This window comes from Cutibacterium avidum 44067 (assembly GCF_000367205.1).
Classification (GTDB): Bacteria; Actinomycetota; Actinomycetes; order Propionibacteriales; family Propionibacteriaceae; genus Cutibacterium; species Cutibacterium avidum.
Window position 1 is genome coordinate 1,498,898 of sequence record NC_021064.1, and the last position, 57,671, is coordinate 1,556,568.

At 63.7% G+C, this 57,671-nt stretch carries 51 protein-coding genes, 1 tRNA gene and 1 riboswitch (2 of these 53 running past the window's edge); of the genes, 9 read left to right on the plus strand and 43 right to left on the minus strand.

The window, feature by feature from the left end; translation table 11 throughout:
* The 7 genes from tpiA to uvrC all read right to left on the minus strand — a co-directional run.
* Window positions 1–630, minus strand: the 5' portion of a protein-coding gene (gene tpiA, locus PALO_RS06840) for a triose-phosphate isomerase (RefSeq protein ID WP_004811753.1). Its footprint begins 150 nt before the window's first position; only the first 630 of its 780 coding nucleotides appear in the window; it begins with the start codon at window positions 628–630; its stop codon lies off the left edge, out of view.
* Window positions 630–1,838 (minus strand): phosphoglycerate kinase, encoded by a 1,209-nt coding sequence (locus PALO_RS06845; protein ID WP_015582958.1) that lies wholly within the window; start codon window positions 1,836–1,838, stop codon window positions 630–632. Before PALO_RS06845 ends, tpiA begins: the two co-directional genes overlap by 1 nt.
* A 122-nt stretch (window positions 1,839–1,960) precedes the next feature.
* A complete protein-coding gene (gene gap, locus PALO_RS06850; protein ID WP_004811755.1) occupies window positions 1,961–2,968 on the minus strand; it encodes a type I glyceraldehyde-3-phosphate dehydrogenase in 1,008 nt (335 codons plus the stop codon).
* 221 nt (window positions 2,969–3,189) lie between these two features.
* Window positions 3,190–4,179 (minus strand): DNA-binding protein WhiA, encoded by a 990-nt coding sequence (gene whiA / locus PALO_RS06855; protein WP_015582959.1) that lies wholly within the window; start codon window positions 4,177–4,179, stop codon window positions 3,190–3,192.
* Window positions 4,180–4,236: 57 nt separating this feature from the next.
* The gene (locus tag PALO_RS06860; protein WP_004811757.1) at window positions 4,237–5,205 is read right to left on the minus strand and encodes a gluconeogenesis factor YvcK family protein; all 969 of its coding nucleotides are present in this window, start codon (window positions 5,203–5,205) and stop codon (window positions 4,237–4,239) included.
* Window positions 5,202–6,077 (minus strand): RNase adapter RapZ, encoded by an 876-nt coding sequence (gene rapZ, locus PALO_RS06865; RefSeq protein WP_004811758.1) that lies wholly within the window; start codon window positions 6,075–6,077, stop codon window positions 5,202–5,204. The genes PALO_RS06860 and rapZ overlap by 4 nt, the downstream gene beginning before the upstream one ends.
* A complete protein-coding gene (gene uvrC / locus PALO_RS06870; protein ID WP_015582961.1) occupies window positions 6,074–8,113 on the minus strand; it encodes an excinuclease ABC subunit UvrC in 2,040 nt (679 codons plus the stop codon). Before uvrC ends, rapZ begins: the two co-directional genes overlap by 4 nt.
* A 103-nt stretch (window positions 8,114–8,216) precedes the next feature.
* Between uvrC and PALO_RS06875 the strand changes: the two genes are divergently transcribed.
* The gene (locus tag PALO_RS06875) at window positions 8,217–8,963 is read left to right on the plus strand and encodes a histidine phosphatase family protein (protein ID WP_004811760.1); all 747 of its coding nucleotides are present in this window, start codon (window positions 8,217–8,219) and stop codon (window positions 8,961–8,963) included.
* A 16-nt stretch (window positions 8,964–8,979) separates the two neighbouring features.
* Entirely contained in the window at window positions 8,980–9,387 is a 408-nt protein-coding gene (locus PALO_RS06880) for a Rieske (2Fe-2S) protein (protein WP_004811761.1), read from the plus strand.
* Window positions 9,388–9,392: 5 nt separating this feature from the next.
* Here PALO_RS06880 and uvrA read toward each other — a convergent pair whose 3' ends face one another.
* Entirely contained in the window at window positions 9,393–12,338 is a 2,946-nt protein-coding gene (gene uvrA, locus PALO_RS06885) for an excinuclease ABC subunit UvrA (RefSeq protein ID WP_023033370.1), read from the minus strand.
* 154 nt (window positions 12,339–12,492) lie between these two features.
* Between uvrA and PALO_RS06890 the strand changes: the two genes are divergently transcribed.
* Together PALO_RS06890 and PALO_RS06895 are read left to right on the plus strand one after the other, a co-directional pair.
* Window positions 12,493–13,236, plus strand: a complete 744-nt coding sequence (locus tag PALO_RS06890; RefSeq protein ID WP_015582963.1) for a maleylpyruvate isomerase family mycothiol-dependent enzyme — start codon at window positions 12,493–12,495, stop codon at window positions 13,234–13,236.
* A 45-nt stretch (window positions 13,237–13,281) separates the two neighbouring features.
* Window positions 13,282–13,938: an MBL fold metallo-hydrolase gene (locus PALO_RS06895; RefSeq protein WP_015582964.1), complete on the plus strand. Its 657-nt coding sequence runs from the start codon at window positions 13,282–13,284 to the stop codon at window positions 13,936–13,938.
* A gap of 11 nt (window positions 13,939–13,949) precedes the next feature.
* Here the strand turns inward: PALO_RS06895 and PALO_RS06900 are convergent, their stop codons facing one another.
* The 13 genes from PALO_RS06900 to rpsA all read right to left on the minus strand — a co-directional run bounded on the left by PALO_RS06900 (window position 13,950) and on the right by rpsA (window position 29,875).
* Window positions 13,950–14,315: a hypothetical protein gene (locus PALO_RS06900; RefSeq protein WP_015582965.1), complete on the minus strand. Its 366-nt coding sequence runs from the start codon at window positions 14,313–14,315 to the stop codon at window positions 13,950–13,952.
* A 251-nt stretch (window positions 14,316–14,566) separates the two neighbouring features.
* Window positions 14,567–15,559: a TerC family protein gene (locus PALO_RS06905; protein ID WP_015582966.1), complete on the minus strand. Its 993-nt coding sequence runs from the start codon at window positions 15,557–15,559 to the stop codon at window positions 14,567–14,569.
* Between the two features lie 205 nt (window positions 15,560–15,764).
* Window positions 15,765–17,870, minus strand: coding sequence for an excinuclease ABC subunit UvrB (uvrB, locus tag PALO_RS06910; protein ID WP_015582967.1), 2,106 nt, complete (start codon window positions 17,868–17,870; stop codon window positions 15,765–15,767).
* A gap of 63 nt (window positions 17,871–17,933) precedes the next feature.
* Window positions 17,934–18,944 carry a YeiH family protein gene (locus tag PALO_RS06915; protein ID WP_015582968.1) on the minus strand — a complete coding sequence of 337 codons (1,011 nt, stop codon included), beginning with the start codon at window positions 18,942–18,944 and terminating at the stop codon, window positions 17,934–17,936.
* 34 nt (window positions 18,945–18,978) lie between these two features.
* Window positions 18,979–19,623, minus strand: a complete 645-nt coding sequence (gene coaE / locus PALO_RS06920) for a dephospho-CoA kinase (RefSeq protein WP_015582969.1) — start codon at window positions 19,621–19,623, stop codon at window positions 18,979–18,981.
* Window positions 19,623–20,096: a hypothetical protein gene (locus tag PALO_RS06925; RefSeq protein WP_023033368.1), complete on the minus strand. Its 474-nt coding sequence runs from the start codon at window positions 20,094–20,096 to the stop codon at window positions 19,623–19,625. Before PALO_RS06925 ends, coaE begins: the two co-directional genes overlap by 1 nt.
* Before the next feature lie 38 nt (window positions 20,097–20,134).
* Window positions 20,135–21,808 carry an amino acid ABC transporter ATP-binding/permease protein gene (locus tag PALO_RS06930; protein WP_015582971.1) on the minus strand — a complete coding sequence of 558 codons (1,674 nt, stop codon included), beginning with the start codon at window positions 21,806–21,808 and terminating at the stop codon, window positions 20,135–20,137.
* Window positions 21,805–23,490, minus strand: coding sequence for an ABC transporter ATP-binding protein/permease (locus PALO_RS06935; protein WP_023033367.1), 1,686 nt, complete (start codon window positions 23,488–23,490; stop codon window positions 21,805–21,807). Before PALO_RS06935 ends, PALO_RS06930 begins: the two co-directional genes overlap by 4 nt.
* On the minus strand, window positions 23,490–24,296 hold the full coding sequence (locus tag PALO_RS06940) for a heme ABC transporter ATP-binding protein (RefSeq protein WP_015582973.1): 807 nt from the start codon (window positions 24,294–24,296) through the stop codon (window positions 23,490–23,492). The genes PALO_RS06935 and PALO_RS06940 overlap by 1 nt, the downstream gene beginning before the upstream one ends.
* The gene (locus PALO_RS06945) at window positions 24,296–25,354 is read right to left on the minus strand and encodes a FecCD family ABC transporter permease (protein ID WP_015582974.1); all 1,059 of its coding nucleotides are present in this window, start codon (window positions 25,352–25,354) and stop codon (window positions 24,296–24,298) included. The genes PALO_RS06940 and PALO_RS06945 overlap by 1 nt, the downstream gene beginning before the upstream one ends.
* Window positions 25,351–26,250, minus strand: a complete 900-nt coding sequence (locus PALO_RS06950; protein ID WP_171023490.1) for a heme/hemin ABC transporter substrate-binding protein — start codon at window positions 26,248–26,250, stop codon at window positions 25,351–25,353. The genes PALO_RS06945 and PALO_RS06950 overlap by 4 nt, the downstream gene beginning before the upstream one ends.
* A gap of 276 nt (window positions 26,251–26,526) precedes the next feature.
* Complete coding sequence (locus PALO_RS06955; protein WP_041710071.1) at window positions 26,527–27,939, minus strand: HtaA domain-containing protein; 1,413 nt, start codon at window positions 27,937–27,939, stop codon at window positions 26,527–26,529.
* A gap of 439 nt (window positions 27,940–28,378) precedes the next feature.
* Window positions 28,379–29,875, minus strand: a complete 1,497-nt coding sequence (gene rpsA / locus PALO_RS06960; RefSeq protein ID WP_004811777.1) for a 30S ribosomal protein S1 — start codon at window positions 29,873–29,875, stop codon at window positions 28,379–28,381.
* A gap of 451 nt (window positions 29,876–30,326) precedes the next feature.
* Here rpsA and PALO_RS06965 point away from each other — a divergent pair, with 451 nt between their 5' ends.
* The 3 genes from PALO_RS06965 (at window position 30,327) to PALO_RS06975 (ending at window position 34,768) form a co-directional block, all read left to right on the plus strand.
* The gene (locus PALO_RS06965) at window positions 30,327–30,965 is read left to right on the plus strand and encodes a class F sortase (protein WP_171023489.1); all 639 of its coding nucleotides are present in this window, start codon (window positions 30,327–30,329) and stop codon (window positions 30,963–30,965) included.
* Between the two features lie 79 nt (window positions 30,966–31,044).
* On the plus strand, window positions 31,045–33,888 hold the full coding sequence (locus tag PALO_RS12570) for an FAD-binding and (Fe-S)-binding domain-containing protein (protein WP_015582977.1): 2,844 nt from the start codon (window positions 31,045–31,047) through the stop codon (window positions 33,886–33,888).
* Window positions 33,889–34,417: 529 nt separating this feature from the next.
* Complete coding sequence (locus PALO_RS06975; protein ID WP_238137850.1) at window positions 34,418–34,768, plus strand: hypothetical protein; 351 nt, start codon at window positions 34,418–34,420, stop codon at window positions 34,766–34,768.
* Between the two features lie 66 nt (window positions 34,769–34,834).
* Here PALO_RS06975 and polA read toward each other — a convergent pair whose 3' ends face one another.
* Entirely contained in the window at window positions 34,835–37,513 is a 2,679-nt protein-coding gene (gene polA, locus PALO_RS06980; protein ID WP_015582979.1) for a DNA polymerase I, read from the minus strand.
* Window positions 37,514–37,584: 71 nt separating this feature from the next.
* Here polA and PALO_RS06985 point away from each other — a divergent pair, with 71 nt between their 5' ends.
* The gene (locus PALO_RS06985; RefSeq protein ID WP_004811783.1) at window positions 37,585–37,998 is read left to right on the plus strand and encodes a PaaI family thioesterase; all 414 of its coding nucleotides are present in this window, start codon (window positions 37,585–37,587) and stop codon (window positions 37,996–37,998) included.
* A 19-nt stretch (window positions 37,999–38,017) separates the two neighbouring features.
* Here the strand turns inward: PALO_RS06985 and PALO_RS06990 are convergent, their stop codons facing one another.
* Window positions 38,018–38,665: an ANTAR domain-containing response regulator gene (locus PALO_RS06990; RefSeq protein WP_036910302.1), complete on the minus strand. Its 648-nt coding sequence runs from the start codon at window positions 38,663–38,665 to the stop codon at window positions 38,018–38,020.
* A gap of 175 nt (window positions 38,666–38,840) precedes the next feature.
* Between PALO_RS06990 and PALO_RS06995 the strand changes: the two genes are divergently transcribed.
* Window positions 38,841–38,923: transfer RNA gene (locus tag PALO_RS06995), tRNA-Leu, on the plus strand.
* An 8-nt stretch (window positions 38,924–38,931) separates the two neighbouring features.
* Here PALO_RS06995 and PALO_RS07000 read toward each other — a convergent pair.
* The 20 genes from PALO_RS07000 to PALO_RS07095 all read right to left on the minus strand — a co-directional run.
* Entirely contained in the window at window positions 38,932–39,303 is a 372-nt protein-coding gene (locus PALO_RS07000) for a fluoride efflux transporter FluC (RefSeq protein WP_023032537.1), read from the minus strand.
* A complete protein-coding gene (locus tag PALO_RS07005) occupies window positions 39,300–39,731 on the minus strand; it encodes a fluoride efflux transporter FluC (protein ID WP_015582982.1) in 432 nt (143 codons plus the stop codon). Before PALO_RS07005 ends, PALO_RS07000 begins: the two co-directional genes overlap by 4 nt.
* Window positions 39,722–40,270, minus strand: a complete 549-nt coding sequence (locus PALO_RS07010; RefSeq protein WP_015582983.1) for a universal stress protein — start codon at window positions 40,268–40,270, stop codon at window positions 39,722–39,724. The genes PALO_RS07005 and PALO_RS07010 overlap by 10 nt, the downstream gene beginning before the upstream one ends.
* Window positions 40,271–40,375: 105 nt before the next feature.
* A riboswitch (Fluoride riboswitch) is annotated at window positions 40,376–40,446 on the minus strand.
* A gap of 137 nt (window positions 40,447–40,583) precedes the next feature.
* Window positions 40,584–41,960: a pyruvate kinase gene (gene pyk / locus PALO_RS07015; RefSeq protein ID WP_036901726.1), complete on the minus strand. Its 1,377-nt coding sequence runs from the start codon at window positions 41,958–41,960 to the stop codon at window positions 40,584–40,586.
* 175 nt (window positions 41,961–42,135) lie between these two features.
* Window positions 42,136–43,056 carry an RluA family pseudouridine synthase gene (locus PALO_RS07020; protein ID WP_004811790.1) on the minus strand — a complete coding sequence of 307 codons (921 nt, stop codon included), beginning with the start codon at window positions 43,054–43,056 and terminating at the stop codon, window positions 42,136–42,138.
* Window positions 43,053–43,559, minus strand: coding sequence for a signal peptidase II (locus PALO_RS07025; protein ID WP_050796899.1), 507 nt, complete (start codon window positions 43,557–43,559; stop codon window positions 43,053–43,055). The genes PALO_RS07020 and PALO_RS07025 overlap by 4 nt, the downstream gene beginning before the upstream one ends.
* 59 nt (window positions 43,560–43,618) lie before the next feature.
* Window positions 43,619–44,098 (minus strand): TraR/DksA family transcriptional regulator, encoded by a 480-nt coding sequence (locus PALO_RS07030; RefSeq protein WP_004811792.1) that lies wholly within the window; start codon window positions 44,096–44,098, stop codon window positions 43,619–43,621.
* 159 nt (window positions 44,099–44,257) lie between these two features.
* A complete protein-coding gene (locus PALO_RS07035; RefSeq protein WP_004811793.1) occupies window positions 44,258–45,349 on the minus strand; it encodes a DivIVA domain-containing protein in 1,092 nt (363 codons plus the stop codon).
* 151 nt (window positions 45,350–45,500) lie between these two features.
* On the minus strand, window positions 45,501–45,791 hold the full coding sequence (locus PALO_RS07040) for a YggT family protein (RefSeq protein WP_015582986.1): 291 nt from the start codon (window positions 45,789–45,791) through the stop codon (window positions 45,501–45,503).
* An 11-nt stretch (window positions 45,792–45,802) separates the two neighbouring features.
* Complete coding sequence (locus PALO_RS07045) at window positions 45,803–46,318, minus strand: cell division protein SepF (RefSeq protein WP_015582987.1); 516 nt, start codon at window positions 46,316–46,318, stop codon at window positions 45,803–45,805.
* Between the two features lie 127 nt (window positions 46,319–46,445).
* Complete coding sequence (locus PALO_RS07050; RefSeq protein ID WP_015582988.1) at window positions 46,446–47,231, minus strand: purine nucleoside phosphorylase YfiH/LACC1 family protein; 786 nt, start codon at window positions 47,229–47,231, stop codon at window positions 46,446–46,448.
* A gap of 1 nt (window position 47,232) precedes the next feature.
* Window positions 47,233–48,486 (minus strand): cell division protein FtsZ, encoded by a 1,254-nt coding sequence (gene ftsZ / locus PALO_RS07055; RefSeq protein WP_015582989.1) that lies wholly within the window; start codon window positions 48,484–48,486, stop codon window positions 47,233–47,235.
* 122 nt (window positions 48,487–48,608) lie between these two features.
* A complete protein-coding gene (locus tag PALO_RS07060) occupies window positions 48,609–49,322 on the minus strand; it encodes a cell division protein FtsQ/DivIB (RefSeq protein WP_015582990.1) in 714 nt (237 codons plus the stop codon).
* Window positions 49,322–50,737: a UDP-N-acetylmuramate--L-alanine ligase gene (gene murC, locus PALO_RS07065; RefSeq protein WP_015582991.1), complete on the minus strand. Its 1,416-nt coding sequence runs from the start codon at window positions 50,735–50,737 to the stop codon at window positions 49,322–49,324. The genes PALO_RS07060 and murC overlap by 1 nt, the downstream gene beginning before the upstream one ends.
* Before the next feature lie 31 nt (window positions 50,738–50,768).
* Window positions 50,769–51,872: an undecaprenyldiphospho-muramoylpentapeptide beta-N-acetylglucosaminyltransferase gene (gene murG, locus PALO_RS07070; protein WP_015582992.1), complete on the minus strand. Its 1,104-nt coding sequence runs from the start codon at window positions 51,870–51,872 to the stop codon at window positions 50,769–50,771.
* A 36-nt stretch (window positions 51,873–51,908) separates the two neighbouring features.
* The gene (ftsW, locus tag PALO_RS07075; RefSeq protein WP_187117070.1) at window positions 51,909–53,084 is read right to left on the minus strand and encodes a putative lipid II flippase FtsW; all 1,176 of its coding nucleotides are present in this window, start codon (window positions 53,082–53,084) and stop codon (window positions 51,909–51,911) included.
* Between the two features lie 115 nt (window positions 53,085–53,199).
* The gene (gene murD / locus PALO_RS07080; protein WP_036910305.1) at window positions 53,200–54,696 is read right to left on the minus strand and encodes a UDP-N-acetylmuramoyl-L-alanine--D-glutamate ligase; all 1,497 of its coding nucleotides are present in this window, start codon (window positions 54,694–54,696) and stop codon (window positions 53,200–53,202) included.
* Complete coding sequence (gene mraY, locus PALO_RS07085; RefSeq protein ID WP_015582995.1) at window positions 54,678–55,748, minus strand: phospho-N-acetylmuramoyl-pentapeptide-transferase; 1,071 nt, start codon at window positions 55,746–55,748, stop codon at window positions 54,678–54,680. Before mraY ends, murD begins: the two co-directional genes overlap by 19 nt.
* On the minus strand, window positions 55,745–57,202 hold the full coding sequence (locus PALO_RS07090; protein WP_015582996.1) for a UDP-N-acetylmuramoyl-tripeptide--D-alanyl-D-alanine ligase: 1,458 nt from the start codon (window positions 57,200–57,202) through the stop codon (window positions 55,745–55,747). Before PALO_RS07090 ends, mraY begins: the two co-directional genes overlap by 4 nt.
* Window positions 57,199–57,671, minus strand: partial view of a UDP-N-acetylmuramoyl-L-alanyl-D-glutamate--2,6-diaminopimelate ligase gene (locus tag PALO_RS07095; RefSeq protein ID WP_015582997.1) — the 3' end only. Its footprint extends 1,117 nt past the window's final position; 473 of the gene's 1,590 nt are visible here — the last part of the coding sequence; the start codon falls outside the window, past its right edge; it ends in the stop codon at window positions 57,199–57,201. The genes PALO_RS07090 and PALO_RS07095 overlap by 4 nt, the downstream gene beginning before the upstream one ends.

The window sequence follows — 57,671 nt, forward strand, 5'->3', positions numbered from 1 at the left end:
GGCGGTCGGGGCGCCGTAGAGCTCCTTGACGGCCTCGCGGATGGCCTGGCAGACCTCCTGGGCGTCGTCAGCGGTGGCGGTCTCGCCGGTGCCGATGGCCCAGATGGGCTCGTAGGCGATGACGAGCTTGGCGACCTGCTCGGCGGAAATGCCGTCGAGGTCAGCCTTGATCTGGCCGACGGTGTGCTCGACGTGCTTGCCGGCCTTGCGGACCTCGAGGTCCTCACCACAGCAGATGATCGGGGTCATGCCATTCTCGATGGCCTTCTTGGCCTTGACGTTGACCAGCTCGTCGGACTCGTTGTGGTACTCGCGACGCTCGGAGTGACCAACGACGACGTAGGAGCAGCCCAGCTTCGACAGCATGGTGCCGGACACCTCACCGGTGTAGGCGCCGTCGTCGTGAGCGGAGATGTCCTGGGCGCCATAGGCGATCGGCAGCTTGTCACCATCGATAATGGTGGCCACGGAGCGGATGTCGGTGAACGGCGGGATGACGACGGCCTCGGACTTGGAGGAGTCGTATCCGGCAGCCTTGAGGGCCTCACCGAGATCCTGGACGAGGGAGGTGGCGGCAACGTGGTCGAGATTCATCTTCCAGTTGCCGGCCATGATCGGGGTACGAGACATCAGTTGTTCTCCTTGAGGACTGCGATTCCGGGCAGCTCCTTGCCCTCCATGAGCTCGAGGGAGGCGCCACCACCGGTGGAAATGTGACCGAACTGGTCGTCGGCGAAGCCGAGGGCGCGAACGGCGGAGGCGGAGTCTCCACCGCCAACCACCGAGAGGCCGTCGACCTCGGTGAGAGCCTGAGCAACGGCCTTGGTGCCGAGCTCGAGACCCTTGATCTCGAAGACGCCCATCGGGCCGTTCCAGAACACCGACTTGGCGCCCCTGATGGCCTCGGCGTAGGCCTTCTCGGTCTCCGGGCCGATGTCAAGGCCCATCTTGTCGGCCGGAATGGCGTCAACGGGCACGACGTCGACCTGGCCGACGGTGTGGGCGTCGAAGTCGACGTCAGAGGCGACGCGGACGTCGGTCGGCAGCAGGATCTGCTTGCCAGCGGCCTTGGCGGCCTCGAGGTACTTCTTGCAGGCCTCGACGGAGTCATCGTCGACCAGCGACTTGCCAACCTCCAGGCCCTGGGCCTTGAGGAAGGTGAACAACATGCCGCCACCGACGACAAGGGTGTCGGCAACCTTGAGCAGGTTGTCGATCACGGCAAGCTTGTCGGCGACCTTGGCACCACCGAGGACGACGACGAACGGACGCTTCGGGTCGGCGGTCAGGCCCTCGAGGACCTCGACCTCCTTGGCGACCAGGGAGCCGGCAGCGCTCGGCAGCAGCTTGGCGACGTCGTAGACGGAAGCCTGCTTGCGATGCACGACACCGAAGCCGTTGGAGACGTAGAACTCACCGAAGGAGGCGTACTTCTTGGCGAGCTCGGTGCGCTCAGCCTCGTCCTTGCTGGTCTCGCCCTTCTCGAAGCGGACGTTCTCGACCAGAGCGATCTCGCCGTCGGCGAGGGACTCGGAGGTCTTGGTGGCGGACGGGCCGACGACGTCCTCAGCGAGCTTGACGTCAAGGTTCATGAGCTCGCCCAGACGCTTGGCAACCGGGGCCAGAGAGTACTTGGGGTCGACGGCACCCTTGGGACGACCGAGGTGGGCGAGCACAGTGGTGCGCGCGCCGGCCTCGTGCAGCTGGGTCAGGGTGGGCAGGGCGGCCTTGATGCGACCGTCATCGGTGATCTTGTCCCCGTCGAGCGGGACGTTGAAGTCGCAACGGATGACGACGCGCTTGCCGCGCAGGTCTCCGAGATCCTCAACAGATTTCATGTGGAAGCCCTTTCTTGAGGCGATGGTCGTGAACGACGTTTCACGAGCGTCGTGGCCCGGGTACGGATGACGGCCCCGCGCCCGCATGGGCACGGGGCCGTCATCAGCTCACGATGGTGAGATCAGGCAAGCTTGCTGGCGACGAGCTTGGTGAGGTCAACCAGACGGTTGGAGTAGCCCCACTCGTTGTCGTACCAGGAGAGGACCTTGACGAGGTTGCCGATGACCTTGGTCTCGGTGGCGTCGAAGATCGAGGAGTGCGGGTCGCCCTCGATGTCCTTCGACACGATCGGATCCTCGGTGTAGGCCAGGATGCCCTTCAACGGACCCTCAGCAGCCTTCTTGACGGCAGCCTGAACCTCCTCGACGGTGGTCTCCTTGGAGGTCTGGAAGGTCAGGTCGGTCAGGGAGCCGGTCGGAGTCGGGACGCGGACGGCGAGGCCGTCGAACTTGCCCTTGAGCTCCGGCAGGACCAGGGCCACGGCCTGGGCGGCACCGGTCTTGGTGGGGATCATGTTGAGGGCGGCAGCGCGGGCGCGACGCAGATCCTTATGGGGGGCGTCCTGCAGGCGCTGGTCACCGGTGTAGGCGTGAACGGTGGTCATGATGCCGCGCTCGATGCCGAAGGCGTCGTTGAGGACCTTGGCCAGCGGGGCGAGGCAGTTGGTGGTGCACGAAGCGTTCGAGATGACGTTGTGCTTCTCGGTGTCGTAGTCGTCGCTGTTGACGCCCATGACGAAGGTGCCGTCGACGTTCTTGCCGGGAGCGGAGATGATGACCTTCTTGGCGCCAGCCTCGATGTGGGCCTTGGCCTTCTCGCCATCGGTGAAGAGTCCGGTGGACTCGACAACGATCTCAGCGCCGAGCTCCTTCCAAGGGAGGTCAGCGGGGTTGCGCTCGGCAAGGACCTTGATGGTCTTGCCGTCAACGGTGATGGAGTCATCGTCGTAGCTGACCTCACCGGAGAAACGACCCATGATGGAGTCGTACTTCAGGAGGTGGGCCAGGGTCTTGGTGTCGGTGAGGTCGTTGACGGCCACGACCTCGAGGTCAGCACCCTGTTCGGAGAGGGCGCGGAAGAAGTTACGGCCAATGCGGCCAAACCCGTTGATACCAACCTTGACGGTCATTAAGGAATCTCCTCCAGATGAGGTTTGTGCGTTCAGCACTCGGACATCTCCAAGCATAGCGACCAAGGGCAATGAACAAAGCCCTGGCCCCGCTTTAAGGCAACGTCACGGGCGAACGATCACGAGCATCGACCAGATCGACGCACAAATGACCATGCGGTTGCGCGAATCCCTCCCTGGTGGGAAGAGCCAAGGATCGGTTATGGGCGCCGAGATGGCAATCAGGCGCGGTCGTCGCGCATCTCGGGAGGAAGACTCTCCACCGTGGTGGGCTCGCCGTTGTTACGGGCCGTCTTGTCGGCCAGAGCCAACAGACGACGAATCCGTCCGGCAATGGCATCCTTCGTCAACGGAGGCTCGTGCAACTTACCCAATTCTTCCAAGCTGGCATTTCTGTGCTCAAGGCGAAGTTGGCCAGCGACCTGGAGATGTTCCGGAACGGAATCCCCGAGGATTTCCAGCGCACGTTCCACCCGGGCACTGGCAGTGACAGCAGCTCTGGCGGAACGACGCAGGTTGGCGTCGTCAAAATTGGCAAGACGATTCGCCGACGCCCTCACCTCACGGCGGAGACGACGATCCTCCCAGACCAGCACCGATTCGTGGGCGCCCATTCGCGTCAGCATGGCGGAAATGGCGTCACCGTCCCGGATCGTCACGCGGTCGATGCGTCGGGACTTCCGCTGCTTGGCCGAGATCTCCAGTCGGCGAGCTGCACCCACCAGGGCCATTGCGGCCTCCTCACCGGGAGCGGTGATTTCCATGGCCATGGAACGTCCAGGCTCGGTCAGGGAACCTCGGGCCAGGAAGGCGCCACGCCACGCGGCAGCCTGACAGCACCGTCCGCCACCGACGACCGGAACCGGTAGGCCACGCACCGGGCGACCGCGACGATCGAGCAGACCCGTCAGACGAGCCAGATCAGCGCCGCCGCGCACCATCCGCACCAAGTACCGGGTGTTCGAGTGCAAACCAGTGCCATTGACGACGACGAGGTCGGTGTCGAAGCCGAAGACCTCCTGGATGGACTGACGAAGTCGTCGCGCCGCACCCCCGGTGTCGACCTCGGCCTCGATCGTGATGTGGCGATGCTGCACCAGATGGATGCCACCTGCGAAGCGAAGGGTGGTGGCGATCTCGGAACGGCGGCAGCACAGCTTCTGCACCGGCACCGTCGCGAGTTCGTTCTTCACCTGCAGGGTGAGCGACATGTGGTTCTAGCCTCCGGAAAGGAATACAAAGGGTGACAGGGTGATCTTAGGCGACAATCAGCGAGGCTGGACGCCCATGATGTTGGCGTATGCCGACGCCAACCGCAGTGGGTCATGCCGAGCCGATCCATCACGCATTGCCAAATCGTCGACGACGATTTCAGCTCCCAGATTGTGCGCAAACGATTCCAGATGGGGATCCTGACCAGCAAACCCGCGATCGACGAGGACGACGTCGAAACGCATACGTGGCTCGTGCTCGGCGATGACCTCAAGATGTCGCGCGGGGCTGAATCCGTCCGTTTCGTCAGTCCCCGACACGTTGAGGGTGAGGATCTTCCGCGCCTTCGACTCGAGGATCGCGTCGACGATCTCAGGCACCAGGAGATGCGGCATGACCGAGGTGAACCACGATCCAGGCCCCAGGACGAGGTTGTCGGACTCGCGAATCGCCTCCAACGCCTGAGGGCAGGCCTCGGGTTCGGAGGGCTCCAGCCTCACCTTGAGCACCTCGGCCCGGGTCTTGGCGACCGTGGCCTGCCCGGTGAGGGTGTACTCCTCGTCCGGCTGATTCGGGTCCAGGCCGACCACCTGGGCGCTGATGTCAAGCGGGGTCAGGGACATCGGCAAGACGCGACCCCGAACGTCAAGGAGCTGACCGACCATGTCCAGGCCGGAAACAGGGTCGCCAAGCTCCTGCCACAGGCCCGCGATGAGCAGGTTACCGATGGCGTGGCCGGCGAGCTCACCGATGCCGTTGAAGCGCGCCTGCAGCACCTCCGCCCAGGTACGTCCGAGGTGATCATCAGCACACAGCGCGGCAAGAGCACGACGCAGGTCGCCCGGCGGCAGGATGTCGAATTCCTCGCGTAGCCGACCTGAGGAACCACCATTGTCGGCGACGGTGACCACGGCAGTGAGACGGTCCGTGAGCCGCCGCAGGGCACGCAGCGACACGGCCAGCCCGTGCCCACCGCCGAAGGCCGTGACAATCGGCAACTTCGAGGGGGTTGACACCATCGTCATTCCTTCCCGAGATCTCGGTGCAGGACGGCGGTGCGGTGCCCCCGAGCAGCCAGACGAGCGGACAATTCCTCGGAAATGGCGGTACTGCGATGTTTCCCGCCGGTGCAGCCAACGGCCACCGTGACCTGCTTCTTGCCCTCACGAAGATACCCCGGTGCCATGCCAGCCAGGAGTTCCTCGACTCGATCGATGAACTCGGTCGCGCCGGCCTGGGCCATGACGTAGGAGGCGACGTCGGAGGACAGACCCGTCTTGGGACGAAGCTCAGGGACCCAGTACGGGTTCGGCAGGAAACGGACATCGAAGACGAGGTCGGCGTCGATCGGGACCCCACGCTTGAATCCGAAGGACATCACCTGAAAGGCCAGGCCCTCGTCGATCCCCTCGGCGAAGGCGTGGTCGATGCGTTGGGCGAGCTGTCGAGCGGTGATGGAGGTGGTGTCGATGACGAGGTCAGCCTCGGCACGCAGGTCGGAGAGCATGCGACGCTCGAGGGCCACGGCGTCGAGGAGATGACCTCCTTGCTGGAGCGGCATGGGACGACGGCTGGACTCCTGACGACGCACGATGGTCTCGTCGGAGGCTTCCAGGAAGACGATGGCGGGGTCGATGCCGCGCTCGTCGAGGGCGGCGACGGCCACTCCCAGGGTGTCAAACATGATCCGGCTTCGAACGTCGAGGACGACTGCCAGACGATCGATGTCATTGGCGCCGATCTCGTCGACAAGAGCCCCCAACATCACCGGGGGCAAGTTGTCGACGACGTACCAGCCCAAGTCCTCCATGGCATGGGCAGCGGTACGACGGCCAGCACCGGAGATGCCGGAGATGATGACAACTCGCGGGGTTCTGGTCGTCTGTTCGGTGCTCACGGCTCAAGGGTAGTGCTGTTACCGGCATCGGCCAGTCCGTCAGCGTCAGCAACCTCGCCGGTTGCCGTGTTGATCGCCTCACCGGGCTTGTCCTTGGAGAGGGCCGCAACGACCTCTCCCGCGAGTTTGGGACCGAACCCAGGAATCTCGACGATGTCCTCGACGGTCGCCTTCCGTAACGCTCGCACTGACCCGAAGTGAGAGACGAGGGCCTTGCGACGGGTCTCCCCCAGTCCGGGGACCCCGTCGAGTACGGACTCCACCATTGCCTTGGATCGCTTGGACCGGTGGAAGGTGATGGCGAACCGGTGAGCCTCGTCACGGAGACGCTGTAGTAGGTAGAGTCCCTCGGAAGTGCGCGGCAGGATGACCGGCCACTCCTCGTCCGGAAGCCACACCTCCTCCAGACGTTTCGCCAGCCCGCACAGTGCGATCTCATCCTCGAGGCCGAACTCTTCGAGCACTTCCTGGGCGGCGTGTACCTGAGGTGCGCCGCCGTCGACGACGATGAGGTGCGGGGCGTAGGCGAACTTGCGAGGTGCCCCGGTGGTGGGGTCGATGAGGGAACCGACGTCACCGGTAGGGGTTTGTGCCTTGGCCATGGCGTCGCGGTCCTCGACGAGGCGACGCAGCCGTCTCGACAACACCTCGTGCATGGCGGCGAAGTCGTCGGACCCCTCGAATCCCTTGATGATGAATCGTCGGTACTCGGACTTGCGCGGCATGCCGTCCTCGAAGACGACCATCGACCCGACGACGTTGGTTCCCTGGATGTGGGAGATGTCGTAGGACTCCATCCGCAGCGGGGCGCGGTCCAGACCGAGGGCCTCCTGGATCTCCTCCAGGGCTCGGGTGCGCGTGGCCAGGTCAGAGGCTCGCTTCAGCTTGTGCTGAGCCAGAGTTTCCTTGGCGTTGCTGGTGACGGTGTCCATGAGGGTCGCCTTGTCACCGCGGCGCGGTACCCGGATCTCGACGTGGGAACCACGTTCGGAACTCAGAATCGTGGACATGGCGTCGGGATTCGCAGGATAGGTGGAGACGAGCACCAGCGGCGGGATGGCATTGCCATGACCGTCGTCACGGACCTGGCCGTCAGTGGAATTGATGCCGTAGAGCTGAGTGAGGAAGGTCTCCATGAGCTCGGCCTCGTCGGCGTCGTCGGCGCGGTCTGCCACCCAGCCCCGTTCGCCACGGATGCGTCCACCTCGGACGTGGAAAATCCTGACTCCCACCTCCAGCGGGTCGACGGCCATCGAGATGACGTCGGCGTCGGTCCCGTCACCGAGAACGACGGCATTGCGCTCCAGAGTCTTGGACAGGGCCCCCAGTGAGTCTCGGACGACGGCCGCACGTTCGAATTCCAGATTCTCGGCGGCCTCCGCCATCTCCGACTCCAGCCTCTTGACGATCTTCGTCGTACGGCCGGCCATGAAATCGCAGAACTCGTCAGCGATCTCGCGATGGGCCTCCGAGGTGATCCGACCGACGCAGGGAGCCGAGCACTTGCCGATGTAGCCGAGCAGACAGGGACGACCCTGGTTCTTCGCTCGATTGAAGACGCCGGTCGAGCAGGACCTCATCGGGAAGACCCGCAGCAAGGTCTCAACGGTGTCCCGGATTGCCCACGCCTGGCCGAACGGTCCGTAGTAGCGCCATCCCTTGTGATGAGCACCGCGACCGACGAAGACGCGCGGGTACTCGTCCGTCCAGGTGAAACACAGCCACGGGTAGGACTTGTCGTCGCGGTACATGACGTTGAATCGCGGATCGAATTCCTTGATCCAGGTGTATTCGAGCTGGAGGGACTCGACCTCGTTCTGCACCACTGTCCATTGCACGTGGGCGGCCGTGGTGACCATCCGTTGAGTACGCGGGTGGAGGGCCGAAATGTCCTGGAAGTAGGAGTTGAGCCGGTTGCGCAGGTTCTTGGCCTTGCCGACGTAGATGACCTGCCCGTGCTCGTCACTGAATCGATAGACCCCTGGTTGGGTGGGGATGGCCCCCGGGGCAGGACGGTAACTGGACGGATCGGCCATGGGGCAAGCCTAGGGGTCATGACGACGTGGTTCCTCCCTCCATCCGAACGCCCCGTCCTGCGGGCGGGAAATGCTCCAGCAGCTTCACCGGTAGGCTGGCCACGTGCATCTTCTCCTCATTCGCCACGGCCAGTCCGAAAACAATGCCAATGCAGCAAAGTCCGTCGAGGCGTACCGTCAAGGGCGCAAGCCTGACCCCGAACTCACCGAATTGGGACGACATCAGGCTGAGGCCCTGGGGGCATGGATCGGGTCAGTCTCTCCGCGACCGACCAAGCTGTATTCCTCCCCCATGATGCGCACCATTCAGACGGCAGCCCCGGTCGCCGAAGCCCTCGACATGCCCATCACCGTCAGCGACCTCATCTTCGAACGCCCCGGTCCGGTTGAGATTGTTGACGGAGCCGAGACCGGTCACCCCGGGTCACCGCTGTCGACCCTGTCTGCCATCACCGATCGCGCTGTCTTCCCGGAGACGATTACCGAGGAGGGGTGGCGCGAGGCCCGCATCGAAACTGCCGCAGAGGCGGCAGATCGTGCCGGTCGCATCGCCGAATGGGTGCGGGAGACACACGATGACGACGATTGCATTGCCCTGGTGGCCCACGGAGCCATCGGGTCGATGCTCCTGCTGCACCTCATTGCCCCACGACTTGCCGCTGATCTGCGCAATTACCCCATCGGTAGTGAACCCCACTGGGTCGGCTTGCAGAACACCGCCACCTCGATGATCGAGCTTCACCCGAATGGATATGAGGTTCATTGGATCAATCGGGTGGATCACCTCATCGAAGCAGGTATGGTTCACGGCGCCGTCGCCGCCTCCACCGGCAACCCCGGCACCCGCTGAGCACGAAGGAGAGACCATGTCCCCCACTCGACGCGAGATCCTGCGTACTGCTGGCGGCGTCGCTGCCCTGGCCACTGCCGGATCGGTCACCGGTTGCAACACCTACCAGAACTCCAATGACGTCCACACCGGCCCTGCAACGATCAAGGCCGCTGATGTCCCGGTGGGCGGCGGGACCGTGATCGACGGCACGAACTTCGTCGTCACCCAGCCCACCAAGGGCACCTACAAGGGCTTCGTGCGGGTGTGCCCACACGCTGGATGCCAGGTCGACGCGGTCCGTGACGGCTCCCTGCTGTGCCCCTGCCACGGTTCGAAGTTCGACATCACTGACGGTCATGTCACCAAGGGCCCCGCTGCTGCTGGCCTGGGCAAGGCCAAGGTGACCGAGAAGGACGGCACCTTGAGCGTCAGCGGTTCCTGAACCGATCAGCGGGTCTTCTTGCGAGAAGTCTTCTTCGCACCCTTCTTCCTGGCCTTGGCCGGCTCCTCGATGAGAGTCGGCCCATCGCCGACGGGGACTTCCTGCCCGGCCAGAATCTCGGACAGGAACTGCCCGGTGTAGGAGCCCTCGACGGTGGCCACCTGTTCCGGAGTCCCTTCCGCGACGACCAAGCCGCCTCCATTACCACCTTCGGGACCCATGTCGATGATCCAGTCAGCGGTCTTGATGACGTCAAGGTTGTGTTCGATGACGAGAACCGAGTTTCCCTGATCGACAAGCCGTCCCAGCACCAGCAAGAGCTTGCGAATGTCCTCGAAGTGCAGACCCGTCGTGGGTTCGTCGAGTACGTACAGCGTCTTGCCGGTAGAACGCTTCTGCAACTCTGAGGCAAGCTTGACGCGCTGTGCCTCTCCGCCCGACAGCGTCGTTGCCGGCTGTCCCAGCCGTACGTAGCCCAGTCCCACCTCGACGAGAGTCTTGAGGTGGCGGTGGATCGAGGAGATCGGCTCGAAGAAGGTGCACGCCTCCTCGATGGGCATGTCGAGCACCTCGGCGATCGTCTTGCCCTTGTAGTGGACCTCCAGGGTCTCGCGGTTGTACCGGGCTCCGTGGCAGACCTCGCACGGCACGTAGACGTCAGGAAGGAAGTTCATCTCGATCTTGATGGTGCCGTCACCCTGGCAGTTCTCACAGCGTCCCCCCTTGATGTTGAAGGAGAACCGGCCCTGCTGGTAGCCGCGCACCTTGGCCTCGGGGGTCTGGGCGAAGAGGGCACGAATCTTGTCGAAGACTCCGGTGTACGTTGCCGGGTTCGACCTCGGAGTCCGCCCAATCGGGGACTGGTCGACATGAATGACCTTGTCGATCTCCTCGACGCCGGTCATCGTCTCGTGCTTGCCGGGGACCGCCCGAGCTCCGTGAATCCGGTGTGCCAACGAGGTGTAGAGAATCTGGTTGACCAGAGTCGACTTGCCAGAACCACTCACTCCCGTGACGACGACGAGCTGGCCCAACGGGAAGGTGACATCCACGTCCTGCAAATTGTTCTCACGAGCGCCCTTGACGACCAACTGCCGTCCGGTTCGGGGACGTCGGCTCGCCGGCAACGGGATGGACCTCTTGCCCGACAGGTAGGCACCCGTCAGCGACCTCTCGCTGGCCAGCAGATCGTCGACGGTTCCCGAGACGACGACCTCTCCGCCGTGCTCGCCGGCTCCCGGGCCGACATCGACAACCCAGTCGGCGACGCGAATGGTGTCCTCGTCATGCTCGACGACGATGAGCGTGTTACCGAGATCCCGCAGCCTGACAAGGGTGTCGATGAGACGGCGGTTGTCGCGCTGGTGCAAACCGATGGAGGGCTCGTCGAGGACGTAGAGCACACCGACCAGTCCCGAACCAATCTGGGTGGCCAGTCGGATGCGCTGGGCCTCACCGCCCGACAGTGATCCGGCCGACCGGGACAAGGCCAGGTAGTCCAGACCGACGTCGACAAGGAACCGCAGCCGCGCTCGCACCTCCTTGATGACCCGCTCGGCAATGGTCGCCTCACGCTCCGTCAGCGTCAGGGCATTAAGGAATTGCGAGGCCTCCCCGATGGACATGTCGGAGACCTCGGCGATGTTGCGACCGCCAACCGTCACGGCCAGGCTCGTCGGCTTAAGTCGCTTGCCATGGCAGTCACGGCATGGCACCTCGCGCAGGTACTGTCCCCACCTGGAGCGGGCGGCGTCGGTCTCAGCCTCGTCGTAACGACGACGCACGTAGTGCAACACTCCCTCGTAATTCTGCGAGTAGGTGCGCACTCGGCCGAACCGGTTGCGGTACGAGACCATCACCGGATCGCCCTCGCCATGCATCACCAGCTTGCGCGCCTTCGCGGGAAGTTCTGACCAGGGCAGGGCCGCGTCAAAACCGTGGCTCTCCCCCAGACCCGCAAAGACGTGCTGGTAGTGGTTGGCCACTCGCGGCCCTGACCACGGCGCGATGGCTCCCTCGAGCAGACTCAGCCCTGAGTCGGGAACCACGAGTTCGGGATCGACCTCGAGGGTTGCCCCCAAACCCGAGCACGTCGGGCATGCTCCCCAGGGGCCGTTGAAGGAGAACTGGCGAGGTTCCAGCTCATCGATGTCGATGTCATGCTGGTTGGGGCAAGCCATCGTCTCGGAGAATCGACGTTCGCGATGCGGGTCGGAAGGGTTACGATCGACAAAGTCGATACCCACGATCCCGTGAGCCAGGCTGAGGGCGGTCTCCACGGATTCCGTCAGACGCTGCTTGGCCGACGGTTTGACCGCGATCCGGTCGACGACAACGTCGACGTCATGCTTGCGTTTCTTGTCCAGGGGCGACACCTCACCGAGTCGATGGACCTCACCATCAACGCGCACACGGGTGAAACCGTCAGTCGTCAGCTGCCGGAAGAGTTCGATGTACTCGCCCTTGCGGCCACGGACGACCGGCGCCAGCACCTGGAACTTCGTGCCCTCGTCCAGGGCCATCAACCGATCGACGATCTGCTGAGGGGTCTGACGGTTGATGAGCTCCCCGCACACCGGGCAGTGGGGCTTGCCGATACGGGCCCAGAGCAGACGCAGGTAGTCATGGATCTCCGTGATCGTGCCGACCGTCGAACGTGGGTTGCGGGACGTGGACTTCTGGTCGATGGAGACGGCGGGGCTGAGACCCTCGATGAAGTCGACGTCTGGCTTGTCCATCTGTCCGAGGAACTGGCGGGCGTAGGAGGACAAGGATTCCACGTAACGACGCTGGCCCTCAGCGAAGATGGTGTCGAAGGCAAGGGAGGATTTTCCCGATCCTGACAAGCCAGTGAACACAATCATGGCGTCCCGGGGAAGATCCAGGCTGACGTTGCGCAAATTGTGCTCTCGGGCACCGCGGACGATGATGTGGTCGCTCACAGGCTTCATGGTAGAGGCCACGGAAGACAGTTCTGCGGCTCTGCGCGGTCGGCAGAACGGAACACGGACGAGCCTCCCGAAGCCCTGTGGGCCTGGGACCAGCAGACCCATCCGGTGGCCATTGATCTGGCAACTTCCTTGAAGTGCAAGTAGGTTGGACGACATGAGCGCAGTCACACGACCTCCAGGTCTGTGTCCGAGCGCTCCCCTACACGAAATCCGCACTGCCAAACTGGAAGCCACCCAGCGACTTCTCGGGGCCACCATGGGCTTGTCGGATGAGGAGTGGCAGGCCCCCAGCCGCCTGGCTGGATGGACCCGCGCCCACATTGCGACCCATATAGCCCGCAATGCCGAGGCCCTGGAAACAGTGACGAGGGCCGTTGTCGCTGGCCGTGAGGTGCCCCGCCTGTATCCCTCTGACGAGATCCGCGACCGCGACATCGAACGCGGCTCGGAACGCACCGGGGTGGAATTGCAGATCGATCTGGACACCACGGCAGGCTCCCTCAATGCCACTTTCGACTCCCTCGAAGGCATGGATCCCGGCACTGCGATCTGGCTCACTGACGACATCCGTGTCGACGCCACCGACCTGCCTGCCCTGCGGCTTGCCGAGATCGCGCTCCACCACGTCGACCTCGATCTTGGAATGACCGTCGACGACCTCCCTGATGTCGCATCCCGAACCTTGTTGGAGTGGGCATGTTTCCGGCTACGGGACCGTCCAGAAGTCCCGGCCATGCGTATCGTCTCCGACTCCGGGCTGACTGATCGTATCGGCGGGGTTGGATTCGCTACGACGGTTCACGGGCCTGACGGCGCCCTGGCAGGATGGTTGTCAGGCAGAGGCGGAACCTCGCGTCTCGCCGAGGCCGACCAGCTCGCCGTTCCCATGCTCATCTGACGGAACTCCCGGCGGATCGCCTGCTCGTCCCAGGAAGGAATCGTCATGACGCTCCACCACGTCGATCCCGGACCCGAGGCTGACCTCATCAGGGTCAACGAGGACATTGACCTCATCAAGGTGTCGGTGGGTCCGATGGACAACAACGCCTATCTCATTCGTCCCGGCGCCGGTCCTGCTATCCTCGTCGACGCGGCAGCGGAACCCGGTCGGCTCAAGGCCCTCGTCGGCGACGACGAGGTCGGCGCCGTCATCACGACTCACCGTCACTCCGACCATACCGGAGCTCTCGCTGACGTCATTGCTGCGACGGGCGTCCAGCCCTGGTGCGGCAAACCCGACGCCGAGGCCATCGAGGCCGACACCGGCGTGGCCTGCCGCACGGTGTGGGACGGGGATCTCTTCGGCCTCGGCGACATGGAACTCGACGTCATCGGCCTGGTCGGCCATACCCCCGGGTCAATCGCCCTCCGGCTGCGCGGGGACCGGAGCGACCACATCATCACGGGAGATTCCCTCTTCCCCGGCGGTCCGGGACGGGTCCAAAATGAGACCCAGTTCGCAACGTTGATGACGGACCTGGAGAACAAGATCTTCGGGGTCTACGACGATGAGACGGTCATCTGGCCGGGGCACGGCCTGCCGACAACGCTCGGTGCGGAGCGGCCCCACCTGCCTGAGTGGCGCGAGCGGGGCTGGTGACGGGAACTCCTTCAGAGCTCCATCTGGCGACGACCGGGCGCTTCCTCGACCACGGTCAACGTTGCGTCTGCGTCGGCATGGCGGACGGCGCTTTCGAGCGTCTGGTTCACCACCCACGACAGCGAACTCAACACATCTTCACCGCCACTGCATGCTTCGACCAGCCCATCGCCGCACCGGAGCAGGGACGCTCCTCCGTCCAGCAAGTACTCCCCTTCGCTCGCATGGTCGCGCGACAACTCCGCCCAGGCCTCATCCAGGGCGGCAGCCGGTGACACCTGGATTCGCACCGTCATCAGCTGCGCCTTCTCAGCTTTCTGGGCGACCTTCAACGTGGGCGCCCATACGTCCGATTCCCATGGGAAAGAGACCCGCATTGCCCCTCCTCTTCCTCTTCGTCCTGGATCTGTCCAAGTAACTCGACCCTAGCGAGAGTACGTCGCGGTGGTCGAGCGGGCCTATGGACTCCAGCCCGGCACCAGCGAACCCGACATCGTGGCGCACCTGTTCAGCCTCTACGCGGCGGCCACCGGCCAGGAGGAGTGATATACGCGCACCGGGTACGCGCACGTCGGCACGTCCCTGAAGAATGACACGGCTTGTGCTCTCTCCACTCACGGCACACCGGTCAGGCGTCGATCTTGGCCTTGGCGTCGTCCCTCTTGCTCTTGATGACGCTCGCGACGGTGGTGAGGACTAGGGTCGCGACGATGGTGGTCAGGGACACCCCGATCGAGACCTCGGTGCTGATGCCGAACCACGCTTGGTCCAGGCCGTAGTAGTGCATGGCGTGACCGATGAGCTTGAGGGCGATGAAGCCCAGGATGACCGCCAGACCCAGTGACAGGTACACCAGGCGCTCGAGCAGGCTTCCGATGAGGAAGTACAGCTGGCGCAGGCCCATGAGGGCGAAGACGTTGGCGGTGAAGATGAGGTAGCCCTCGCTCGTCAGGCCGTAGGAGGCTGGGATGGAGTCCAGGGCGAAGAGCAGGTCAGTCATGCCGAGGGCGACACAGACCGTGAACATCGAGGTGGCCAGGGTCTTGCCGTTCTCACGGACGAAGAATCTGGTGCCGCGGTAGTCACCGGTGGTCGGAACCGTGCGCTTGAGCCACGCCATCAAACGGCCGTTCTCGCCGGTGACCTCATCCTCGTCATCCCGGTGATGGTACTCACGCACCTGGTCGATCGCCGAGTACAGCAGGAAAGCACCGAAGATGAAGAACACCCAGGCCCAAGCTTCCAGGATCGCCTGCCCCAGAGCAATGAAGACACCTCGGAAGACCAGGGCGACGATGATGCCCACCAGCAGGGCAAATTGCTGCAGCTTCCGTGGAACGTCGAACTTCTCCATGAGGATGAGGAAGATGAACAGGTTGTCGATCGACAAGCTGTACTCGGTCAACCACACCGCGAAGAACTGACCGCCTGCGGAATGCCCTTGCAGAATCCAGACGCCCAAGCCGAACAACACTGCCAGGCCGACGAACACACCAACGAAGGTGGCACATTCCTTGGTGGAGGGGACGTGAGGCTTTCGCCCCAGGACCATGACGTCCAAGAAGAGCAAGGCCCCCATCACAAGGATGGTGATGATCCAGACATACGCGTGAACGTGCAAAACCGGGCCTCCGAGGGAATAGCGAGAAGGTCCGGAGGTCTCGTCCGCACCGGCGCGGCAGGTGCCGTTTTACCGGGGCTGTGCAGCCGGACCGTGATGACACGATCGTGATGACGACCACACTCTTCTCAGGAGTACTCCCCTCCAGGGGCTTTCATCCTCTCACACCCGCGTCGTCCGACGCGAGTCGAAAACCGGGTGTGAACTAGCGATTCGCCTCCACCATCTGGCGCAATTCCTTCTTCAGGTCCGCGATCTCGTCGCGAAGACGAGCCGCCACCTCGAACTTAAGTTCGCCAGCAGCAGAGCGCATCTCTTCGGTGAGCTCGACGATGAGGTTGCCGAGATCTTCTTCGGCCATCTTCGAGGCATCCAGGCGCTTGCCCTGGGCCGCCCGCTGCTCGTCGGTGATCATCGAGTTGTAGCCGCGATGGCCTTTGCCATAGTTGAACTTCTCGACGAGAGCGTCGGTGTCGGCCTCCTCGCGGGCCAGCATCTCGGTGATGTCACCGATCTTCTTGCGAAGCGGTTGCGGGTCGATGCCATGCTCCTTGTTGTAGGCCAACTGGATTTCGCGACGACGATTCGTCTCGTCAATGGCGACCCGCATCGAGTCGGTGATCTGGTCGGCGTACATGATGACCTGACCGTTGACGTTTCGAGCGGCACGGCCGACGGTCTGGATGAGGGAGCGCTCCGAGCGAAGGAACCCTTCCTTGTCCGCATCCAGAATGGTCACCAGGGACACCTCCGGAAGGTCGAGGCCCTCTCGCAACAGGTTGATGCCGACGAGGACGTCGAACTCTCCCATGCGCAGTTCCTTGAGCAGTTCGATGCGCTTGAGGGTGTCGATCTCCGAGTGCAGGTAGCGGGTACGGATGCCGTGTTCCATGAGGTAGTCGGTGAGGTCCTCGGCCATCTTCTTGGTCAGGGTCGTCACCAGGACACGATCGCCGCGATCCACTCGGGTGCGGATCTCGGCCATGAGGTCGTCAATCTGGCCGCGAGTGGGCTTGACGATGATCTCAGGGTCGACCAGTCCCGTCGGGCGGATGATCTGCTGGACGACGCCATTGGCCCGCTCGGTCTCGTAGGCTCCGGGTGTGGCCGACAGATAGACGGTCTGGCCGATCCTCTGGGTGAACTCGTCGAATTTGAGAGGGCGGTTGTCCATCGCGCTGGGCAGTCGGAAGCCATGCTCCACGAGGGTGCGCTTACGGCTCATGTCGCCCTCGTACATGCCTCCGATCTGCGGGACGGTGACATGGGACTCGTCGATGACGAGCACGAAATCCTCGGGGAAGTAGTCGAGCAGACAGTTCGGGGCCGAGCCGGGAGCGCGTCCGTCAATGTGACGCGAGTAGTTCTCGATACCGGCACAGGCGCCGACCTGCTGCATCATCTCGATGTCGTAGGTGGTGCGCATCCGGAGTCGCTGGGCCTCCAGCAGTTTCCCGTCCCGTTCCAGGACAGCGAGGCGTTCCCCCAACTCCTTCTGGATGGACGCGATCGCCCTCTCCATGCGCTCCGGTCCAGCAACGTAGTGGGTCGCCGGGAAGACGTAGACCTGCTCGTCCTCACTGACGACCTCGCCGGTAAGCGGGTGCATGGTCGTGAGGGCCTCGATCTCGTCGCCGAAGAACTCCACGCGCAGGGCGTTCTCCTCGTAGACCGGGAAGATCTCCAGGGTGTCGCCGCGGACTCGGAAGGTGCCCCGCTCCCCCGAGATGTCATTGCGGACGTACTGGTTGGTGACGAGGTCACGCAACAGCTCGTCACGATCCCATTCCTGCCCCACCTCCAACGGGATCATCCGGTCGACGTACTCCTGCGGAGTACCCAGACCGTAGATGGCCGAGACGGTCGCCACGACGATGACGTCTCGCCGGGTCAACAAGGAATTCGTCGCGGAGTGACGCAGCCTCTCGACCTCCTCGTTGAGGCTGGAGTCCTTCTCGATGAAGGTGTCCGTCTGAGGGATGTACGCCTCGGGTTGGTAATAGTCGTAGTACGAGACGAAGTACTCGACGGCATTGTCCGGGAAGAAGGTGCGCAGCTCCTGGGCGAACTGGGCCGCCAGGGTCTTGTTTGGCTGCATGACGAGCATCGGCCGCTGCAACTTCTCCGCCAACCACGCCACCGTGGCCGTCTTACCAGTACCAGTGGCACCAAGCAGGACGACGTCCTGCTCACCGTTCTTGACCCTCCTCTCCAGCTCCGCGATAGCCTGCGGCTGGTCGCCAGAGGGGTCGAACTCACTGACGACGTGGAAGGGCGCAACGCGGCGAGTGATGTCGGTAACTGGACGCATGGGGACAACCCTAGTTCGGTGCCACCCCGATGCGAGAACCCCGGATTTCAGCCCGGCGGGAACTCAGACCAGGGCGAGAACGAGGAGCAGGGAGACGCCCGCAGCAATAGTCGCTGAGATGGCGCCCAGCCCGATGGCGCGCCCGCCGGTGGAGGCAATGACCTTGATACGGACACCGGCGCCCATCGCAGCCATGGCTGCCGTCAGCAGGATCGTGGCAATCTCATTGACCCCGCCCGTCAGCCAAGTGGGCAGGTCGAAGATCGAGCGAATGACGACCATGACGAGGAATCCAGCGACGAAGTGCGGAATGATCGGCCCCATCTTCGTCCCGGTGTGCCGCTGCGCGCTGCGCTTCTGTGATAGCCCCACCAGGGCAATGAGCGGCGCGAGCAACACGACGCGGCCGAGCTTGGTCACCACGGCGACGTCGGTGACGTGGGCGATGTTGCCCGCCGCCACCACCTGGCCGACCTCGTGAATCGATGCGCCGAGCCACACGCCAGTCTGGCGCGCAGTGAGCCCCAGAACGCCGGCCAGCCAAGGGAAGAGGAGAAGTGCCACGGTGCCGAAAAGGGTGACCGATGCCACCGCGGTCGCTGCGGCGTCGTCGACCTGACCGCGCCCTTCCTCACCCTTGAGGTCGGGACGCACGACGGCCGACATACCGGCCACGGCGGCGGCACCACAAATGCCGGTACCGGTGGCGGTGAGGATGCGAGTCGGCCCTGACAGTTTCATCGCGCGGCCGAGGTAGGTGGTCGCGAACCACGTCACCGTCAGGGTGACGAGGATGACGACGATGGGAGCCCAACCGAGTTTCGCCACCGTCGGCAGGGACAGCCGCAGACCGAGAAGGACGACACCGGTACGCAGGACGACCTTGTTGGTGAACGCCACTCCGGGCTCGGCAGAGGGACGGATGAGCTTGGTGTTACGCGCTATCCCTCCGAGGATGATGGCGATGAGCATGCTGGACAACAGCGGTACGACGTGATTGATCCCGTAGGAAATTGCAGCTGCGACGCCCATCAGCCCCAAACCGGGCAGGAGTTCCGATACGGATCGTGGCATGGGGCACATCCTCCCACGAACGGTCCGGTGCGAGCTACCGCTGAGGACCGCCAGATTTCCCACACCCAAGGATGTGGTCCCAAGCTCGGTCCACTTCGTGAGGAAGGTCCTCGAGCGAACAACCGGTGTCGATGACGACGTCGGCGACGTCCAGACGCTCCTGGCCGGATGCCTGGGCACGAATCCGGGACCACGCGTCCTCCTCAGAACGACCATCCCTCTCGACGACACGTCGCACCTGCTCGGCAGGATCGACGTCAACCACGACGACCGTGTCGAATTCGTCAGCTCTGCCGGTTTCCACGAGCAGGGGAATGTCGTGGACCACGACGACTTGTTCGTCCGCAGCGCAGGCTTCTTCGTCAACTCGCCGTGCAGCCTCCTCGACCAGAGGATGGATGATCCCTTCCAGACGTCGCCTGGCCGCTGGATCAGCGAAGACGATGGCCCCCAGCGCAGGACGGTTCAGGGAACCATCCTCGGAGAGCACCTTCTCACCGAATGTCTCGACGACCTGGCGAAGTCCCTCGGATCCGACTGCGACGACGTTCCGGGAGAGCTGGTCGTAATCGACGATGACGGCCCCGTGCTCGGCCAAGAGCGCGGATACCGTCGACTTGCCGCTGGCGATTCCGCCCGTCAGACCGACCCGGATAATGCTCTTCTGACGACCGGACATCAGGCTGGGATCTTCTCGTCAGACGGGGTCGCCGACCCACCAGAAGCCACGGTGCATTCCAGCGGAGTGAGACGCCAGGCGTTACCGGACTGGTCGATGACCATGGTCCACTGATCCTCCTGTGGACGACAGGTGGCAGGCCGGTCCTTGGCGGTCTCGGCATTGCCCTGGATGATGTCATTGATGTCGTCGTCACCGCTGAAGGCCTGTTCCATGGACTCGTTGACCTTGCCCCCCGAGTCCATCAGGCAGACCGTGACGGTCTTGCCCCTCCATCCCCTGACGGCGGTAGCCGTGGCGGGCTCGACCATTTTCTTGGCCAGGGCGGAATCGCACGTCAACCCGACGTTGGAGACGTCGGAACTCGCCTGGGTCGTTGCCGGCCTCGACCCTTCGTCAGAATGTGAACAGCCAGTCAACGCCGCGGCAGCAGTCAGGATCAGGACTGCCGTGGCCACTCGCGCAGCCCTCATGACACCTCCATCGGTCGTGGCACCAGCATAAGGGCGCGTCACCCCGTCGTCACCGGTTCAACCAGGTGTCCTCTGTCCATGACGACGACCTCACCGTCATGATCCTGGCCATGACTGATCTCCACCACCGTCGCCGCCGGCAGACACCGTGCAAGATTGGTTCGGATCTCTGCCGCCAGACGTGGATCAAGGGATGCGGTGAACTCGTCCAGCACGAGGACCTTGGGCCCCTGCAAAATGGCCCGCGCCACCGTCAGTCGCTGGGCCTGTCCTCCCGACAATCTGGTACCTCGTGGGCCGATGACCGTCTCCAGGCCATGATCCATACCTCGTACCTCGGCAGCAAGACCGACCTCGTCAAGCACACCCGACAACTCATCGTCAGTGGCGTCGGGGACCGCCAGCCTCAAATTGTCGGCGATCGAAGCGTTGAGCAACTCCACACGCTGGGACACCACGGCGATGGCACGACGCAGGGAGTCCAGGGTGAACGACGAGACCGGCTCACCGTCGAGGAGAACTTGGCCGGAATCGGGGTCATGGTGGCGCAGCAACAGATTCACCAACGTCGTCTTTCCCGACCCGGAGGCCCCCGTCACGACGACGTGTCCACCGGCAGGAACGCTGAGGCTCACCCCCTCAAGCGCAGGAGCCAGGGCTGTCCCATCGGCATTGCGGTAGGAAAAGGTGACGTCGCGCCATTCAACTGCCGGGGCGTGATCGAGACGGAGTTCCTGCGGACCGTCCACGACTTCCATGGGCGAGTGGCTGATCTGCCACAGGCGCCTCGCCGCCGCCAAGGAATGGTCGAGATAGCCGACGGCATCCTCAATCCCGCGCGGTCCCTCGACGATCCTCAGGCCGGCGGCGGCCAAAGCACACACTCCGACGGCGCCGACCCCCTCATGGATAGCCATCAAGGACACCGAGACGACGATGCCCATCGCCGCCGCCACACACGCGGCTCGTCGAATGGCCACGTACCGGCGAGCTTTGGCCGAGCCCTCGGCGATCTGGGCGTCGAGACGGGCCATCTCGGCCATCCGGTCGTGCTGGCGGCCGTACCCGACCACCTCGGCGGCGCCGAAGACCGAGTCCGTGACGTGCGCGGCAAGTTCGCGACGCAGGCCAAGGACCTCATGGGTGGCGTCCAGGCTCGATCTTGTCCCGACGACGAGTAGGACCGCGATGAGAACGGCCAGCACGACGGCGGGTATGGCCACCACAGACCACCCGTAGACAGCTCCGCCGGTGACCACAGCGATGAGCGGGGCGAGGAAGGCCGCCACAACGGGAGCAAAGGTGTGAGCGTAGACGACCTCGATGCGGTCGACGTCGCGGGTGAGGCTGGCCAGAACGTCACCGGTGCGCGAATGGCTGACGACAGCCGGAGCCTTGGGCCACAGCCGGGAGAAGGCATGGGTTCGCAACACCTCTAGGGCCTTGAAGGCCACGTAATGACCGCTGAACTGCTCCAGGTAGAAGGTGACGGCCTGCACCAGGGCCAGCCCGACCAACCATCCCAGCCAGGCCCGCACGGACCAGCCGGAGGTGACGACGGCGACCATTCCGCCGGCCGCCACCGCGAACAGTCCCATGTCGGCAACCAGGTGGACGATCCTCATGACGGCCGAGAAGTAGAGAGGTGGATGAACCGGGCGTGTGATTCCGGTGAGCCACGTCACGACGTCGCGTGTTGACGGTTCGCTCATGCTCGGTCCTCGCTCTCGACTCGATCAAGGTCCTCACTGTTCACCTCGTCGGCACTGACCGGCACGAGAGTGCCGTCCGCGACCCGGTAGACGTCATGGGCCAGGTCCAGGAGCCGGCGTCGGTGGGTGACCATGACGACCGTCGTGTCGTCACCGATCCTGGAGATGGCGTCAATGATGCGCTGTTCAGAGTCCATGTCCACGTGGGAGGTGGGCTCGTCGAGGAGGAGGATCTTCCGCCCGGACAGGAAGGCCCGAGCCAGCGAGATCCGTTGGGCCTGACCGCCGGAGAGCAGGCAACCCTGTTCACCGACGTCAGAATCCAACCCGCACGGCATTGACGCCACATCGTCGGCGACGTCTGCGCGCCTCAGCGCTTCCCACATCTGCTCGGGGGTGGCGTCCGGGTTGGCGACAGCGAGGTTGTCGGCGATCGTACCGGCGAACAACCACGTCCGCTGGTTGACCGATGCACTGACTCCACGGATGGCTCCGGCCTCGGCCAACTCGGCGTCAAGACCGTCGACGACGACCTGACCACAGTGCGCAGGCAACGTCCCTGTCATGACCCCGAGGAGGGTTGACTTGCCGGCTCCCGAGCGTCCGACGATGGCGGTGCGGGATCCGCGCGGGATGACGAGGTCAACACCGTGCAAGATCTCCGAATCTCCATACCCGACGGTGACGTCGCGAAGAGTCATCGCTCCCGAACCATCACCCGTCGAGGCCACCGGGCCGTGCGACGCTACGTGCTCCGGAGCCTCGTCGAACCACCTGCCAATGGACTTCTCCGACGCCTTGCCGCCCATGCCGATGTAGAAGAAGGCCGCCACCTGGTGCAGCGGCTCCAACAAGAGAACCGAGAGCAGCACGATGGTGATGGCTGACGTGGCCGTGATGTGGCCGTTGTGCCATCGCGTCATGGCCATGCCTGCCGACATGACGATGAAGAGGAGGGAGAACAGACCGTCCACGACGATGATGACGACCTGGTTTCCGGCCAAGAGCTTCATGATCGTTCCGCGGTTTGCCTCCCCGCGCTGTCGCAGATCATCCTCGACTCGTTGGCCAGCTCCCAGCATCCTTATGAGGACGAGGTTCGAGATGGCGTCCAGGTAGCTAGCAGTCAGGCGTGCTCGTTCCCGCCGGGACTCCGAGGACCTCTTGCGGAAGAGCTTGAGGAATCCCTTGATCAAGGTTGGAATGAGCGGACACATCACCAGCAGGACGAGTCCGGTGAGCCAGTCCAAACCGATGAGGATCCCGAGGCACACGAGGACAGGGGTGGTCAGCGCCGCGATCATGTCGGGACGGAACACCTGGCGGTACTCACTCACCCGCTCGGCGTTGTCACCGGCCAGGATGACGACCCTGTCACCTTCATCCGGAGCAGGTGGCGCGGAGAGGGATCGTCGGTAGAGGACGTCGAGTACTCGGGGATGCAGGGCAGCCTCCTCGGCACGGGCATGACGACCTGACATCCCCATGGCTGCACCTGCGGCTGCGGCAGCGACGACGCCGCCGACTCCCATCGCCCAGTACCGCCCGGAGCCGAGGACGAACCCCTCGAGGCGACCACCGACGGCCTGCCCCACGGCGACGAGGACGAGTGCCGTGCCAGCAACTTCGAGAAGGTGCACCGCAGCAACTTGCCGAGCCCGGTGGGGTGATCGGGGCGACATCACCGATGTTGCATCTCTGGGCATGGTGTCCTTCGCTCGTCGCGGGTGGGGTTCCAGGGACGTCTGGGCAGAACGACGAGATCCCCGGTCGACAACGTGATGACGTCGATGGGCCATCCGTACACGGAAGTGAGGTTACCCTCCGTGATAACCTCCTCGGGATCGCCGGCGGCCACGAGTTTTCCTTCGGAGAGCAGGGCAATGCGATCGCAGCAGGCCGCAGCCAATCCGACGTCATGCATCACCGCAACCACTGCGCATCCCGCTGCAGCCAGTTCCTGGCATATCTCCATGGTGCGTTCCTGATGACAGATGTCGAGAGCAGCAGTGGGCTCATCGAGAAACACATAGGGGGTGTCCTGGGCCAATACCCGGGCAAGGGTGACCCGGGAGCGTTCTCCCCCGGACAGAGCGGTGACCTCTCGGTCCGCCAACCCAGTAACCTCAGTGCGCTCCATCGCGGCCTCGACGAGAATGGCGTCCTCTGGGCCGCGTGGATGCGGGGAACGTCCCATCATGACGATGTCGTGAACCAGATAGGAGAACGGGAACTCGCTGAACTGGGGCATCACGGAGCGGCGCAGGGCTAGGTCGGGCCGCGCGATTTCCTGCAGCGGGACCCTGTCGAGTTCAACGGTTCCCTGCCACCCGTCGAGGTCTCCGCACAGCACGCTCAACAGGGTCGTCTTGCCGGCCCCGTTGGGCCCGAGCAGGCCGACGAATTCTCCGGCGCGGACGTCAAGATCGACTCCGTCCAGGATCGTCCGCTCCCCGTACCGAAAGGAAACACCACGGGCACGAATCATCACGACGCTCCCCCTCGTCGCATTCCTCGTCGCAACAGGATGAAGAAGGTTGGCCCGCCCACCATGGCCGTGAAGATGCCGATGGGAAGATCGGCGTAGGGGACAAGGGTGCGAGCTGCGACGTCCGACAGGGTCACCAGCAAACCCCCACCCAGCATGGAGGCCGGGATGAGCCATGTGTTCGCCGGCCCGATGACCAGCCGAAGCACATGAGGCACGATGAGGCCGACGAATGCGATGACCCCGGCGTAGGCCACCGCCGCAGAGGTGAGCAGGGCGGTGAGCGCGATCGAGGACAGCCTCAGCCGATTGACGTTGATACCGAGGTGCCCGGCAGCCCTCTCCCCCAGGGCCAGGGTGTCGAGCCTGGCGGCAATGAACACGGCCCAGACGATGCCGACGGCGGCCACCGTCCCGACCGTCGCCACCTGATTCCAGGTGGCCCCGTTGAGGGAACCCATCTGCCAGAAGACGATCTGGTCTCGTGCGGTCGTCGGGGCGACATAGGTTGACACCGAGGTGATCGCCGAACAGACCGCCGTCACCGCGATGCCGGTCAGCACGAGTGTGGTCGATTCTGTCCGTCGTCCGGACCGCGCCATGACGTAGACGGCGCTGGCAGCCAGCAATCCCGAGAGAAAGGCAGCCGCGGGAACCCCGAATCCGGCCAGGAAGGTGGGAGCCACCACGATCATGATCGATGCCCCCACAGCAGCCCCCGAGGAGACCCCGATGACGCCGGGTTCAGCGAGCGGGTTGGAGAACAGCGCCTGCATGACGGTTCCAGCCACTGCGAGGCTGGCTCCCACCAGAAGGCCCAGGACGATGCGGGGGAACCGGATCTGCCACAACACGGACTCCGCCAGGGGGTCAGCAAATGAGCCGCCGAAGACTCCTCTGACAACGTCAGTGGCCTCGACTCGGTACTGCCCGACCATCGCCGAGAGCAGCACGAGGCAGCACACGATGACAACCAGGATGATGAAGGTGACGACTCGGGTTCGCGCGCGTCGGGCAATTCCCGTTCGTGCAGTCGCAGGTTGGACGAGAGCGCTCATTTGACCCCGTACAGTGCCTTGGCGACCGAGGTCAGCACCTCACCGGTCTGCGGTCCGAAGGACAGAGAGATACCGTCCGGGATGGCGATGACGCGATGGTTCCTGCCCGCAATGGTGTTGGCCACCCCAGCTCTCGCCAGCAGACCCTTCATGCCACCGGTGGACGTCAGCCCGTCCTTCATGACGAAGATGGCATCCGGATTGAGGGAGACGAGGGATTCCGCATTCGCGGGGGCGACGCTCTTGATGCCCTTGTCTCCGGCGACATCGTCGCCACCCACGCCGTGGATGAGCTCACTGGCCCCGTCCTGCGAGCCGAGGATGAAGAAGATCCCAGCGGTGCCGCGCACGTAGAGGAAGGCGATCTTCATCGGCTTCTTCGGGGCCCACTGAGCTATTTCCTCCTTGGCTGCATCTATCTCATCCCGGGCACGCTTCATCAGAGCTTCACCGGCGGCGGGCTTGCCGACTGCTTTCGCAACCGTACGGATGAGGTCAGCGGTCTTGTCGACGCTGCGATGGGGGTCGACGAGGACGACCGGGATCCCAGACTTGCGAAGCTGATCAAGGGCTTCACGAGGACCAACGCTGCGGTCAGCAATGACGAGGGTCGGTTTGAGGGCAGCGATGGCCTCAACGTTGAGGGTGTGACCGTTCTCGGTGACGACGGGAAGATCGTGCAATTGTTTCTCAGTCGACGAGACGGTACGCCCGACGATCTTGTCCCCCATGCCCAGTCCGATGAGGGTACGGGAGAGGGTGCCGTAGAGGTCGAGGGCCAGGACCCGAGAGGTGTCGGTGACCGTCACCGTGTTGTTCTCGACGTCGGTGACCGTGACGGGCAGCTTCTGGCCGAAAGACCCGTCGACCGGCTTTGGGTCCGACAGGTCCGGCACCTCAGTGAGGCCGCGAAGGTTGCGAGGGTCAGGCAGCCTCGGCGCCGCAGTGGAGGGAGTTGCCGAGTGCGTCGAGGACGGCGACACCGTGGGGGCAACGGAGTGGGGCGATGTTTCTGACTGCGTGGCCGAGGGGCCACACCCGGCAACCAGCATCGCGAGTACGAGGCCGGCTCCGGCAACTCGACGGCGCATCCGGATCATGCAACGACCTTTCGGGAGGATGGTTGGGGGTGAGGTCGGGCGACCCCACCCCCATGAGTCAGGTTGGATGGATCAGTGCTCGGCGTAGCGGCGTCGGCACACGGCCACCGTCGAGATGACGACGATGAGGGCCAAGCTGCCAGCAGCAGCGATGTCGCCGCGAGCGGTCGAAGGTCCGAGGGCACCGGTGGCGGGCAGCCCACGACCGGACCCAGGACCGCCGCTGATGACCTTGCCGGTGACGGCATCGATGGTGACGTCGTGGCAGACCTTCTCGGCCGAGAGGGTGAGGCTCGACGACAGCGAATCCATCGGCTCACCAGTCTTGTAGAACCCGGCAAACGCCTTGGCACCCTGGGCCGTGAGCTTGACCGAGGAGCCATTGATCTTGACATTTCCAGAGGTGGAAGCGGAGAAGGTGGCGAAGTCAACTCGCCCGTAGTCGGTCTTCCTCCCATCCATCGAGGAGGACTTGACGGTCATGTACACGTGACCCGTCGACCCCTTGATGACCAGGGCGGGGTTGGAGATCGTCATGTCCAGGATGCCGTTGTGACCAGTCATGTGGACGGTCCCGGAGTAGTTGAGGGTGCCCGACTTGGTGGCGGGATCGAATGATCCGCTGCGCAGCGGGAAGGTGAAGGCCGAACCGTTCCAGTCGGCGCCGTTCGACAGCTTCCAGGAACCGTTGGCGATCGGGCCACGCAGATAGCTGGTGAAGGAGGTGCGCAGACCCCACCTGAGGGAACCGGCGGTGACCTTGGACCGGCCGTTGGTGCAAACCTTCTTGGTGATGGTGCGGTGGGGGGCCGGGGTGGTGACAACCGGCTTCACCGGTGCGGACTTGAGAGTGGGGGACGGCTTGGCAGAAACACTGGGCTTGGCCGGCATGCTGGGCTCGACGGGCTTGCTGGACTTGGACGGGGTGCTGGGCTTGACCGGGATCGACGGAGCGATTGATGGCTTTGGCGCCGGAGGAACCGGAGCGGCTTGGTAGGTCACCGGAGTACGAGTGTCATTGGACTTGTCGCGCCTCCCGACGCCATGAGCCTTGCTGGTCAGAACGACGTAGCCCTTGCCCTTCTCAAAGGCAGGAACGTACATCTTGATGGTGAACGAACCATCTGCGGCCATAGGCGCGCCCTGGGTGAATTTGGAACCTACGGCCTTCATCGCCGGCGGGTAGACCCAGATCGTGGAGGCGGACTCCGTCATGGGCTTGTTCGGGTCGTAACCGACGAATTTGTCCGAATTACCGTAGAACTGCTTGACCGACGAGGGAGCGACGGCGACGTACACACCGGTCCCTTCGGTCGCGAATCCCTTTCCGGTGATAGTGACCTTGCCGCCATCCCGGGATGCTTGTGAGACGGTCACAGTCGGACCGTCGGTCGCCCCCGCTGCCGGAGCGACAAGAGCTCCAGCCAGGGCCACCATGGCCCCGAGCACGCTGGCGACAAGTCTGCGCATTGCCGATGTGGTCATGAGACGTCCCCCTTTGCTGATCGATTCGGCTCACCTTGAGCCGTTCCATAGGTTAGCCTCACCTAAGTATTATGCGCAAGGGTGAAAATACTGGTCACAGCCATGTGAGCAGAAGGAGACTTTGCGGAAAGGGCCCATGGTAAGGGCACCCTCTTCGGCCTTGCTAACCTCCCGACCGTTGCCACGCAACCGTCCCTTCGACGACGAATACCGGTGAGAATCCGGAGCTGTCCCGCAACGGTGTGTCACTCCCCCGTGACGAGCCCGACCTGGTTCGAGAAGCGCTACACCGAGATTCTCGAGGAGGACGCGACCAAATAATACCGTGGCTGCCCCGACCCATCAGGGTCCACCTCAGCCCGGCCAGCTGACGAAACACGAGGGGCCCCGCCACGATGGCGGGGCCCCTCGACGTTGCGATGGGTCAACAACTGACCAATCAGTTGTGAGTCAGCTTGTCGCGGAGAGCCTGCAGGGCCTCGTCAGAAGCCAGCGAGCCCTCGGCCGGGCCACTGGTGTAGGACGACTGGGCTCCACCATCATTGAGGGCGGCCTCCTGCTCGGCCTGCTCGGCATCGATGACCTGCTTGCGATGAGCCTCCCAGCGAGCCTGGGCCTCGGCGTACTGCTGCTCCCAGGCGATGCGCTGCTCGTCGTAGCCCGGCTTCCAGTCGTTGGTCTCCGGATCGAAGCCCTCGGGGTAGATGTAGTTGCCGTCCTCGTCGTAGGAGGCGGTCATGCCGTAGAGCGACGGGTCGAACTCGTCGGACTCAACGTCGATGCCCTCGTTGGCCTGCTTGAGGGACAGCGAGATGCGGCGACGGTCGAGGTCAATGTCAATGATCTTGACCATGACATCGTCGTTGACGCTGACGACCTGCTCCGGGATCTCGACGTGACGCTCAGCCAGCTCGGAGACGTGGACCAAGCCCTCGATACCGTCCTCGACGCGGACGAAGGCACCAAACGGAACGAGCTTGGTGACCTTACCGGGAACGATCTGGCCGATCTGGTGCAGACGGGCGAAGGCCTGCCACGGATCTTCCTGGGTCGCCTTGAGGGACAGCGAGACGCGCTCGCGATCCATGTCGACATCCAGCACCTCAACGGTGACGGGCTGACCGACCTCGACAACCTCGCTCGGGTGGTCGATGTGCTTCCAGGACAGCTCGGAGACGTGGACCAGACCGTCCACCCCGCCGAGGTCGACGAAGGCACCGAAGTTGACGATCGAGGAGACGACACCCTTGCGGATCTGCCCCTTCTGCAGCTGGTGCAGGAAGTTCTGGCGAACCTCGGACTGGGTCTGCTCGAGCCAGGCACGACGAGACAGCACAACGTTGTTGCGGTTCTTGTCGAGCTCGATGATCTTGGCCTCGATCTCCTGGCCGACGTAGGGCTGGAGATCGCGGACACGGCGCATCTCGACGAGGGATGCGGGAAGGAAGCCACGCAGGCCGATGTCGACGATCAGACCACCCTTGACGACCTCGATGACGGTACCGGTGACGACGCCGTCCTCTTCCTTGATCTGCTCGATCGTGCCCCAGGCGCGCTCATACTGAGCACGCTTCTTGGACAGGATGAGACGACCCTCCTTGTCCTCCTTCTGCTGGACGAGGGCCTCGATCTCGTCACCGACGTTGACGACCTCGAAGGGGTCCACGTCATGCTTGATCGACAACTCCTTGGACGGGATAACACCCTCGGTCTTGTAACCGATGTCAAGGAGAACCTCGTCGCGGTCCACCTTGACGACGGTGCCAGAAACGATGTCGCCGTCGTTGAAGTACTTGATGGTGGCGTCCACAGCGGCCAGGAAGGCCTCCGGGCTGCCAAGGTCGTCAACCGCCACGGATCCATCGGCGGTGTTGGCGGCATTCTGCTGGTCGATGTCGACCGGGTTCGAGGTGGAGGCCTCAGTGGAGGAGGTCATGTAGTAGGACTCCGATTGATGTCAGGTGGTTTGAAACGCGCCGCAGCCCCGATCCTGGTGATCGAGCACGATCTACTCCCGTCCGAGATCGCACAGACCACAACGCAGAGATCAGCTTAATACCCAGGCATTCAAGGGGTCAACCAGCCTCATGCCTTTGCCGACACCTCTTCGTCATACACGCCGTCAACACGAGATCGAGTCAGCAGGAGGCCAGCCTCAGGAGAAGGTACCCTGCATTCGGAATCCGATTCCGTCGGACACTAACCCGTTCGGGAAATCCATCCCGAGACTGAACCCCTCACACGCCTTGGAGGACATCACAGTCATGACTGATCAGTCTTCTCACCCCGAAAGCCATGACCCGTCGATCGGATCGTCGACCAGTTCGACTGCTTCCGCCGGCGGGGGCGCCCAGTCGGGCGGTCCGAAGTGGCGGATCATCGCGATCGTGGTGGTCATCGCTCTGATCATCACTGCCATCGCCGCCATCTTCGTTCAGCGCGACAAGGACGATGACTCCGCCGGTGGGCTGGCATCATCAGCATCTGCGGCCCCCGCATCAAGTTCAGCAGCTCCTGCGACGTCCGCCGAGAAGAAGGGCCCTGTCCCGTCCGGCTGCATGAAGAACCCGAAGCCCATCGTGCCGGTCAAGTACTCCATTGACGGCATGAAGGTCTCCGCCAAGGTGCTGTCGCGCGGTGTCGATGGTACTGGTGCCGCTGGTAGCCCACCGAAGAGCGACCCGTCCTCGTGGGCCTGGTTCAACGAAGGCCCAAGGCCGGGTTCCGGCAAGGGCAAGGTCGCTCTGAATGGACACACCTATCACAAGGGTGGAGCCATCGGGAACCGCTTGATGGCCGGTCTCAAGAAGGGCGACATCATTCGCCTGACCGACAAGGCCGGACAGACCGCCTGCTACCGCTACGACCACAAGACAAAGGTCATGGTCAAGGACTACGACCCCAACTCGAATATCCTCTACGACAACAACGGGCCCGCTCAAGCCGTCATCGTCGTCTGTGACGATTACAAGGGCAAGGACGACTGGGAGTCCCGCGTGTTCTTCTACGCCGATCCGGTCGCCTGACCCCAAGGGTTCACCATAAGTTCACATAAGGCTGCCCTGAGACGAGCGCGCACGTTCGGTCATACCTAAAGTTAGGAATATGAACCGTGGTGCACGCTCGTCCATTCCGTCCGCGCTTCTCACCGATCTGCTGGAGATGCTCGGGGAGACCAAGGTCAGCCATGATCCCCTCGACCTGGTTGCAGTGGCTCCCGACGCATCCCACTACCTGCTCACTCCCGGTGTCCTCGTCCGCGCCGGATCGACCTCAGATGTTGCGGCAGCCATGGCGGCTGCCAAACGTCACAAGGTGGCCGTCAATTTCCGTTCGGGCGGAACGAGTCTGTCCGGGCAGGGCATGACAAACGGCGTCATGGTCGACACCCGGCGATCATTCCGCGGCATCGAGGTTCTCGACGGCGGCCGCAAGGTTCGAGTCCAGCCCGGGGCGACCGTCGTCTCCGTCAATGCCGTCCTTGCCAGGTACGGACGCAAGCTCGGCCCGGATCCCGCCTCGTCAGTGGCATGCACCCTGGGCGGAGTCCTCGCTGACAACTCCTCGGGAATGAGCTGCGGCACCGTCACCAACTCATACCGGACCCTGGATTCCATGGTTTTCGTACTGGCCTCGGGAACTGTCATCGATACCTCGGACCCCCAGTGCGAGGACAAACTGGCCCATGACGAGCCGGAACTTGTCGAGACCCTGCTGGCACTGCGCGATCAGTGCCGTGAGAAGGCCCGCGCCGACGAGATCGCCTTCCAGTTCTCTCGCAAGAACACCATGGGTTATGGGCTCAATGCCTTCCTCGACTATGACAACCCGGCCCAGATCCTCTCCCACCTCATGATCGGTTCCGAGGGAACCCTCGGGTTCATCTCCTCTGCCATCATGAACACTGTGGAGATCATGCCGGAGCTGGTCACCGCCCTGCTTCACTTCCCCACTCTCGATGCCGCGACCAAGGCCCTTCCCGCCCTGGTGGGATCCGGTGTCACCGTCACCGAGCTGATGGACTCCTCGTCCCTTCAGCTGTGTCGCGACGACCCAGCCAATGGCCACATCATCCCGCCAGCCCCCGGAAGCGGAGACGCTGCTCTCCTCGTCGAGTACCACTGCCCCGACGAGCAGTCCCGCAGGGAAGCCATCGAGGCTGGTAACTCCGTCATCTCCGGTCTTGACCTCGTCAACGAGCCCACCTTCACCGACGATCCGGCCGTACGCGGCCCGATCTGGACCCTGCGCGATGGCCTCTACGCCAAGATCGCCGGCACCCGACCGTCTGGCCAGACGGCCCTCCTCGAGGACATTGCCGTCCCCGTCGAGACCCTCGCCGGGGTGTGCGGAGACCTGCAGCAGCTCTTCGGCGAGCACAACTACCCGGAGTCGGTCATCTTCGGCCATGCCAAGGACGGGAACATCCACTTCTTGGTCCTCGAGGACTTCCGGGAGAGGAAGGGCCTGGACCGTTACGAAAAATTCACCGAGGACATGGTCACCCTCGTCCTCGACGCCCACGGCACCCTCAAGGCCGAGCACGGCACGGGACGGATCATGGCCCCGTTCGTGGAGCGTCAGTACGGGTCAGACCTCTACCGAATCATGCGGCAGGTCAAGGAATCAGTGGATCCGACGGGTGTACTCAACCGCGGCAGCATCATCACCGACGACCCCAAGCTGCACCTCAAGGAGGTCAAGCTCACCCCGACCGTCCCGGAAGAGGTCGATCGCTGCGTCGAGTGTGGATACTGCGAGCCGGTCTGCCCGTCCCGCGATCTCACCTTGACCCCTCGCCAGCGCATCGTCATGCAACGGGCCATCGCCCAGGCCCGCGACGACGGCAACGTGGAGCTGGCTGCAGATCTCGAGCAGCGCGCCACCTATCCGGTGGTGCAGACCTGTGCCGTCGACGGGATGTGCGAGACGAACTGTCCACTGCACATCAATACCGGAGACCTGGTTCGCCGCCTGCGAGCCGAACAGAATCCAGCTGCTTGGCAGACCGCCTGGGACCTCGCCGCCAGGGGATGGAATCCCTTCGTCTCCGCTGCGAGTGCCGGGATGTCCGCGATCAAGCCAGTTCCGGCTGCTGCCACCAACGTGATCACCGGTGCGGCACGTGCCGTGCTGGGAGACGACCGGATCCCGGCGGTCTCCGACGAGTTGCCTGGTGGCGGACGGCGGCGCAGTTCGGGTCATCGCAGCTCCCCCAGGGGACGACCGGACATCGTCTACCTGCCGGCGTGCGTCAACACCATGTTCGGTGGCGCGGTGCCAGGCGAGAAAACCACGGAATTCTCGATCATTGCTCTGCTCACCGCAGCAGGGATTGGAGTGACGGTCCCCGAGGGCATCAATTCGCTGTGCTGTGGCACGCCGTGGAAGTCCAAGGGGATGACGAGGGGATACGCGACGATGCGGCGGCGTGTCGTCGAGGTCATGCGTCGGGCCACCAGGAATGGTGAATTGACGATCATCTCCGATGCCGTCAGCTGCTCGGAAGGATTCGTCCACGAGCTCGAGTACGAGGGAGTGACGGGGATCCGGGTCGTCGACGCAGTCCAGTACGTCGCCGACGAGGTCCTCCCGATCATGCCGCCCCTTCCCAAGGTTGGTTCAGCCGCCCTTCATCCCACCTGCTCCTCAACGCGGATGGGCTGGAACGATGCCCTCAAACGCTGCGCCGAAGCGGTCGCTGACGAGGTCGTCGTGGCAGACGCCTGGGGCTGCTGCGGATTCGCCGGAGACCGCGGGATGCTGCACCCCGAGCTCACCGAATCGGCCAGCCGACGCGAGGCAGCCGAACTGTCGGCACGAGACTTCGACCTCTACCTGTCGGCCAACCGCACCTGCGAGCTCGGCATGGAACGAGCCACCGGAAAGCCGTGGCGCCACGTGCTCTCGGTCCTGTCCGAACGAATGGTGGAGGACGCCCCAGCATGATCAGTGATTCGTAAGAGATGCTGGCCCGGCCGATATCGGCCGGGCCAGTTACGTATCGAGCCCGACCACCTCTCGGATTCTGACGGCCTTGGAGCCTTCCAGCAACCAACAGCTGGGAGAAATATCTCGTTTTCATCCGAAAATGATCTCTGGCTAGGTACAGTCCACTTCGCTGCGTACCACATCGCCATTGCAACGCCGGGAGTTCAGATGCCTCTCACCGCTACTACCGAAACCCGAACCGTCGCCGTCGATGGTGCCGAAGTCACCTACTCCGACTCAGTCTAGATCAACGACGGGCACCGTCCGCTCGTCATCGTCCACGGCACCTCAGGATCAACCGCTTCCCACTACGGCCAGATCTTCCCCATGCTGGCCACCTGCACCCGTGTCATATCAGCCGATTGGATCACCGCGGATGGTCACCAAAAACTCCGTAACGGTGGCTGGCACAAGCTGGACGAGGAGACGTCTGAGGCCATTTGTCATTACATGGCTTTCTGCGCCTTCTCTCTCTCCCCCCAACTTCGTGCGCAAAGCCGACCCCAACATGGTCGAGGCTGCCATCGCCGCCCTACCGATCAACGAGTTCATCGCTGCGCAGATGGACCTCAACGGTCGGGGCGACATCTCCGACATCATCGGCAACATGTCGAGAGTCGACTCGTTCACTCCTGATCCGAAGTTCATCACCAAGGCTGATTTCGGCGAATCGGTGCCCATCGGCGACCACGCCGAGGTCATCATCACCGGCGGCGGAATCTGCCTGGTACGTCGACGACCGCGCACTGGTCAGTTGACGGCCATCTGGCCCGACTACGCCTACGACTTCCGCGTCCAGAACGGACACCTCGACCCAGTCTGGTTCGACATGGAGTGATCGTCACAACTGATGACGAGATGAGGGGCGTCCCGGTTGGGATGCCCCTCATCTCGTTAGCCGGGCTCAGTGCGCAGCGTCGAACCACGACCGTCCGACGCCAATCGACACCGTCAGCGGCACCGACAATTCCATGGCGTGGACCATCGCGTCGGTGACGATCTCGCGGACTCTCTCCTCCTCGCCATTGGCGACCTCGAGGATAAGTTCGTCATGGACCTGCAGCAGGACGCGACTCGTCAGACCAGCCTCGTCAAGTTTCTCGTCGGTGGCGAGCATGGCGAGTTTGATGAGATCTGCGGCCGATCCCTGGATGGGTGCGTTGAGGGCGGCGCGTTCCGCCATCTCGCGACGCTGGCGATTGGTCGAGGTGAGGTCAGGAAGGTAGCGACGGCGTCCCAGCAGGGTCTCGGTGTATCCCTGACGACGGGCTTGGTCGACGACCTCCTCGAGATATTCGTGAACCTTCCCGAAAATGCTGAAGTAATCAGCCATGAGTTCCTTGGCCTCGCCGACGCTCACCTTGAGCTGGTTGGACAGCCCATAAGCGCTCAGGCCGTAGGCCAGACCGTAGTTCATGGCCTTGATCTTGGAACGTTGGGCGACACTGACATCCTCAGGAGCCACTCCGAAGACGTGCGAGGCCGTCACCGTGTGGAAATCCTGCCCAGACCGGAAGGCATCGATGAGGGACTGATCCCCCGAGACGTGAGCCATGATCCGCATCTCGATCTGGGAATAGTCGGCACTCATGAGGGACTCATACCCCTCACCGACGACGAATCCTTCCCGAATGCGTCGTCCCTCCTCGGTGCGCATGGGGATGTTCTGCAGGTTCGGATCCTTGCTCGACAGGCGTCCGGTCGCGGCGATCGTCTGCATGTAGGTGGTGTGGACCCGGCCGTCGTCACGAACTTCCTTGAGCAGTCCGTCGACGGTCTGACGCAACTTGATGGCATCGCGATGCTCCAGCAGATGGGCCAGGAAGGGATGCTCGGTCTTCTCGTACAGACCAGCCAGCGCATCGGCGTCGGTGGTGTATCCGGACTTGGTGCGCCGGGTCTTCGGCATGTCGAGCTTGTCGAAGAGTATCCCCTGCAACTGCTTGGGAGAGGACAGATTGATCTTCTCACCAGCCGCCTCCCAGGCAGCCTCCTGGGCGCGAGTGACACGCTCGTCGAATTCGGATCGCAGCCCTTCCAGGACGTCGGTGTCGACGGCGATACCGGCCCGTTCCATCGAGATGAGGCACCGCTGCACCCTCATCTCGACGTCGTGGAGCAGCTCGGACCCGCCGCGAGCCTCGACCTCCTTCTCCATGACGTCGGCCAACTTGGTGACCGCCACCGCCCCCTCCATGGTTTCGGCGGACCGGTCGTCCCCGAAATCGAGCATCCCCTGGTCGGACTGTTCCTCCCCCTCACCCAAGGTGACGTTGAGGTGGGTGCGCACCGCGTCGTCGAACTTGTGAGTGCGGCGATCCGGGTGCAGCAGGTACGAGGCAAGCTCGGTGTCACAGGTGAGCCCTTTGACCTCCCAGCCGCGCTCGGCCAACGCCTCCACCGGCCCCTTGGCCGAATGCATCGCCTTCGCGTGGGCCTCGTCTGCCAGCCATTGTGCAAAGGCCTTCTCGTCACCCGGGCCGAGATCAGCTGTGTCGAACCACACCGCAGTGCCGTCTCCGGCTCCCAACGCCACGGCCTCCACGTCACCGGACCCACTGCCCCAGGTGCCCGTGACGTCAACACCGATCCGGCCTTCCGCCGTGGAGAGCCAGTCTCCCAAGGTGCCCGGCTCGAGCACCGCGCCGGAGACGTCTAGGGCCTCGTCAATCTCGACGACCTCGTCGGCATCCGACTCGGATGCCAGCGCACGCACACGATCCCACAGGGTGCGGAACTCGAGGGTGTCGAAGACTGCGCGGGTGGCCTTGGGATCCCAGGGCTGACGAGCAAGGTCGGCCAGGGTGACGTCGAGGTCGAGGTCACGGACCAAGGCGTTGAGCTTGCGGTTACGAATGACGTCGTCGAGATGATCACGGAAGGACTGGCCTGCCTTGCCCCTGACGGTGTCAGCCTCCCGAATGAGGTTCTCCAGACCGTCATAGGTGTTGAGCCACTTCACAGCCGTCTTGGGGCCAACCCCGGGAACGCCGGGAAGATGGTCAGCGCTCTCCCCCACCAAGGCCGCCAGCTCAGGGTAGCGGGCGGGGGGCACGAGGTACTTCTCCTCGACGCCTTCCGGTGTCATACGGGCGAGGTCCGAGACACCCTTGCGCGGATAGAGAACCGTCACCTGGTCATTGACGAGCTGCATGGCGTCCCGGTCTCCTGAGACGAGCAGGGACTTAAACCCCTCAGCGGTCGCTCGGGTGGACAGGGTGGCGAGAATGTCATCGGCCTCGTAGTTCTCCTTGGACAGATGAACGATGTGGAGGGCGTCGAGGACCTCCTTGATGAGGTCGATCTGGCCGGGGAACTCCGGCGGAGTGGCGGCTCGTCCCGCCTTGTACTCGGAGTACTCAGTGGTTCGGAAGGTACCGCCGGCAAGGTCCCATGCCACCGCGATGTGCGTGGGCTTTTCGTTGCGCAGCAGGTTGATGAGCATGGCGACAAAACCGTGCACCGCATTGGTGTGCTGGTCCGTCGAGGTGATGAAGTTCTCCACCGGCAAGGCATAGAAAGCCCGGAAGGCCATGGAATGCCCGTCGAGGACCATGAGGGTGGGCTGCGTCGTCTCGCTCATGCCCTCGACTCTAGAGGACACCACGGACAGTATTAAGGGATCGGCATGGCACACAGTGGCATGCTTCACCTGTGAGCTATTCCATCCCTGAACATCCGCTTCCCGAGTGGCTGGCCGAGCTCGTCAGCCCCCTTGACGACAAACTCGGCGTCAAGGTACGTGAGATCTCTCCCACCCGCTGTGTCGTCACCGCACCGCTCGACGGCAACACCCAGCCCATGGGTCTGTGGCACGGCGGCGGCTCTGGCGTCCTCGTGGAGACAGCCGGCTCCCTGGCTGCCATGGCCCACGCGCGCACCTTCGAGCATTCTGCCGTCGGTACTGAACTCTCGGTATCGCATCTGCGCCCACCCCACGGCCATCAGGTCATCGCGACCGCGACGGCGGTGCATCTGGGCAGACACACAACGACCCACACCGTCGAGATTGTCGACGATGAGGGCCGTATCTGTGCTGTTGGAAGGATGACCTGTCAGGTCATTTGAAAATGGGACTACGCCGAGATCACTTCTCGTTCTCGGCGTGGTCAATGACTCCCTGAGCCACCTCGCGCATCGACTTGCGCAGGTCCATGGCGGTCTTCTGGATCCACCGGAAGGCCTCCGGCTCGGTGAGGTCAAGGCTGGCCTGCAGGATGCCTTTGGCCTGGTCGACGATCTTGCGCGACTCCAGGCGCTCCTCCAAGTCCATGACCTCGTCCTCCACGCCGCGGATCTCGGCGAAGCGGGCCATGGCGATCTCGATGGCCGGAATGACGTCCGAGGCATCGAAGGGCTTGACGACGTAGGCCATCGCACCGGCCTCCTTGGCACGTTTAATGAGGTCGCGCTGGGAGAAGGCGGTCAGCATGACGACCGCACAGATGCGGTCCTCGGCGATCTTGTCGGCTGCAGTGATGCCGTCCATCTTCGGCATCTTGACGTCCATGACGACCAAGTCAGGTTCGAGCTCATTGGCGAGACGGACAGCTTCTTCGCCATCACTGGCCTGGCCGACGATCTCGTAACCGTGCTCCTCGAGAAGCTCGACGAGATCAAGGCGGATGAGAGCCTCGTCCTCGGCCACCACGACGCGCGGATGTTCCTTCTCCACCCCCGAATCAGAGGTCGACCGGGTGGGGTCCTGTGGCTTGCTCACGGTGGTTCCTTGCATGTCGATCGTTGACAACTCGATTCAATCCTAATGGTTGACAGGCCTTGACGCACCTGCAGGCGTGCCCGATCGTGACGGCATCTCCCTCAGTGACGACCGAATGGTCGATCAACGGCAACACCCAGTGGCCGCAAAATCGGCATACCGGCGCAACTGTGGCACAATGGGCGAGCCGGCCCGAGTGGCGGAATGGTAGACGCGGCGCACTCAAAATGCGCTGTCCTTGCGGGCGTAGGGGTTCGACTCCCCTCTCGGGCACCGTCGGCTTACACCAGTGATCCCAGGGACAGGCCCAGGATCGCTGCCAGCGCTCCCGCAATGGCCATCCCCAGACAGTGCAGAGCTCCCACGTTCATCCCACGGCTAGACGCGGTGCGCGAGGTCTCCACTGACGCCGTGCTGAAAGTCGTGAAGCCACCGCAGAATCCGGTTCCCAGCGGACCCTTGAGACTCTGTGAGAATCCCACATGATTGAGAGCCACCGCGATGATGAATCCCAACAGCAGGGATCCCAGCACATTGATGACGAGGGTTCCCACCGGCACTGGGGCCGGGAAACGAGAGTTGATGCGCGAGTCGAGCAAGAACCGCGTGACCGCACCAAGGCCACCAGCCAGGCAGACCCACAGCATCATCATGACGACCTCCGGCGAACTGCAGCACGCACCGTGGTAATCATGGCCCAGGCCAGGAAGGCACCTGCCGCGACACTCGTCAAGAGGTAGGTAATGCCCAACAGCCAGTGCCCAGACATGACACGCTGCCCGGTCTCCACTGCGAGGGTGGAATAGGTCGTGAACCCGCCAAGCAGACCGGTACCAAGGCAGAGCCGAACCGCTCGGCGAATCCCCTCGTCAGGGCCAGCATGGACGAGAACTTCGAGCAGGGTCGCGAGCACGAAGGCCCCGACGAGATTGGTCACCAGGGTCGCCCAGGGCACACCGTCGGCAGGAGCCGGCCAGGCGTGGGCTATTTCGGCTCGCATGAGGGTACCCAGGCATCCCCCCAGGAAGACCAACCCCACCAGTACCGGACGACGATCGAGAAATCCCGATCTCACTGCCATGGCGAGGAATCCTTCCAGTCGACGACGGCGGTGGGCACCACAAGTACCGGACGGTGCTGATGGTGAGACAGATTGGTCGCAATCGATCCACTCACGAATTCCTGGACCCGACGCCGGCGATGCGTTCTGGCTCCCACGACGAAGGCCGCAGCGTCAATGGCTCGAGCGAGGTGGGTCAAGGCACGATCTGGCCGACCAGCGAGGTATTCCAGCCGCCACGGGACATCGCCGTCTCCCAAGACTGTCGAGATTTCCTCGGTCAGACCCTGACGGACGGTCTCGACGTCACCATCCATGGCGTCCGGGTCGATGGGTACAGACACCACCGACCCATCTGTGTTCTCCTCGACGACACAGCGCCGCTGATCAACGTGGGCGAAGACAATTTGGGAGGCCTTGGTCGCACGGGCCAGTGAGGCAGCCGTCAGGGCCACCAGACTCGATTGCCACGGAACCACCGCGACGACGATGGGGTGACCGCGAAACTCGACCATTCGGGAGGGGTGCGGCTGAGGCACTGCGCCATCTTTCACCGCCATGTGTCCACTCATGATCGTCCCCCGCATTGGGGGCCACGCGACTGCACGGGATCCATCGTCATCTCGCTCATTCATTGGTGCGAGGGCAGATTCCCACCCACGCATGACGGGGTAGGAACCATCAGCCAGATCGGCAGTTCGGCATCGGCCAGGCGGGATCCATCGCCGTCACGGACCTTACCAGCCCCGTCCCCCCACCTCGTCGAATCCTTCCGCGGTGCGGGCGGCGTCGCTCTCCCCGTCCGGAAAAGGCGGACGTCCCCCATCCCGGAAGGGGTGAGGGACGTCGCGACAATCGAGGTTCACCCGCCGATCAGTCGTCCTCCTTGATGCGAAGGATGCGCAGATCGTTGGTCTTGCTGGGGATGTCCATCGGGGAGCCGGACAGCACGACGACGCGGTCGCCGACCGGCACGAAGCCCTTGTCACGCAGGTAGGCGTTGACCCAGCGGTACAGCTCCTCAGCGGTCTTGAAGACCGGGGTGACGACGGCGTGGGCGCCCCACACCCAGGCGAGATCCTTGGTGGTGGTCTCATCAGGGGTGAAGACGATGAGCGGGGTGCTCGGACGCAGACGGGCGATACGGCGAGCGGTGTCACCGGACTTGGTGAAGGCCACGATGAACTTGGCCTCGGCACGTTCGGCGATCTCGGCAGCAGCCTTCGACATGATGCCGCCGGTGGTGTGCGGGTCCCAGTCGATCTTGGCGATCTTGTCCAGACCGTGAGCCTCGGTGGACTCCACGATCTTGGCCATGGTGCGGACGGTCTCGCCCGGGAAGTCGCCAACGCTGGTCTCAGCGGAGGTCATGACGCCGTCGGCACCGTCCAGGATGGCGTTGGCCACGTCGGCGGCCTCGGCGCGAGTCGGACGGGGAGCGTGGATCATCGACTCGAGCATCTGAGTGGCCACGATGGCGGGCTTGGCCTGCAGACGAGCCTTCTCGATGATCTGCTTCTGAATCAGCGGGACCTCCTCGAGCGGGCACTCGACGGCCATGTCGCCACGGGCAACCATGACGGCGTCGAAGGCGTCGATGATCTCGTCGAGGTTCTCGATGGCCTGCGGCTTCTCGAGCTTGGCGATGACCGGGACGGTGCGTCCCTCCTCGTCCATGATCTCGTGGACGCGGTCGATGTCGGAACCATGACGGACGAAGGACAGCGCGACGAGATCGATGCCGGCCTTGAGGGCCCAGCGCAGGTTCTCCTCGTCCTTCTCGGTCAGGGCCGGGATGGACACGGCGACACCGGGAAGGTTGATGCCCTTGTGGTCACCGACCGGACCGGCGACGGTGCAGTGGCAGTTGACGTCGTTGCCGCTGACGGAGTCAACCTGCAGGACGGTCTTGCCGTCGTCGATGAGGATGACGTCGCCAGCCTTGCAGTCCTCGGGCAGTCCCTTGAAGGTGGTGGAGACGCGCTCCTGGTTGCCCATGATGTCGTCGGTGGTGATGGTGAACTTGTCACCAATCTCGAGGTCGATCTTGCCGTTCGACTCTCCCTCGGCCTTCTCGAACAGGCCGGTACGGATCTTCGGGCCCTGCAGGTCGGCCAGGGCTGCCACGTTGAGCCCGAGCTCTTTCGAAACCGAGCGAACCAGGTCAAGACGCTCCTGGTGTTCGGTGTAGTCGCCGTGGCTCATGTTGAGGCGGGCGATGTTCATGCCAGCCTCCATGAGCTCCTTCATGGCGTCGTGGCTGGACACAGCGGGTCCAAGGGTGTTCACAATCTTAGCTCTACGCACACCCCTCACGATACCGCCCGACATCGCGGGAACCCGACTCAATGAGCCTCTCAGCGCCGGATGTACATCAGACGTTCATCCATGATGCACGGATGACCACAGCCGACTGAGCGACTGTTCAGGCTTGCCTCACCACATCCAACGCGTGCTGAAGATCCTCGGACGGGTCCGAGCGGAACGTCACCCATTCGCCACGTCCTGGATGGGTGAATGACAGTTCCGCGGCATGCAACCACTGCCGCTCCAGTCCCAGTTCCTTGGCCAGCACCGGATCACACCCGTAGAGCGGATCTCCACAGCAGGGATGTTTGACGGCTGCCATGTGCACCCGGATCTGGTGGGTTCGACCGGTCTCGAGATGCACCTTGAGCAGGGTCGCGTGACGGAAGGCCTCGATCGTCTCGTAGTGGGTGACGGAGTGACGCCCGCCGTCGACGATCGCCATCTTCCAGTCGTGACGATGATCACGACCGATGGGGGCATCGATCGTTCCCGTGAAAGGATCGGGATGTCCCTGGACAAGGGCGAGATACACCTTGTCAACGGTTCGGTCCCGAAAGGCCTGCTTCAACAAGGTGTAGGCGTGCTCACTCTTGGCGACCACCATGAGACCGGAGGTTCCGACGTCGAGGCGCTGCACAATGCCCTGACGCTCCGGCGCCCCACTCGTGGAGATCGCGAATCCAGCGGCCGCCAGATGCTCGACGACGCTGGGACCGTCCCAGCCCAGAGACGGGTGAGCGGCCACACCAGCCGGCTTGTCGACGACGACGATGTCAGAGTCATCGTGAACGATTCTCATCCCCTCGACGATCTGAGGGGTGATCGACGGGGTGGCGACGGGATCGGACAGATCGATGTCGAGCATCTGCCCCATGGCGACGCGAACAGACGCCCGGGACACCTTCTGCCCGTCCAGGAAGACCAACCCTTCCTCGATGAGATCGGCAATCCGGGATCGCGACACCCCGCTCATCCGAGCAGCAGCGACATCAACCCTCTCTCCGTCAAGACCATCAGGTACCAGCAGGACGCTCACATCTCCTCCTTCTCGTCGCGCTCCCCTCGCACATTGTCATCCGTCGCATGACCTTCACCGTCGTGGCGCCCGAAGATCGACACCAGCACGACGAGGATCGCCGTACAGGTGATGAAGATGTCGGCGACGTTGAAGACCGCGAAATGCGGCAGGCTGATGAAGTCGACGACATGGCCACGCAATGGCCCAGGCTCCCGGAAGATGCGATCAGTGAGGTTGCCGCAGATACCAGCAATGAGCATTCCGCAGGCGATGAGGGACCAACGATGACGAGCCTTCGGGACCCCCCACGTGCACACGACGATGAGCATCGCGACGGCGAAGAGGCTGATGAGGACGGTCGCCGTCGATCCCATGGAAAAGGCAGCACCCGGATTACGCAACAACCGCAGCGTGAAGAAACCACCAAGCCAGCTCGGCGGATCGTCGGGATCAAGATGAGCGACGGCCTCCGCCTTGGTCCATTGGTCAAGGCCATAGCCAGCCACCGCGATGACGACCATCACCAGACGCCAACGCCTGAGCTGCGCTCCTGTCAGCGCAGTCGGATCAGTGGGAGAGATCACCGGCGCTCTTCGCGCTGCTTGCACTTGACGCACATGGTGGCTCGCGGGAAGGCCTGCAGACGAGCCTTTCCAACGGCCTTGCCACAGGACTCGCAGGTACCCCAGGTACCCTCGTCGAGCAGCTGGAGAGCGAGCTTCGACTGGTCGTAGACGGCACGGGCGTTGCGCGTGACGGAGATCTCCTGGTCACGCTCGAACTGGGAGGAACCGACGTCGATGGTGTCCATGCCGGCACCGTCGTTGCCCTGCTTCATGAGATCGGCAAGGTCATTCTCGGCCTTGGCAAGGGCGGTACCCATCCTGTGGACGTCCGACTCCAGGGCGTCGATGATCTCGCGAACCTCATCGGCCGTCCATGGCTCATCGCCGTCGCGCACCGGCAGGGAGGCGGCGATGGCCTCGGCATCATGATCTGACATGGAACTCTCCATCGTCATGCGGGGATCGTCCCCGGCTTGGTGGTGTGTGCCGCTCATGTCATCACCTACGTGGGAGGTGCATGAACTGTGGGCAGACATTACACCCATGCCACTCACCCGTCATCCTCGTCGCCGGCTCCGAGATTGGCCACCAGATGAACGACGCCGTGCCCCGGTCATGTGACCAGGGCACGGCGTCTTGGAAAGTGTGTCGCGTCAGTTCTGCTGCTGGCCGCGGCCAATGAGAGCGTCGAGACGCGGGGTGGACGAATCACCCGGAGCAACGCGGTTCTCCGACTTGAGCAGCTCGGGCAGCTCGGCGGGCTCGAAGACGCCATTCTCCAAGTTGTCAGCCTGAGCACGCAGGTGGGAGGTGAGAGCATCGCGGTAGCTCGCCTCGAAGGAGCGCAGGTGGTCGACATCGCCTGCCAAGGTGTCACGCTCGGCCTCGAGCTCGCGGAAGAGCTCGGTGCGGCGGGTCTGGGCATCGGCATTGACCTTGTCAGCGTTGCTCTTGGCGTCCGAGGTCATCTTCTCGGCATTGACGCGGGCGCTGGACTCGATGCGCTCGGCACGGGTCTGGGCATCGATGGTGAGCTCGTGAGCCTTGGTCTCGGCAGCCTGAACCTTGCGACCGGCCTCCTCCTCAGCCTCGTGGACGACACGCTCGGCGTCGGCGAGGGCCAGCTCAACCATGCGGACAACGGCCGGAGAGGCCTCGGCGCTGGTGGTCACGACAAGCTTCTGGACGCCATCCTCGGTGGTCGTCGGCTGCTGTTGGGCGACCGAGGAAGTACGGCTACGGGCAGCAAGGGCATGGGCATCACGCAGCTGGGCGCCAAGACGCTCGTTCTCGCTGCGCAGGCGGGCAACCTCGGCCGGGTCGATGTCCTGGCCCGGGCGCTGGGTGGCCCGACGCAGCTCCTCGATCTCGGACTGCAGGGAAGCCTTCTCCTGCTCGATCTGGTGGGCGCGGTTCTCGGCCTCCTGCTGGGCGGCCTTGGCACGATCAACCTCACCGGAATCAACCGCCGGACGATCATTCTGTTGGGAGCGCAGCTCCTCGATCTGGGCACGGAGGTGCTCGTTCTCGTCGACGAGCTCCTGATCGGCCTTCTGCTCACCCTGGTCACCGGACCTAAGGGCCTCGACCTGGGCCTTGAGACGCTCATTCTCGTCGGTGAGGGTCATGAACGCCGCTTCAACCTTGTCGACGAAATCATCGACTTCAATGGCGCGGTAGCCCTCGCCGGGGCGTTTGACCATCGGGAAACGAACCTTGCGCACCTCTTCGAGGGTCAGCGTCATTGTGCACTCCAAGATGTCGGGAACAGTCAGGACCCGTGAGGCGGACCGTATGGTCCGGGGTGGACACGAGATGTCGACAAGGTTACTCCACCGCGGCGCTCGCGTCACTCGGGAGGCTCAACCTCACCTTCGGGGTATGGCCAATACCCCCTCACCAGAAGACGGCGACAACCAGCCTCTGAAGGACGGCCAGCAGGACGAAAACGATGATGAACCCGACCGAGAATCCGACATTGCCGAACCTCACCGGCGGCACAAGTCGATCAAAGAACTTGATCGGCGGATCCGTGATCGTGTAGACGATCTCAAACACCACTGCCAATGCGCCGTGCGGCTCGAAATCGCGCACCAGCAACGGCACCCAAGACATGAGCATCCGCACGATGAGCAACACCGTGTAAATCTGAATGAGCCACGTGAGAACGGTCCCGGCCAGGATCATGGCTGACTCCGTCAGGACTGGTTGAAGAACCCGCCACTGGCGATGCGGGCCTTGTCCTCCGGGGTGACATTGACATTGCGCGGGCACAGCAGGAAGACCTTGCTCGTCACCCGCTCGATGGTTCCTCGCAGACCGAAGATGAGACCGGCAGCGAAATCGACCAGGCGCTTGGCGTCGGCGTCGTCCATCTCGGTGAGGTTCATGATGACGGGAATGCCATCACGGAACTGCTCGCCAATCGTCCGAGCCTCGTTGTAATTGCGCGGATGGACGGTCAGGATGCGGTTGATGTCGGCGATGCTCGGCTCGTCGAGCTCCGGGCGACGCTGCTGGACCGCCTTGTGTTCCCTGCCGCGCTGCCCGGTGGAGTCGTGATGATGCAACTGGGTCACCTCCGAAGATGGCTCGTACCCGTCGTCGGAGTAGACCTCCGTGGTGAGCTCCTCGTCCGGAAGATCCTCCTCGTCGTAGCGACGATCGTCGACAATGCCGACATACGAGGCGATCTTCCTGCCGATTCCTGCCATCTGGAGCTCCTTCTCGTGGGTGCGTCCCCAAGACGGGGATCTCACCATTCAAGCCTGCCACGGATATTGCCACGGTTTGACGAGACACGCGAACTGCTGACACATCATGGACCGGCGGGATCCGTCCTCATCGAGGGTTGGAAGTCCTCCACACCAGACCGGCAAGACGTCCCGCACCGTGATCCCTCCGGTGGGAGAACAGATCTTGTCCCTCAAAGGTACAGGGGTCAAGCCCGACTGCTGCCACGCCCAGGGACTCCAGCTGGACCAGGGCTCCGGCACCCAGATCAAGGGCCGGAGTCCCTCGACGAGTCACGGCCCGGGTTGCCGGGTACTCGGCCCACACCTGCTCTGCCATGTCAGCGGGGACCTCATAACAGTTGCCGCAAATATGAGGCCCCACCCATGCCAGCAGGTCAGTGGCTCCCATGTCTCGCATGGCGCTGACGGTGGCCGGAAGGACCCCCGCCAGGAATCCCACTCGACCGGCGTGAGCAACCCCGATGACACCAGTTTTCGGGTCAGCCAGCACGACGGGCATGCAATCGGCGACCCGAATGGCCAGTGCGACCCCGGGGAGGACGGTGACCATGGCATCAGCGACGGGGAGTTTCCGCTGGCCTGCGACGCGGTCTCCAAGATAGCGTTGCGGAGTCCACCCCTCGACGTCGTCAGCCCCGACTCGCCACACGTCCTTGCCGTGCACCTGATGACAGACCATCACCGGACCAAGGCCGAGGCGGGCACGCAGCGCCTCCAGGTGCTCGAGAACGGCGGGATCCTCGTCAGTGCGTCCGAGATTGAACCCGTCGAAACCGTGACCACCCAGGCCCCGGCCGGCAGGGTCGACGCGATCCGTGAAGGCGACCCCAACGCCATTGTTGGCGTCGGGGTCGATGACGAATCTCAGCACGTCACTTCAAGAAGTCGGGGATATCCAGATCATCCTCGGGCTCATCGACCTGCGGACGCTCGTCCTGCTGCTGGACCGGCTGGTTCAACTGCTCCGGCTGGGAGGGACGATGACCGAACGGGCTGCCCTGGGTCTGCGGACGAATCGGGGTCGGCTGCTGGTTGCCGCTGCCCTGACGGTTCGCGCTGGAGGAAGATCCGGACGGGGCTGCCCCGGTACCAAAGACTCCTGCCGAGGAACGATTGCTCATTGCCGGACGGGAGGCCGGACGCTGGCTGATGCCAGGTTGCTTGGTGCTGGTGGGCTGGCCATTCTCGAACCCGGCCGCGATGACCGTGACGCGCACCTCATCGCCGAGGGCATCGTCGATGATGGTGCCGAAGATGATGTTGGCCTCGTCGTGAGCGGCGGCCTCGATGAGATTGGCCGCACTGGCGACCTCGAACAGACCGAGGTCGGAGCCACCGGCGATGGACAGCAGTACGCCGCGAGCACCGTCGATGGACACCTCGAGCAGCGGGGACGAGATGGCCATCTCGGCGGCAGCACGGGCGCGGTCCTCGCCAGAGGCACGTCCGATGCCCATGAGGGCCGATCCGGCGTTCGACATGACCGACTTGACGTCGGCGAAGTCCAAGTTGATCTGACCCGGCGTCGTGATGAGGTCGGTAATGCCGGAAACACCTTGCATCAGCACCTGGTCGGCCTGTTTGAAGGCGTCCAGGATGGCGATCTGCTGGTCCGTCATGTCCAACAACTTGTCGTTGGGAATGACGATGAGGGTGTCGACCTCGTCGCGCAGATTGCCGATACCGGACTCGGCCTGGGACGAACGGCGGTGGCCCTCGAAGGAGAACGGGCGGGTCACGACACCAATGGTCAGGGCCCCGAGGGAACGAGCAATCTTGGCGACGACGGGAGCAGCACCTGTGCCAGTCCCACCGCCCTCACCGGCGGTGACGAAGACCATGTCGGCGCCCTTGAGGGACTCCTCGATCTCGTCAGCGTGATCCTCGGCAGCCTGACGTCCCTTGTCAGGGTCCGCACCTGCACCCAGTCCTCGGGTGAGGTCCCTGCCGATGTCGAGCTTGACGTCGGCATCGCTCGTGAGGAGGGCCTGGGCATCGGTGTTGACAGCGAGGAACTCAACTCCCTTGAGTCCCGCCTCGATCATGCGGTTAACGGCATTGCAGCCGCCACCGCCTACCCCCACGACCTTGATCACGGCGAGGTAGTTCTGGGATGGAATAGCCACTGGAGTTCTGCCTCACTCTTGTCTGACGGACCGGTCTAGGGCAAGGGTATGAGCACGTCAGAAGGGTGTCCAACGCCGTAGGCCCACCTTGACCTCGACCCTCAACCCCGGCTTGAGACTGCTCACCGAGAGGTCGGATGCTCCGGGGATGAGACGTCGAAACGGGTTGCCTTGACATTGAGCATCGCGGCGGTGACCTTGCCCTTGAGCTCGGACTGATCCGCCGATCCCCACACCACCGTCCGTTTACCGGACAGCACCACGACGATGGCGTCACGGGATTTGGCCTCGACGTGGTCGACCTGTCGCCTCAGCTCGACGGGGAAGGAATCAGCCACGGTTGCGACGTCGCGCAGCAGGGCACGGTTGCCCGACGACGTCGTGGCCCACACCGCCTTCGGGGTCGGCTTGGACGTCCGGTTGAAGATCGCCCCGGTGGGGTCAATCCACAGGTATCCCCCAGGAGTCTTCACCTGGTACGAGACCTTCAACTCGGTGACGTCGATGACGAGGGTGTGAGGCCACTTCCGGTGCACCTCAGCCTGGTGGACGATGTCCATCGCGGTGACGCGAGCAACGACCTCGTCAGTGTTGACCCGCGCCAGGGGCTGGCCTTTCTGCACCTTGGCGGCCTGCTCGACCTGGGAGACCGTGACCAGATGCGTTCCGTGTACCTCGACGGTGTCGACGCTGAACACGGAGGAACTGCGCACCACCCAGATCGCCACCAGGATGAGGACCACCACCGCAGCGACGATCCCTGCGATGATCTGGTTGCGACGTCGGCGGCGTCGGCGTCGCAACTCGATGGCAACGTTGATGTCGGAAACCGGCATCAGGACTTGTCCTCCAGCAATCCCACCAGGACCGGACCCACCAAGGTGACGTCTCCAGCTCCCAGGGTGATGACGAGGTCGCCGGGCCGCACCTCTTCGGCAAGAGCCTCCGGGAGGTCCTGCTTGTCAGGAACGTAGCGGGAATCACCACCTGCCGCGATGACCGCATCGTGCACCATCTCGCCCGTGACCCCAGGAATCGGGTCCTCCCGGGCGGGGTACACGTCAGAGATGATGACGCGGTCAGCCAGGGTGAGGGCCTGGCCGAACTCCTCGGCGAAGTCCCGGGTACGGGAGAACAGATGAGGCTGGAAACAGGCTATGACCCTCCCCTGCCCGGTCACTGCGCGGCGCGCAGCCCCGAGAGTGGCGCGCAGCTCGGTCGGATGGTGGGCGTAGTCGTCGAAGACTGCCACGCCACCGACGCGTCCCACCAGCTGGAAGCGCCGCAGAGTACCTGTGAAGGCGCCAATTCCCGTCAGGAGTTCGTCATGGTCAATCCCCAACAGGGAGCCGACGCAGTAGGCGGCAGCAGCGTTGGAGACGTTGTAGCGCCCGGGAACCTGGAGTTCGATGCGACCCCGGGTGGACCCGTGGACGAGGGTGGCCGAGGCCGTCGTGCCCGCCAGGTCGAGGTCGACGAGCTGGACCTCTGCCTGCTCCGACTCACCGTAGGTGACCACCTTGACCGTTCCGGTGCTCTCCAGGCGAGCCGCCAGCTCGGCCGCCCCCGGATCATCGACATTGGTGACGACATAGCGCACCTCGGGGCGGGTTGCCATCGAGACGAAGCCATCGAAGTATGCCTGCGGGGTGCCCCAGTTGTCGAGGTGGTCAGCTTCCACATTGGTGACGACGACGATCTGGCTGGGGTACTGCAGGAAGGAGCCGTCGGACTCGTCAGCCTCGACGACGAAGACCTCCCCCCCACCCAGGTGGGCCGACTCTCCGGTGGATGCCAGCGGTGAACCGATGACGTAGGACGGATCAGCTCCGGCATGATCGAGCATGGTGGCGACCATTCCGGTGGTCGTCGTCTTGCCATGGGTACCGGCGATCGAGACACCCTCACGACCCAACATGAGGGCAGCCAGAGCGGCCGAGCGGTGCCAGACGCGCAGGCCGAGACGATTGGCCTCCACCAGCTCCGGATTGTCAGGACGGATCGCCGAGGAGACCACGACCGTGCGAGCCCCGGCCAGATGGGCAGGGTCATGGCCCACCCAGGTCTGGACCCCAGCAGCTGCCAGATCACGCAGGTTGGCTGAATCGACCTGGTCGGAGCCGCGAACGTCCACTCCCATGTCGTGGTAGATCCGCGCCACACCGCTCATTCCGGCTCCGCCGATGGCGATGAAGTGAACCGGCCCAATGGTGCTGGGGCCGAGCAGCTCGACAGGTTCCCGCAATGACATGAGTTTTCTCCTCGAACAGTCGTCGGGTCGATCACTTCGAATTGGTGGCCGAGATCACCCGTGCCGCCATCTCCTCAGCGGCATGGGCAGGCATGAGTCCCCGTCCGGCAGCTGACATTCTGGCCAGCGCATCGGCGTCATGAATGCGCGCGGTCTCGGCGAGGAGCCGCTGGGCATCCAGTTCCGCGTTCGTGACGACGACACCAGCCCCGGCGTCAACGGCCGAGGTGGCATTGCGCGCCTGTTCGCCATTGCCGTGTGGCAATGGAACGTAGATCGTCGGCAGGCCGACGGTCGCGGTCTCCACCACTGTTCCAGCTCCGGAACGAGCCACCATCAGGTCGGCAGCCGCGTACGCACTGGCCATGTCGTCAACATATCCGACCGGCAGCCAGGCAGCTCCCGTCGTTTCATCAACGATCTTGGTGTTGCCCTTGATGTTCTTCGGGCCCACGACGTGGAGGATTTGCACACCGTCGGCAAGGAGGGTGTCACGTGCTGCGACGACGGCGTCATTGATGGCGACCGCTCCCTGAGATCCTCCGGAGACAAGCAGGGTGGGACGGTCGGTGTCCAGTCCCAGATCGGCGCGAGCGCGGGCACAACGCCCGGCTCGATCCGCGTCGCTGGAGTCTGCCAGGTCAGTGATCTGCGTGCGCAGCGGCATACCGACGAAGGTGCCCTTCGGCAACGGGGTGTCGGGGAACGCCGTACCGACGAAAACCGCAAACCGTGCGGCGATCTTGTTCGCCAGCCCGGGAACAGCGTTCTGCTCGTGAATGACGACGGGGATCCTGGCTTTCCTGGCAGCCAGGTATGCAGGCAACGAGACGTAACCGCCGAAGCCGACGACCACATCAGCCCGGCGCTGCTTGAGCACCGCACCTGCCTTCCGTACCGCTCCGGCCAACCGACCAGGAACCTTGAACAGATCCGCGTTCACCGTGCGCGGCAGCGGCACCGGAGGAATCATGTCGAGCTCGAGACCGGCCTCGGGGATCACTCGTCCCTCAAGACCCTTCGGCGTCCCGATGCAGGAGACCGTGACGCCACGCTCCTGCAGAGCCTTCGCGGTGGCAATAAGGGGAGATGTGTGGCCAGCCGTTCCTCCGCCAGCCAGAACAACGTTCACCATGGGTACTCCTCGGGGGAATGGGATATGGCGTCGAGATCAGCCACGATTACCTCCGTCGACGACACTCGTCACACGGGCGGGCTCGGTGCGTCGGGAAGCCTCAGTACTGCGCCGAGCGTCTGGCTCGGTACGGGCACACGCCAAGATGATGCCGACCGCCAACAACACCGACACCAAGGCCGATCCACCGATAGAGATGAAAGGAAGCGGCACGCCGACGACCGGCAACAGATTCAGTGAGACAGACATGTTGATGATCGCCTGGACCGCAATCCATGCGGTGGCCGTCGATGCGGCCGAACGACGGAAGAGAGAGTCCTGGCGCATCGCCGTCCTCACTCCTGCCCACACGAGCAGGGTGAACAGCAGGATGACGCCGAGGGTGCCGAGCAGACCCATCTCCTCACCGAGGACGGCGAAGACGAAGTCGTTCTGCGCACCGTCGTAGAGTCCTCCCCACTTCTGACGGGACGCACCGATGCCGACCCCCCACCAGCCACCGGTCGCCAGGGCGTAGATCGCCGAGAGCGGCTGCTGGGAGGTCGTCGCGCCATTGTCAGGATGCAGGAAGGACAGCACGCGCTGAGCTCGGTAGGGAGTGATCGCGATGAGCATCAGGATCGCCAGCAGGCCCAGACCGATGAGAGCGCCCAAATAACGTTTCGGCACGCCGAATCCCCACATCTGCGCCAACATGATGAGTCCGATGATCATCGTCGTCCCAAGGTCTCCCTGAGCGATGACCAGCAACCCGATGACCCCATACAGCGCAAGATAAATGCCCACGCCTTTGGACGTCGCCATCTCGTCTCGACGCGACGCCATGTAGCTGGCCCCGATGAGGACCAGCGCGAACTTCGCGAACTCCGAGGGCTGCAGGCTGACCGGGCCGAGAGCCAGCCACGACTGGTTCCCCTTGCCAGCGTCAGATCCCAGGGGGGTCAGCACCATTACGAGCATCAGGCAGACGACGGCGTAGGTCAGCCCGCCGAGTTGGCGCAGATGTGCTTCCGACAACCGGGACACCACCGCTGAGGCAATCGCTCCGACGACGAGGAAGAGGATCTGGCGAATGGCGAAGTGGTAGGGCCCGCGTCCGAGCGACTGGGAGTACACCGAGGACGAGGACAACCCCATCAACGCTCCGATGCCGCACAGCAGCACGGTGGTGGCGAGGATGACGTAGTAATCCAGGAAGGGTTGAGTCAGCAAGCCACCTGAGGATCCGTCACCGCTGTCGAGTCGCAGGAAGTGTGTCAGCCAGCTGGCGGGGGTCCGGCGTCGGGCTCCATTCATCTGCCGAGGAGTCCGGGTGTCGACCGACTTCTCAGCCATCGGCATCCGGCCCGTCAATTTGTCGTGCCGCGCTGACGAAATCGTCACCGCGGGCAGCATATCCAGGCCAAATGTCGAGGCTCGCGCACCCCGGAGCCATCAAGACGGTGTCGCCGGGGCGGGCCATCTCGGCAGCCTCGCGAACTGCCTTGGCCATGCATTCTCGCGACATGTCATCGATGACGACGACGGGGACATGCGGGGCGTGCTCGGCCAAGGACTTGGCGACGACGTCACGGTCGGTTCCCAGCACGATGGCTCCGCGCAGCTTCTCGGCGTGGGTGGTGACCAGGTCGTCAAAGTTGGTGCCCTTGGCCTGGCCTCCGGCGATCCACACGATGTGCTCGAAGGCGCGCATCGAGGAGTTCGCGGCGTGAGGGTTGGTGGCCTTGGAGTCGTCGACCCAGGTGATGCCACCAGCTTTATGGACGGTCTCGATACGATGCCCGCCAAGGTGGAGGTCGCGCAGACCCTGACCCACGGCGCGGGCCGGCACGCCGAAGGAGCGAGTCAGGGCAGCTGCCGCCAAGGCGTTCTCGACATTGTGTGGGGCGAAAGGACGGACGTCATCGAGGTGGGCCAGCTCCATGGCGGAGGTCGCCCGCTGGTCGACGAAGGCACGGTCGACGATGAGATCATCGACGACACCGATCATGGAGGGGCCGGGGATTCCGGTAGTGAAGCCGATGGCGCGAGCTCCCTCGACGACATCTGCCTCCTCGACCATGTGCTCGGTCGCGGGGTCGGCGACATTGTAGACGCAGGAATTCGTCACCTGGTGATAGATCCGAGCCTTGTCAGCCGCATAGGAGGCGAAGGGGTCATCCTCGTGGGCATACCACTCCAAATGATCCTGCTGCAGATTCAGGACGGCAACCGAGTGCAGGGAGAGGGAATTCGACCAGTGTAGCTGGAAGCTGGAGAGCTCCACGGCGAAGACGTCGTAGTCGATCTCGTCGGCCATCGCCTCCAGGATGGGCCGACCGATGTTACCGACGGCGCAGGCTCGCAACCCCGCCGCGTTGAGAATCGACTCGGTCATCTGGGTGGTCGTCGTCTTGCCATTGGTGCCAGTGGTGGCAAGCCACGGGACGACGCGGTCCGGATGCATGAGACGCCAGGCCAGTTCTGGCTCTCCCCAGACTGGAATCCCCTGGAGTAGAGCACTGGCCACCAAGGACTGGGTCGGACGCCACCCCGGGGACACGATGACGAGGTCGGTGCCCTCAGGAAGTTCAGCTGCCGCCCCGGCCCCCAGTCGCACCTCGGCACCGAGCACCTCGAGCAGCCCGCCTTTGTCGCGATGACCATCGTCGTCGGAGTCGTCGAGCACGAGCACCGTGGCATCGAGCTCGAGCAGGGCGTCGGCAGCGGCGTAACCAGAAGTACCCAGACCGGCGACGACGACGTGTACTCCCGACCAGTCGAACAGCCGGTCGGCCGAGCTCAGATCAACCTTTCCGGAGAACGTCACTGTCCTGCCACCCATTCTGCGTAGAAGATTCCCAGGCCGGCCGACACGGCCAGACCGCAAATGATCCAGAACCTGATGACCACGGTCACCTCAGCCCACCCCTTCAACTCGAAGTGGTGATGCAACGGGGCCATCTTGAAAACTCGTTTTCCACCGGTGAGTTTGAACACACTCACCTGGAGCATCACCGAGATCGTCTCGATGACGAACAGTGCGCCGATGATGACCAACAGCAATTCGGTACGGCTGACGACAGCCATACCCGCAACAGCGCCACCGAGAGCCAGGGACCCGGTGTCACCAAGGAAGATCTTGGCCGGCTTCGCATTCCACCACAGGAAACCGAAACAGGCTCCTGCGATGGCAATGGCCACCACGGCGATGTCGTGCGGATCACGCACTGCGTAGCAATGGTTGCCGGCAGTGGTCGGACGCGAACACCACTGGTTGAACTGCCAGATGCTCAGCAAGGTGTAGGCGCCGAAGACCATGGTGGTGGCCCCCGTCGCCAACCCATCCAGGCCGTCGGTGAGGTTTACCGCATTGGAACTACCAGCAATGAGCAGGATCACCCAGATGATGCCCAACCAGACAGGCAGATGAAGCCAGGAGATGTCGCGCAGGAATGAGATCGCCGAGGACCCCGGAGTGACCCCGTGGGTATCCGGGAAGTACATCACTCCGATGGCGAAGGTGATGGCAACAAACGCCTGTCCAAGCAGTTTTCCCCTGGGTTTGAGGCCCAATGAGCGCTGTTTGGAGATCTTCGTCCAGTCATCGAGGAATCCGATGAATCCCAGACCGGCGAAGAGCCAGAGGACCATTACGGCTGAGAGAGTCGGGTGGGTCCAGGTCACCAGATGCGCGACGATGTAGGCCAACAGGACCGACACAATGATGACGGCACCGCCCATGGTCGGGGTGCCCTTCTTCGTCTTGTGGGTGGTCGGGCCGTCGTCGCGAATGAACTGACCGTATCCTCTTGCGGCGAGCCAGTGGATGAACCACCGCGTGCCGACAAGGGTGCCGATCATCGACACCGCGCCGGCGAGCAGGATGTTCTTCACGCCTGAGCCTCCCTATCCTCGAACACAGCGCGCCCCACCCGTTCCAGCGCCAGGCCTCGGGATGCTTTGAGGAGAACGACATCGTGCGAGGTCCAACTTAGCGACTCAGCAGCCTCTTCCACGGTGGTGACGAACACATGTGCGCCTTCGGCGCACGCGCCGGCAGCAATGTTCTCGGCCTCGTCACCGACCGCGATGACGACGTCAAACCCGGCCTGAGCAGCACGTCGACCTGATTCGGCATTGAGTTCAGGGGAATCCTTGCCGAGCTCAAGCATGTCGCCAAGCACAGCGATTCCACGGGTTTGGGGATCAGCGGCCCGGCGAGTCGCGAGGACGTGACCCATAGCTTTCAAGGAAGCAGCCATCGAGTCAGGGTTGGCGTTGTAACAGTCCTCAACCAGCACCAGGCCATCAGCTCGCTCACGCAACTGCATCCTCATGGCAGACCGCGACACAGCCTTGCTCAGGGCATCGGCAATGCGACCGACGGTGTCCCCGTCGACAGCGCCATTGAGCTCCAGAGCTGCCAGCGCTGCAGCCGTGGCGGCAACAGCATTGGCGACCTGGTGGGCCCCCATCGTCGTCAACCGGACCTGGCTGGCCCAGGTCGACTCGCCCCTGCGAACCCCCAGGGTGAAGGAGTGACGATCCAGATCGTCAGAAGTGATCGACTCCGCCCACACCTCGACCTCGGCATCCGGGCGCCGGTGATCGGCATCAGGGCTGAACCATGCGATGTGGCCACTGGTCCGCAGGGCCATCCCAGCCACCAGGTCATCGGCAGCATTGAGGACAGCCCAGCCGTCAGAGCTGAGAGCCTCGACGATTTCGCCCTTGGCCTGGGCGATGACCTCACGGGATCCGAACTCGCCCAGGTGGGCGGTCCCGATGTTGAGGACCATGGCGACGTCAGGGGTGACGATGGAGGTCAGCCACGAAATGTGGCCGAGTCCGCGAGCCCCCATCTCGGAGACGAGGAATGCGGTCTCCTCGTTGACGCGGCATGCCGTCAGGGGCACGCCGATCTCATTGTTGAACGACCCCACCGGAGCCACCGTCGGGCCAAAGGCCTCGAGAACCTGGGCCAGCATGTCCTTGGTGCTCGTCTTGCCACTGGACCCAGTGAGAGCAATAGTCCGCAGACCACGGCATCGCTCGGTGTCCACGGCGTGACGGGCCAATCGAGACAGTCCGGCCTGGCCGTCGTCAACGATGAGGTGCGGCAACTGGGCGTCGGTGGCGCGCGTACCCATCACGGCAGCCGCGCCAGCTTCCTGAGCAGCCTTCGTGAAGTCGTGTCCGTCCGCCCGGGCGCCAGGCAGAGCGACGAAGAGAGCCCCCGGAGTCACCTCACGGGTGTCGATGACGACGTCGGGGCCCACCTGTGCAGAGCCGTCAACCGGTTCGGCCCCGACCCATGGGGAAAGGGTGGCAATGTCGACAACTCTCATCGTGTCTGATCCTCCTCGGCCTGCCGAGCCATGGTGTGCCATTCAGCTCGGATGACCTCACGATCGTCGAATGGCAGCACCTCGCCGCCAACATGTTGTCCGGTCTCGTGCCCCTTGCCGAGCACGCAGATGACGTCTCCGACCTCGGCCATTCTCAAGGCCTCGTTGATCGCCTCACGACGGCGTCCGCCATCGACGACGATGACACCGTCCTCGGCGGCCTCGTGGGCACCCTCCAACACCGCTGCGCGGATCGTTGCCGGATCCTCAGTACGTGGGTTGTCGTCGGTGATGATGACGACGTCGGCCCTCTCAGCCGCAACATCACCCATGGGGCCACGCTTGGCGGCGTCACGGTCTCCCCCAGCGCCCAGGACGGCGATGAGACGCCCCCCGTCGACCGAGGACCGTGCCGCATCAAGGGCGGAGGCAATCGCCTGCGGAGTGTGCGCGAAGTCGACCAGAGCGG

Coding starts and splice junctions, on each gene's coding strand:
- murC (WP_015582991.1), bottom strand. CDS start 50,737: ATGTCATTGCGGGAACCTGTCGAGCTGCTCGGCCCCAGCACCATTGGG.
- PALO_RS06860 (WP_004811757.1), bottom strand. CDS start 5,205: ATGACGATGGTGTCAACCCCCTCGAAGTTGCCGATTGTCACGGCCTTC.
- rpsA (WP_004811777.1), bottom strand. CDS start 29,875: ATGACCTCCTCCACTGAGGCCTCCACCTCGAACCCGGTCGACATCGAC.
- PALO_RS06930 (WP_015582971.1), bottom strand. CDS start 21,808: ATGAGCGAACCGTCAACACGCGACGTCGTGACGTGGCTCACCGGAATC.
- murG (WP_015582992.1), bottom strand. CDS start 51,872: ATGGTGAACGTTGTTCTGGCTGGCGGAGGAACGGCTGGCCACACATCT.
- PALO_RS06900 (WP_015582965.1), bottom strand. CDS start 14,315: ATGCGGGTCTCTTTCCCATGGGAATCGGACGTATGGGCGCCCACGTTG.
- PALO_RS06990 (WP_036910302.1), bottom strand. CDS start 38,665: ATGCAAGGAACCACCGTGAGCAAGCCACAGGACCCCACCCGGTCGACC.
- PALO_RS12570 (WP_015582977.1), top strand. CDS start 31,045: ATGAACCGTGGTGCACGCTCGTCCATTCCGTCCGCGCTTCTCACCGAT.
- uvrA (WP_023033370.1), bottom strand. CDS start 12,338: ATGAAGCCTGTGAGCGACCACATCATCGTCCGCGGTGCCCGAGAGCAC.
- PALO_RS06890 (WP_015582963.1), top strand. CDS start 12,493: ATGAGCGCAGTCACACGACCTCCAGGTCTGTGTCCGAGCGCTCCCCTA.
- uvrC (WP_015582961.1), bottom strand. CDS start 8,113: ATGGCCGATCCGTCCAGTTACCGTCCTGCCCCGGGGGCCATCCCCACC.
- PALO_RS07030 (WP_004811792.1), bottom strand. CDS start 44,098: ATGAGCGGCACACACCACCAAGCCGGGGACGATCCCCGCATGACGATG.
- PALO_RS06895 (WP_015582964.1), top strand. CDS start 13,282: ATGACGCTCCACCACGTCGATCCCGGACCCGAGGCTGACCTCATCAGG.
- PALO_RS06880 (WP_004811761.1), top strand. CDS start 8,980: ATGTCCCCCACTCGACGCGAGATCCTGCGTACTGCTGGCGGCGTCGCT.
- PALO_RS07000 (WP_023032537.1), bottom strand. CDS start 39,303: ATGATGATGCTGTGGGTCTGCCTGGCTGGTGGCCTTGGTGCGGTCACG.
- coaE (WP_015582969.1), bottom strand. CDS start 19,623: ATGTCCGGTCGTCAGAAGAGCATTATCCGGGTCGGTCTGACGGGCGGA.
- PALO_RS07005 (WP_015582982.1), bottom strand. CDS start 39,731: ATGGCAGTGAGATCGGGATTTCTCGATCGTCGTCCGGTACTGGTGGGG.
- PALO_RS06945 (WP_015582974.1), bottom strand. CDS start 25,354: ATGAGCGCTCTCGTCCAACCTGCGACTGCACGAACGGGAATTGCCCGA.
- pyk (WP_036901726.1), bottom strand. CDS start 41,960: ATGAAGGAGCTCATGGAGGCTGGCATGAACATCGCCCGCCTCAACATG.
- PALO_RS06935 (WP_023033367.1), bottom strand. CDS start 23,490: ATGTCGCCCCGATCACCCCACCGGGCTCGGCAAGTTGCTGCGGTGCAC.
- PALO_RS07035 (WP_004811793.1), bottom strand. CDS start 45,349: ATGACGCTGACCCTCGAAGAGGTGCGCAAGGTTCGTTTCCCGATGGTC.
- whiA (WP_015582959.1), bottom strand. CDS start 4,179: ATGTCGCTCACCCTGCAGGTGAAGAACGAACTCGCGACGGTGCCGGTG.
- PALO_RS06915 (WP_015582968.1), bottom strand. CDS start 18,944: ATGCCACGATCCGTATCGGAACTCCTGCCCGGTTTGGGGCTGATGGGC.
- uvrB (WP_015582967.1), bottom strand. CDS start 17,870: ATGCGTCCAGTTACCGACATCACTCGCCGCGTTGCGCCCTTCCACGTC.
- PALO_RS06955 (WP_041710071.1), bottom strand. CDS start 27,939: ATGACCACATCGGCAATGCGCAGACTTGTCGCCAGCGTGCTCGGGGCC.
- PALO_RS07090 (WP_015582996.1), bottom strand. CDS start 57,202: ATGAGAGTTGTCGACATTGCCACCCTTTCCCCATGGGTCGGGGCCGAA.
- PALO_RS06845 (WP_015582958.1), bottom strand. CDS start 1,838: ATGAAATCTGTTGAGGATCTCGGAGACCTGCGCGGCAAGCGCGTCGTC.
- polA (WP_015582979.1), bottom strand. CDS start 37,513: ATGAGCGAGACGACGCAGCCCACCCTCATGGTCCTCGACGGGCATTCC.
- PALO_RS07025 (WP_050796899.1), bottom strand. CDS start 43,559: ATGGTCGTCATCGCGGTGGCTGGCTATGGCCTTGACCAATGGACCAAG.
- PALO_RS06940 (WP_015582973.1), bottom strand. CDS start 24,296: ATGATTCGTGCCCGTGGTGTTTCCTTTCGGTACGGGGAGCGGACGATC.
- gap (WP_004811755.1), bottom strand. CDS start 2,968: ATGACCGTCAAGGTTGGTATCAACGGGTTTGGCCGCATTGGCCGTAAC.
- PALO_RS07040 (WP_015582986.1), bottom strand. CDS start 45,791: ATGATCCTGGCCGGGACCGTTCTCACGTGGCTCATTCAGATTTACACG.
- PALO_RS07010 (WP_015582983.1), bottom strand. CDS start 40,270: ATGGCGGTGAAAGATGGCGCAGTGCCTCAGCCGCACCCCTCCCGAATG.
- PALO_RS06925 (WP_023033368.1), bottom strand. CDS start 20,096: ATGAGGGCTGCGCGAGTGGCCACGGCAGTCCTGATCCTGACTGCTGCC.
- murD (WP_036910305.1), bottom strand. CDS start 54,696: ATGGGTGGCAGGACAGTGACGTTCTCCGGAAAGGTTGATCTGAGCTCG.
- PALO_RS07045 (WP_015582987.1), bottom strand. CDS start 46,318: ATGGCAGGAATCGGCAGGAAGATCGCCTCGTATGTCGGCATTGTCGAC.
- PALO_RS07060 (WP_015582990.1), bottom strand. CDS start 49,322: ATGCCGGTTTCCGACATCAACGTTGCCATCGAGTTGCGACGCCGACGC.